Here is a 57,671-nt window from a genome sequence, read left to right on the forward strand (position 1 = left end):
CCGACGATGATCCACACATGGAAGAAGGCTTTGCTGGAAGGCGCGTCGGGCGTGTTCGAGCGCGGCGGCAGAAAGGCCCCTGAGATCAACGATGAGCAAATGAAGGAGCTGCACGCGAAGATCGGGGAGTAGGCCGTGGCCAACGATTTTTTGTCCAGAAAGCTCAAGCCGTGGACCGGCAGATGAGGCGGAAGATGGTTGAACCCGCCAGTCCCGATCTGTCGATCGGCAAGCAGTGCAGGCTGCTGTCGATCTCGCGGTCGTCGTTCTACGACACCCCCAGGGGCGAGACGGCGCTAAAGTTCGCGCTCATGCGCCAAATTGATGAACAATTCCTTGAGACACCGTTCTTCGGTGTGCGGCAGATGACCTGGCATCTACGCAATGAGGGTCATCTGGTGAACGAGAAGCGCATTCGTCGTCTCATGCGGCTGATGGGTCTCATGCCGATTTACCAGAAGCCCAACACCCGCCGCCTGGCAGCACATGCAGAGCATGTGCGAGAGGGGGCAAGGCGGCGAAAGGACACCAGACCTACCCCTACCTGCTGCGCGGGTTGCGGGTGGACCGGCCCACTCAGGTCTGGGCGGCGGACATCACCTATCTGCCGATGCGGCGAGGGTTCCTGTATCTCGTCGCCATCATGGATTGGCACACGCGCAAGGTGCTGGCCTGGCGCATCTCGAACACGTTGGAGGCAGACTTCTGCGTCGACGCGCTGAACGAAGCCATCCACCGGTTTGCGCCGCCAGACATCATGAACACTGACCAGGGCAGTCAGTTCACATCCTTCGCTTGGACAGATCGCTTGCGACGATCCAGCGTGCGGATATCAATGGATGGGAAAGGACGGTTCCTGGACAACATCTTTGTGGAACGGCTCTGGCGAAGCCTAAAATACGAATGCGTCTATCTGCACGCCCGGGAAACCGGGTCGGAGGCGAAGGCCGGTGTCGGCAAATGGATCGAGTTCTACAACCGCAAACACCCACATTCCGCCCTTGGCGGCAAACCTCCAGCCGTGGTCTATTGGCTGAGAAATAATGAAACCAAACCCGATCAGCAGGAGCAGAAAGTAGCTTAAACCACGCGGGAAACTGTCCAAACATAGGGGAGTAGCCCAATGTTCCAGAATCCTTTGCGTAGGGAGAATGGCCGCGGCCTCATCGTTGGTTAACCGCCCAAGTCGCGGCAGGTATACCAGACAGGCCGATGCTGTTTTGGAGCCGCCTCCTTTGGCGGGAAGTATGGCGCGGCGGGTGGTTAGGTTTATTATGACCGTCACCCCACCGATTTCAGATCGTTTCAGGAGCCGCCCGCCCGCCAACGGTCTCACGGTTGGCCATCCGGAAAACCGGCCACCTCCAATCTGACACCGGCCCAATCAACACCAATGGCAACCACAAATTCCTGTGAGTGAGCACCATGGGTGCAAAGGGGCAAAGCCCTTTGTCCGGCCTCAAAAAAAGCTTTGCGGATCGATGTCAATGCTGAGGCGCAAGTCGCCTTTGAGACGCAGCGGCGCGGTCCAGCGGGCGAGGGCCTCCTGCAGCGGCACGCCCTTTGGCGCCTTGACCAGCAGCCGCACCCGGTGACGGCCGCGGACGCGGGCGATGGGGGCTGGCGCGGGGCCAAACAGCTGGGCGCCGATCCGGCGCAGCGGACCGTCATTGCGGGCCATGGCGTTGCCAAGGTCAAAGACAGCCGCCAGATCTGGTCCAGACAGGATGATCCCCGCCATCCGGCCATAGGGCGGCACGCCCGCGGCCTGGCGTTCGGCGGCTTCGGCTTTCCAGAAGTTTTCTTCGTCCCCTGACAGGATCGCGCGGATCACCGGGTGTTCGGGCTGAAAGGTCTGCATCAAAGCCTCGCCCGGGCGTTCGGCGCGCCCTGCCCGGCCAGCGACCTGGCGCATCAGCTGAAAAGTCCGCTCTGCCGCGCGCAGGTCGGAGCCCTGCAGGCCAAGGTCGGCATCAATCACCCCCACCAGCGTCAAGAGCGGGAAGTTGTGGCCCTTGGCGACCAGCTGGGTGCCAAGGATGATGTCCGCCTCGCCTGCCGCAATTTCCTCAATCCGCTGCTTCAACGCGCGGGCCGAGCCGAACAAGTCGGAGCTGAGCACCGCAATGCGCGCCTCGGGGAACAGCGCAGCGGCTTCCTCCGCCAGCCGTTCGATACCGGGGCCGACCGGAGCCATCTTGCCCTCCACCTCGCAGGAGGGGCAGGCTTCCGGCACCGGTTTGGTTTCGCCGCATTGGTGACACATCAGCCGTTTCATGAAGCGGTGCTCGACCATCCGCGCGTCGCAATGATCGCAGGCAACCTGCGCCCCGCAGGCGCGGCAGATGGTGACCGGGGCAAAGCCGCGGCGGTTGAGGAACAAAAGCGACTGCTCGCCGCGCTCCATGCGCAGTTTCATCGCCTGTTTCAGCGTCGGCGAGATCCAGGTGGATGGCAACAGGTCTTCGGAGCGCATATCCACCGCCCGCATGTCCGGCAGCACTGAAGCGCCGAAGCGGGAGGTCAGGTTCAGGCGCTTGTACTTGCCCGCCTCGGCATTTGCCCAGGTCTCCAGGGATGGCGTGGCAGAGGCCAGCACCACCTGCGCCGAGCACATGGCAGCCCGCAGCACCGCCATATCGCGGGCGCTATAGAGAACCCCGTCTTCCTGCTTGTAAGACGTGTCATGCTCCTCATCAACGATGATCAGGCCCAGATCGCGGAATGGCAGAAACAGAGACGACCGCGCGCCGATCACCAGCTGCGCTGCGCCCTGCCCAACCATTTTCCAGACCCGGCGGCGTTCGGTCATGGTGGCGCCGGAGTGCCATTCAGCCGGTTTCGCACCGAACCTCGCTTCAACCCGTGTCAGGAACTCCGCTGTCAGTGCAATTTCGGGAAGCAGCACCAGCGCCTGCCGCCCGGCGCGCAAAGCGGCGGCAACGGCCTCCAGATAGACTTCGGTCTTGCCTGATCCGGTGACGCCTTTGAGCAACGTGGTGCCGTAACACCCGCTGTGGACGCCTTCGGCCAGCGCTTGCGCCGCCTTGGCTTGATCCTCTGTCAGCTGCTTGGAGGGCAGTTCCGGATCCAGATGCGGGTAAGGAGTGTCGCGTGGCGCTTCCTCCTCGCGCAGGGTGCCCTGTTTGACCAACCCCTTCACCACCGACGGCGTGACATCCGCCATATCGGCAAGTTCCCTGGGGGTGAAGGCAAGTCCGCCGTAGTCCTCCAGCACCCCCAGAACACGGCTGCGGGCATCGGTCATCCGGTCCGGCACGCCGTCACCCCGGCGCAGGATCTTGCGCATCGAGGGCGGATCGGAAAGGCCCGGCGCGCGGGTGGCCAGCCGCAGCATCGCAGGCATGGGGGTCAGGGTGTAATCGGCGGCCTTGCCGAGGAACTGGCGCATTTCGGTCCGCATCGGCGCCACATCCAGCACCCGGATCACCGCGCGCAGCTTGGCCGAATCGAAATCGCCTGCACCCGGCCCCCAGACCACACCCAGCACCTTGCGCGGGCCCAGCGGCACCTCGACGTATGCCCCAAGGAAGCAACCGCCCTCGGGGGCGCGGTAATCCAGAAGCCGGTCAAGGGGTTGCGTGGTCAGCACCCCGACCCGCTCGCCTGCCTGAAAGAACTCCTGCCCGCTCATGCTGCTGCCCATGTTGCCGCCTGTTATCCCATGAGGTAAAGGCAGATGCGACAGAGGCCAACCCATCCAAAGGACTGCCCCATGAAATTCTTCGTAGATACCGCCGAGATTGGCGCCATTGCCGAGCTCAACGACCTGGGCATGGTGGACGGCGTCACCACCAATCCGTCACTGATCAAAAAATCCGGTCGCGACATCATCGAAGTGACCAAGGAGATCTGCGATCTGGTCGACGGCCCGGTCTCCGCCGAGGTTACCGCCACTGATGCGGACACCATGATCGCCGAGGGGCGCAAGCTGGTGGAAATTGCCGAGAACATCGCAGTAAAGGTGCCGCTGACCTGGGACGGGCTGAAGGCCTGCAAAACCCTGAGCGATGATGGCCACATGGTGAATGTGACCCTGTGCTTCTCTGCCAACCAGGCGCTGCTGGCTGCCAAGGCGGGCGCCACCTTCATCTCCCCCTTCATCGGGCGACTGGATGACATCAACCTCGATGGCATGGAGCTGATCGAGGACATCCGCACGATCTATGACAACTACGGGTTCGAAACCCAGATTCTTGCGGCCTCGATCCGCTCGGTGAACCATGTGCTGGATTCGGCCCGTATTGGCGCCGACGTGATCACCGCGCCGCCCGCCGTGATCAAGGCGATGGTGAACCACCCGCTGACCGACAAGGGTCTGGACACTTTCCTGGCCGATATCAAAGCGGCTGAGATCAAGATCCTCTGAAACCTTACTGCTCTGACAGTCCAATGGCGCTCCGGGAGGGGCGCCTTTTTGTTTCACAGGTCTTGGCCCAGGTTGCTCTCCCGCGGCCCGCCCCTCCCCGGCTGCCGCCGGAGACAGCCGGGTATTGGGCACGGCAGCGCGCCTACGGCGCGCTGCAGCGGCATTTCATGCCGCTGGCGCCGGGCAACGCCCGGCGCCCGGCCCAACGGGAGCGGTGCATGCTTGCACCGGCGACGGGCGGGAGGCCCGCTGAGCACAGTAAATTCGACCCGCTCCTCATTTTTCAGCAGCTTTGCCCATTTCCCGTGTTATACACATCGCCAAACCCGTCAGAGGTCCGGAGCCGCAAGAGTTCACGCATGAGCAGTTCAAGCAATACAGCCAGCCTGGAAGACCAGCTGCGCCAGGCGATTCTCGCCAAACCTGATGCGGTGCTGGAAGACCAGCACCTGATGAACGCCCTGGTTGCGGCGAATGAACGGGCGATGGGCTCCAACGTGGTCGATCTGCGCGGCATCGCCATGGAGCGGATGGCCGCCCGGCTCGACCGGCTGGAGGACACGCACAGGTCGGTTATTGCGGCGGCCTATGACAATCTGGCCGGCACCAACCTGATCCACCGCGCCGTGCTGCGGCTGCTGGAGCCGCGCGATTTCAACGCCTTTCTTGCGTGTCTGGAACAGGACATGCCGGAAATCCTGCGGGTCAACGCGCTGGCGCTGGTGCTGGAAACCGCGCAGCCCGGCGGCGCCGAAGTGGAGCGCAAGTCCGCGGCGCTGAAGCTGGCCGGGCCTGGCTTTACAGTGAGCTATGCCGGACAGGCCGGCCATGACCGGCCTGTGACATTGCGCCAAACCCAGAGCGGCAGCCCGCGGGTTTACGGGCCGCAGGCGGAATGGATCCGCTCTGAGGCCTGCCTGATGCTGGATCTGGGCGAAGGCCGCTTGCCCGGTATGCTGGTGTTGGGCTCGGAAGACCCACATCAGTTCTCGCCAATGCAGGGGACCGATCTTCTGACCTTCTTCGGCGGCGTCTTTGAACGTGCGATGCGCTGCTGGCTGTCATGACCCTGATCTCTCCTGCCTGCCGCGACGCCCTGCAGCTGTGGCTGGCGCGTCTGGGCGGGCTGGAGGATGCCTCTGACAACACGCTGGCCGCCTACCGCGGCGATGTTACGGCCTTTCTGTCCTTCATGACCCAGCACAGCGGCGGACCGCAGGGGCTGGGGGCGCTGGCGCAGATCACCACGTCGGACATGCGCGCCTGGATGGCGTCTGAGCGCAACTCAGGCACCGGAGCCCGGTCGCTGGCGCGCAAGCTGTCAGCGGTCAAGAATTTCTACCGCTGGCTGGCAGAGCGAGAAGGATTTGAGCCGGCCGCAGTGCTGCTGGCCCGTTCCCCCAAGTTTCAAAAGAAATTGCCGCGCCCGCTGGCGCCGGAGGCCGCCAAAGCGGTTCTGCAAACGGTCGAACTGCAATCGCAACAGGATTGGGTGGCGGCACGAGACGTGGCGGTGGTAACGCTGCTTTACGGCTGTGGGCTGCGGATTTCCGAAGCATTGGGGCTGACAGGTGCGGATGCACCGCTGCCGCCAGTCTTACGTATTCTGGGCAAGGGTCGAAAAGAGCGCGTGGTGCCGGTCCTGCCTGCCGCCCGCGATGCGGTAGAACGCTACCTGTCCCTGTGCCCGCATCCGCAGGACACCACCGCGCCGCTGTTCCGGGGCGTACGAGGCGGCGCGCTGAACCCGCGCCAAATTCAGGGAGTGATGGCGAAAACCCGCGCCCAGCTGGGGCTGCCAGCGACCGCCACCCCGCATGCGCTGCGCCACAGCTTTGCAACCCATCTGCTGGAGGCCGGCGGCGACCTGCGCGCCATCCAGGAGCTTCTGGGGCATGCCTCCCTGTCCACGACCCAGGCCTATACGGCAGTCGATACAGCCCATCTGATGGACGTATACAACAAGGCCCATCCGAAAGCGTGATTTGACCAGGAGCCCCGGCCTGGCATTTGCTGCCAACAGGGGAATCATCATGCCTGAGGAACACACCGCGCCAGTTATGCTAATCAGTCTTCTGACCTGTCCCGCCTGCGGGCAAGAAACGCAGGAAGAGATGCCGCAGAACGCCTGCCAGTGGTTTTGTGCATGCCCGGCCTGCCGTACCCTTCTGAGGCCAAAACCCGGCGACTGCTGTGTTTTTTGCTCCTACGGAACTGTCCCCTGCCCACCGGTGCAATCCGGGGGCAGCTGCTGCGGTTGAGAGAGCCACTGAGCAATTTACTAAAATGCACACTATTTCTCCCGGAGGCCAGCAAGCCTCTGTTAAGGCGCAGCGGGCCAGATGACAGAAACCGATCCAGAAAGGATTCTGCCATGACCTGTGCCGGCTTTGCCGAATTATTTGCCGATGGAGCCCCTGCCGCCCCTGCCCCGCCGCCTGATGTGCATCCGTGGCCGCGCAAAATGCCCCTGCAGACCCCCTATTCTTCGCGCGAAATAACCGACCCCGAGCCGCACGGCCGCCGCATGTCCGTTTTCAAACTGGCAACGGGTACGGATTTCCGCCCTATTCTGCACTGAACGGTTGCGGGTCCGGGGCAAATTCGCCATCAGGGACAAATGACACCTCAGATCCGCGCACTCTCCGTTCACCTGCTCACCGCTACCGGCGCCGTTTTTGCCATGCTGGCCATGCTGGCGGCGGCCGAAGGCAAATGGAGCCTGATGTTCCTGTGGCTAGTGGTCGCCTTTGCGGTGGACGGCATCGACGGTCCGCTGGCGCGACACTATCACGTCAAGCGTTACTCGCCGGAATTCGACGGGGTGCTGCTGGATCTGATCATCGACTATCTGACCTATGTCTTCATCCCTGCTTTTGCCCTGTTCCAGTCCGGGCTGATGGCGGGCTGGACCGGCTGGTTTGCCATCATCGTAATCACCTTTGGCAGTGCGATGTATTATGCCGACACGCGGATGAAGACCAAAGACAACTCCTTCTCCGGATATCCCGGCGTGTGGAACATGCCGGTGCTGGTGATCTTTGCGCTGGAACCCAGCCATTGGACCAGCCTGATTTTGGTGACATTGCTGTCCGTTGCCATGTTCCTGCCGCTGAAATTCATCCATCCAGTGCGCACGGTGCGCTGGCGCAAGGTGTCACTACCGATGGCACTGGCCTGGACCTTCTTTGCCGGCTGGGCCGCCTGGGTCGATTTCCACCCGGCCAGTTGGGCCCATTGGGGTCTGGTGGTGACATCCGTCTATCTTCTGTTCGTCGGCATCGCCCAGCAGATCGTGCCAGAGCAGCAGGGGGGCTCTGCGGCGCCGTGACGGCAGCTGGCTGAAGGGGCACATCCTCTCAGGACGCTTCGAATGTCTTCACCCCGCAGCTTTTCCAGCCAGAGCGGGGCGCACGGAAAGCGTCTTGGCGGCGCAGGCTGTCAGATCAAAAGCCCCGCAGCGCTTTCGTGTTTCAGAAGTTCCACCTTGGTCTCCACTCCGCCCTTGCCGGAAAAACCGCCCAGCCCAGAGGCCCCCAGCACCCGGTGACAGGGGATGATCACCGGAATCGGGTTGCCGCCGCAGGCATTTCCGACGGGTTGTGGCGGGACGCCCAGTTCCTTGGCGATCTCGCCGTAAGTGCGGGTTTCGCCAAAGGGGATCGCCAGCATCGTATTGCAGACCGCGCGCTGAAAATCCGACCCGTCCACCTGCAGCGGCAGGTCGAACTCTGTCAGCTCACCGGCAAAATAGGCACGCAGCTGCGCAAGCGCTGCGGTGAGCAGCGCCGAGCTCCCGTCAGCTTCTGCAGTCCAATCCAGGCGCACGATGGCGCCGTCCCGCTCCGAGACACTGAGCGGACCGACGGGTGTCTCCAGGCTGGCTGAAATCATTTTTTTCCTCCGGTGCATGCCTGGCAGCAAGCTCTGCCGCGCCAACGCCCGCCACAAGCCCCGGCTTCAAACCTCTGCAGCCACATTAACACTTTGTTAACCAGTGCTAACAGTTTCCTGCCAGGTTACCTCAAATTCTACTAAAGTGAATTTCAAGAACGTAGCAACAGGCCAGTCAGATGATTTCCGCAGTCTCCAATATCGCCAGCTTTCACAACAACATGCTGCAGTCTCAGGCGCGCAAGCCAGCCGATGGGGCGATGATCAATGGCATGCCTTCCGCCTCGGTCCGGGATGCGGTGCCAAACGGCTCTGCCACTGACGCCCTGACCACCCAGTACATCGGCCCCGCCCGCGGGGCTGCGCGGGCTGAAGCGCTGGAGTCGCGCCCGGCGACAGGTTTCAACATGGATGCCTATTTTCAGGATCTGATGAACGGCTGCCAGGCCGGTCCCAGACCGGTCAGCCATATCGTGGCGGAAGCGAATTATGCCATGACCCAGCGCATCACCGGCTAGTCATCCGCATGTGAAAACCTGCGGCAGCCCCGCCGGTCACCCTCCTACAGGAGATAAGCGTTTACCCGCTGTTAAGCTTGTTGTGTTAAAACCGCTTTAAGAAAGGTTCAATGCCTCTGCGAAGGACCATCTGTGATGTTTATACCAGTATCAGGACGTATAGATCCTATCAAACCAAACCGCGGTCTTCTGACTGCACGCCCCGTTGTCCGCTCTGACAACCCGGACAAAAGCGAATCTGCCGACAACAGGCCGCGCGGCGAAGAAGACTCTCAACAGGAGACGCTGCTCCTGGAAGACGGCGATTCAATCTGGGATACTGCCGGAACCGAAACACCGGTGCCCGGCCACGAGCTGTTTCACGAAAACGCTGTTCTGGCTGAACATCTGGTCATGCAGCACGCTTGGCCGCAGGGCAATAGTCGCGCAGGCGGCGCCCTGACGGCTTCTCACGGATATGAGGAAGCCAGGACGCTGACCGCCTGACGCCGTGCGGACCTATTGCAGCTGTGCCCAGAACAGTTCCAGATGGCGCGACATGATTTCCTCGAACCGGCCGCTTTCCCGCAATTTCTGAAGACCTGCGTTGATCCGGTACAGATGCGTGGTGCCGCGCCAGTGGCGTTTGGAAATCACCACATGCAGGCCTTCCTCTGACAACGGTTTTTCCAGCGGCACCACCGTGTCGCGTAGATCTTCTGCCACAATGGTATTGGCCCCCAGGAACAGATTCACCGCCGCTGCGTCCACTTTTCCCTCTGCCACCATACGGAAACAACCTGCCGAAGTTTCCGGCTGCACCAGAGTGATTTTGTCACTGTCCAGCCAACGCCGATCCGGACGGTTCAAATCGTGGGTGAAAAACCCGGCCGGGCGGCACAGAGTTTTGCCTTCGACATCGGAATCCTGACTGTATTCGAAACCGCCGCCAGCCCGCACAAACAGCATAATTGGCATCGTCATTACCGGTTCGGAGAAGTGGAAATTGGCGCAACGCTCATTGTCCGGCTCGGCTGCACAGTCAGGCTTCAGCCAGGGGAAACCCATATCGAACTCTTTCTTGTCCAGCATCGGAAACAGATGCCTGGACCAGTCGTCCTCCCAGCTGACAGAGTAACTGACCGGTGCTGGCGCCAGCTCCATTGCCGCGTTGATCAGCTCTGTCACCATGCCCTGCCCTGGCAGGCTGCGATCGGTGAAGGGCGCATAGCCGCTGCCGGTCAGCATTGTCAGCTCTGCCTTTTCCTGCCGCAGCGGGGTGGCATCCGGCGCCGTGGCACCGGTGCTACAGGGGATGTACAGCTTGCGGCCCGGCAGCACGGTGGCGCCAGCCAGCAGTTCCTGATTGGCGTAATAGACCATGGTCCAGCGGTTGCGGTCGCCATAGTGGGTTTCCGCGATCGTGAACAACGAGTCACCGGGCTGCGCCACGTAGTCCACGTCACAGATCGCCCAGGCGGCAGCCGGTGTCATGGAAAGGAAGGCCGTGAGCTGCAGCAGGCGCAAGAAAAGCCTTTTCATTCCGTCTCCTCCCTCAGAACCCGGCCCAGATGCGGGCCATGTGGTCTTCCACAATGGCCTGATAGCTGCCGTCTTCCTGAATGCCGCGCAGGCCCTTGTTGATCATGGCCAGCATTTCGTTCGCGCGCGGGTGTGTCTTGTGAACCACCACGTAAAGCCCAAGCACCGACAGCGGCTGCGGCAGGACTGTGAACTGATCCTCGAATCCGTTTTCCTTCATGACGCTACGGCCGGTGAATTCATTGATCGCAACCGCGTCTGCCTCACCCGCTGCGACCATGTCAAAGCAGTCTTTCACTTTATGCGGCTGCTTGAGTGTGATCTTCTTGTCCGCAATCCAGCGACGCCCGCGTTCATCCAGGTCGAAGGTCAGGAAGCCAGAAGGGCGGCACAGTGTCTTGCCGACGATGTCGCTGTCCTGCGCATAGGTAAAAGGCCGGTCCTTATGTGCAAACAACAGCATCAGTGTCTCGAACATTGGCTCCGAGAAATGGAAATTCTGGCAGCGGTAGCTGTCAGGCATGGTTTGGCAATCGGGCCTGTACCAGGGGAAACCCAGATCCAGCAGCGCATTCGACAAGAGCGGATCGAAATGGGACGCCCAGTCGTTGACCCAATGAATCGCATACCCCTCTGATGGTGCTGCTTTGGTCATTGCCGCGTTCACGACTTCATTAATCAGGCCGCCATTGTGCGAGCCCTTGGACGTAAACGGCGCGTAGTCATCGCCGGTCAGCAGATTGATCTTCTGGCGCACTGCGGCATTGCCCGGCGCAATCTGGACCGGCACTGCCGAGGCAGGAGCAGCAGACGTGAATTCCTTACCGCCTGGCAGGCCCAGCGGCAGCCCTTCCAAACAGGCCAGAGACAGCTTCATGCCCACCCGGATTGCACCAGGTTTGGGGCCGATCTGGTCGATGTTTCGGTTGTGGATCGCGCTCCATTTGCCCGCATCCTTGTACAGCTTGTCGGCAATCACCGACAGGCTGTCACCGGATTGCACGGTATATACACCGCCGCAGGTTTCGGCAGCGGCGGAAGTGGCGAAAATGCCGGTCAGGCCGATGGCAGCGGCAGCAATAAAAGTTTTCATGATCCCCCCGGAAAGATGCGGCGCCTGATCCGCAGCGATAATGGGCGGCGCCTTTTGGTCTGATTGTCTGTTGATGATCTGCGCGGGCTGTAAAGCAGCCTGCACGGCACAGCCTTTCTGGCTCTGCAGCTGATGGTCTTAGTTTCCGACGAACAGCGCCAGCAATGTTGCGGTATCCACCCGCCCGTCATCACCGATCAAGCTGGCCGGGACAGTGATTTCCTGACGTTCGTAGGCACCATTCACCAATTGATCGATATAGGCTTCGGACTGACCCTGGGCCGCAGCAGTCAGCACCATCTTGTAAAGCGCAGATGTCTCAGCCGGTGCCGCTGGCGTGGTCTGGACACTTGCAGCAGGCTGGACCTGCTTGCTGCGCAGCGCCGCCAGCGTGCCTTCGGTAATGCGGGCCACCAGTGCGTCTTCGCTGCTGGCAACCATACCGTCGGCCCCAGCTGCCGCGGCAGCCCCTGCCAGCTGTGCTTCTGCGGCTGGGTTCGACTGTCCTGCCACCGATTGAGCATCCGGCACCGTTGTGCCGCCAAATTGGAAGTAGAGCAGCATCGCCGCAGCCACCGCAAGCCCGGCCGCGGCCAGCGCAAGCTTCGGCAATGCAGAGCCGTCACCGTCCTGCACCTGGTCTCGCTGCTTTGCATCCGGAGCCGGTTCCGGTTTCCGCGTTGCAGGCTCAGCGGAATTGACGGCCTTGGCCGGTTTTACCTTGTCAGCTGCGGACGTTTGCTCTGCGCCTGGCGCAGTGCCGCTCGTCACCAAACCAATTTTCATAGTTTTTGGTGCCGACACCCCGTCAATCCGGACTGCCGTGCCGCGTGCCTTGTCCGGCTCCACCGCCGACTGCGCATCTTCTTTCAGCTTCAACATACAAAACGGCCCCCTGCCCCACGTCATTCCTTGAAAGAATGATTTAAAAACCTGCGCGGAATTAACAAATTGTTAACCAATTGTGGAAAACTGGTCAACATCTAGCGGAATGAGATGAGGCATAGCACAAGCAATTTCCCGTAAAACCTGCGGCGGGACGCTGGTGCATTGCACAAAAAGACAACGCCCGACGATCAGGCCGGGCGTTGTGAACAATGCAGAGATGGTAAACGGCTTATCCCAGAGCGCTGTCACAGCGGCCGCAGACGCCGTCATGCCCATGGCCGCCAACATCGGGCAGGATTTTCCAGCAGCGCTGGCACTTGCCGCCATCAGCCTTTTCAAACACCACCGACACGCCATCCACTTCCGGCATGCGGAAGGCTTCGGCGGGGGCCGGATCGTTTGTCAGCTGAATATCCGAGGTGATGCAGACATCGGCGAAATTCACCGTCTTCAGCGCCTCCACCGCCTCTTCGTCACGCACATGCACAACCGGAGCTGCCTCCAGCGAGGCCCCGATCACCTTGTCGGTGCGCTGCACCTCCAGCGCCGCGGTCACCACGCGGCGGGCCTGGCGGATCTTGGACCATTTGGCGGCCAGCGGCTCGTTCAGCCAGTCCGCTGGGGTGTTCGGGATGTCCTGCAGGTGCACAGAGCTGCCCGCGCCCGGGTATTTCTCCAGCCAGACCTCTTCCATGGTGAAGACCAGGATCGGCGCCAGCCAGGTTGTCAGGCGGTGGAACAGGATGTCCAGAACGGTGCGCGCAGCACGGGCGTTCAGCGTGTCGCCGTCGCAGTACAGCGCATCCTTGCGGATGTCGAAATAGAAGGCCGACAGGTCAACGGTGGCAAAGTTGAACACCGCAGAGAACACCCCCTGGAAGTCAAACGACTGGTAGCCGGTGCGCACCTTGTGGTCCAGCTCCGCCAGGCGATGCAGGACCCATTGCTCCAGCTCGGGCAAATCCGCCGGTTCAACCCGCTGATCCTCGCTGAAGTCGCCCAAACTGCCCAGCATGAAACGCATGGTGTTGCGCAGGCGGCGGTAGCTGTCAGCGGTGCCCTTCAGGATCTCCGGCCCGATCCGCTGGTCGGCGGTATAGTCGGTCTGGGCCACCCACAGGCGCAGGATGTCGGCGCCATATTGTTTGACGACTTCCTCTGGCACGATGGTATTGCCCAGCGACTTGGACATTTTCATCCCCTTGGCATCCAGCGTAAAGCCATGCGTCACCACATTGCGGTAAGGGGCGCGGCCCTTGGTGCCGCAGGCCTGCAACAGCGAGGAATGGAACCAGCCGCGGTGCTGGTCAGTGCCTTCCATGTAGACGTCAGCGATGCCGTCTTCGGTGCCATCTTCGCGGTCGCGCAGCACAAAGGCATGGGTCGAACCGGAATCGAACCACACGTCCAACACGTCAAACACCTGATCATAGGTCTCGGGATCGACAATGCCGTCCAGTATCTTGGCCTTGAAGCCGTCGGTGTACCAGACGTCGGCACCGTGCTCTTCGAACGCGGCCACGACGCGCTTGTTCACATCCGCGTTGCGCAAGAGGAAGTCAGCATCGGTCGGCAGCGCGCCCTTCTTGGTGAAGCAGGTGAGCGGCACGCCCCAGGCGCGCTGACGGCTCAGCACCCAGTCGGGGCGGCTTTCGATCATCGAATGCAGGCGGTTGCGCCCTGTTTGCGGCCACCACTTCACCAGTTCATCAATGGAGCGCAGGGCACGTTCGCGGATGCTATCGCCCATCTGGTCCATTCCGTCGTCCATCTTGCGGTCAACGGAAGCAAACCACTGCGGCGTGTTGCGGTAGATGATCGGCGCCTTGGAGCGCCAGGAATGCGGGTAGCTGTGCTTGATCTTGCCGCGCGCCAGCAGGCCGCCAACCTCAACCAGCTTGTCGATTACCGCCTTGTTGGCATCGCCCTCGCCGCCTTTGCGGTTCAGGATGTATTTGCCGCCGAAGAACGGCAGATCCGCCCGGAAGCCGCCGTCATCCATCACATTGTAGGTGATCACCTGCTCCAGCATGCCGAGATCACGGTAAAGCTCGAATTCCTCCATCCCGTGCGACGGCGCGCAGTGGACAAAGCCTGTGCCTTCGGTGTCGGTCACAAAATCAGCGGCGCGGAAGTCGCGGATTTCATCCCATTCGCCATTGCCGCCCTCGGCGCCTGCCAGCGGGTGTGTCAGGCCGATGCCTGCCAGATCAGAGGCCGGAACATCTGCGACACGGGTATATTGATCCTCGCTCAGGCGCGCGCGTTTGAACACGTCAGCCGCCAGATTGTCGGCCAGGATGTACTTCTCGCCCGCAGCGGCCCAACACTCATCCGGGGTGCTCGTGACTTCATATAGGCCATAAGCAATCTCGGCGCCATAAACGACGGCCTTGTTCGACGGGATGGTCCAGGGGGTGGTGGTCCAGATCACCACATTGGCACCTGCCAGCGTGTGGTCTGCAGGTTCAGCCACCTTGAACTTCACCCAGATGGTGAAGCTTTCCTTGTCGTGATACTCCACCTCAGCCTCGGCCAGCGCGGTCTTCTCGACCGGCGACCACATCACGGGCTTGGAGCCCTGGTAGAGCGTGCCGTTCATCAGGAACTTCATGAACTCATCGGCAATCACAGCCTCGGCGTGGTAGTTCATGGTCAGATACGGGTCATCCCAGTTGCCGGTGATGCCCAGGCGCTTGAACTCCTCGCGCTGGATATCGACCCAGCTGTCGGCAAAGGCGCGGCATTCCTGGCGGAATTCCACAACCGGCACCGCGTCCTTGTTCTTGCCCTTCTTGCGGTACTGCTCTTCGATTTTCCACTCGATCGGCAGGCCGTGACAGTCCCAGCCCGGAATGTACCGCGCATCAAAACCCATCATCTGATGCGAGCGGACGATCATGTCCTTGATGGTCTTGTTCAGCGCGTGGCCGATGTGCAGGTGACCGTTGGCATAGGGAGGGCCGTCATGCAGGGTGAAAGGCTTGCGCTCTGCGTCGCTGCCCCTGGCCGCGGCGGCTTGCTCGCGGAGTTTGTCATAGACGCCGATCTGGGCCCAACGTTCCAGCCAGGCAGGCTCGCGCTTGGGCAGCCCTGCGCGCATCGGGAAATCGGTTTTCGGCAGGTTCAGAGTGTCTTTGTAGTCAGGCGTCTGGGGCGTGTCGGCGCACATCGGGGGCGTCCTTTGGATGATCAAGGTCGGAAATTGGGATATTCGGTTCGGCGCGATGGCTCAAGCGCCTTTGCCCGGCGGCTCAATGGTTTCAGAGCGCCGGGGATATAATTCGAATAATGATGGCCACGAGTAGGGACATGAAGCGCCTTATAGGACGGCGCTGCGGCGGGGTAAAGCGACAGATGCGCCGCATTGTGGCGAAGGCAGCAGCGAGTGGAACGACCTGCGCCGGTCACCGCACCAGCCAAACGCCCAGATCCGGCCGCGCCATCATCAGCCAGAGAATGGCCAGCACGGCGGCAAAGGCAGGAAAGCCACAAGCGAACCAGATTGCGAACAGCCGGTGATAGCGCGCTGGCAATTCTTCGCCCGCCCGTGCTGCCGCACGCGCCAAATCGCGCAGCCGCAGCTGTATCCAGACTACAGGCAGCCAGAACAGCCCGGTCAGCACATAAAGACCCAATGACAGCATCAGCCAGCCGACACTCAGCGGCCAGCCCAGCCGCCAAGCCAGCAACCCGCCTGTGACGGGCTGCGCAATCACTGCCGTTGCGGTGAACAGCAAATCCGCCACGACCACCACGCCCGCGGTGTGGGCAATCAATGCCGCATCCCGTGTCCGATGCGCCATCAGCATGAAAAATGCGATGCCCGCGCCAGTGCCCAGCAACACACAGGCGCCGATCACATGCAGCCAGCGCAGGATAAGGTCCAAGTCCATCCTACCGCTCCTCTAGCAGCTGATGGGTGATCAGAGCCAGCATCAAACCGGGCAGCACCTTGACCAGCGGCCCCATCGGGTCAGCCCATATCTGCGGGGTGACGGCAGAGGCCGCCCCCAGATAGATCAGCGAGACTGCTGCCATGCCCAGACAAGCGCGTGCAGCCCAGGGCCGCCACAAGATCGCCAGCCCCAGAACGATGTCAGCAAGCGACCAGAACAGCACGCTGAATTTGGCGATCAGACCACTCCAGCCCGCTGCCGTCAGCACCTTCGCCGCCGCTTCCAGCTGCCAAAACCCGATCAAACCGGAAGCCAGCCAGAACGTGCTCAGAACCGCCACCGCAATTGGCATCAACAGTGCCATCCGCGCATCCAGCCGTTGTTCACGGCCGGATTGCAGCGATTGATATATGGCCTGCAGAGGCGCCACCCCCTGCCCCACAGCCGCGCGGTAAGGGGCCGGATTACCGCACACACCGCTGCGAATTTCGGCAATGGCCGTGGAGCGCAGAGGGGAGCGCCAACCCAGTCGGCCCAGCGCGTCGGCGCAGGCAGCCACCGGCGGCAAAAGACAGGCAGGAACCTGCAGCACCAGTTTTGACGGGGCAAAGCCCAGCCAGTTGCGGGTTTCTGCCACCACATCCTCCAAACTATGCGGCTGATCCTCAACCAGATCATAGGTACCTTGCGGCAGCGTTTCTTGCAGTGCAGCCGTTACCGCTGCCGCCAGATCAGCCATGCCAATGCATTGCACCGGCGCATTTGCCAGCGCAATTGGCTGCACCAGCGGCACCGCCGCCAGCATCCGCAAGAGCCTTGTGCCGCCATAAGCGCCCTGCCCGATCACCAGTCCCGGCCTCAGAATCCAAACTGCGACACCTGAAGCACGCAAGGCCGCATCCCCCCGCCCCTTGCTGCGCATAAATTCCGTGCCGGCCTCGGGCCCGGCACCAGCGGCCGAAACTTGCACAACCGGAATGCTGCGCTCCGCACAGGCCTGCCCCAGAGCAGCAACCGCCATGTGGTGCACGGTTTCCAATTCTCCTGCCGTGCTGTCCTGCAAAAGACCAGCGCAATTCACCACGGCGTCGACGTCCCGCAGATAGGGCGCCCAGTCTCCCGGCCTCCGCATCTGCAACAGATCACCTTGCATAAACGACACGCCTGGCAGCACACGGGCCGCTTGCTGTGTACTTCGGCCAAACCCTGTCACATTGACACCAACAGCCTGCAGGGCGCCAACCACTTCTGTGCCTATAAAGCCATAGGCACCCAGAACCAGCACGCGTTGACCAATCTCCGCCATAAATCAATACCTTTTGGCAAATCCTCCGGCCACCATACTGCTGGCAGCCGCGAGCGCCAGAGGCCAAGGGCTAAGTGTCACAGAAGATGCGCCTCCTTCCCTCTTCCGTCAAAGCCTCCAGCGACTTATCTAGCACAACATGGCAGACCGGAGCAGAACATGAGTGAAGCCGAAACACCGAGCCCGCTGGCGCGGTTTGACATCACCGCGGCGGAGATTTCCCGCGTGGTGGCCGTGTTCTATATGCAGGTGCGCGCTGATGATGTGCTGGGGCCGGTCTTTGCTGCCCATGTTGCTGACTGGCCAGAGCATGAGGAAAAGATCGCGGGCTTTTGGCGCAATGCGATCCTGCGTGAGCGCAGCTACAGCGGCAATCCGATGCGGGTGCATGTCTCCCGGAGGGATGTGAAGGCAGAGCATTTTCCACGCTGGTTGGGGCTGTTTCACGAAGTTTTGCGAGCCGAGCTGCCTGAACGCACCGCAGTGCAATGGGGCGCCCTGGCAGATCGCATCGGCGAAGGGTTCCGCACAGGCGTGGTGGCGATGCGCCAGCCCAAGGACCAGCCGCCCAAATTGTTCTGAGGAGTGCCTGCGAGCACTCCCGCGCCCGCAGGTGCACGGCTGGCGCCGCCCGCCTTGGCCGCCTTGGGCATGGCTCATGCCGCGCATGAGCCTGAGCCGCGCATTACTTCTTCTCTTTGGCAAACACTCCCGTCAGCGCCCGCTGCACCGCTCTGCGGGTGCTGGGTTTGTGCTGCGGCGAGAATGGCATCGGGCGGCAGACCTCCATCGCGGCGATGCCGACGCGGGCGGACAAGGCGCCGTTGACCAGCCCTTCGCCGAAACGGCGGGAGAGTTTTGACAGAACCGAACCGCCCAGCACCGGTTCCAGCAGGTCATCCCCGGCGGCCACGGCGCCGGTGGCCGCCAGATGCGCCAGCACCGTCCGGGTCAGGCGCCATGAGCTGAAATAACCGGGCCGGCCGCCATAAATGGCGGCCACCCGGCGGATCATACGGAGCGATGAGACCAGCGCCGTCAGCACATCCGCCAGCGCCATCGGCACCAGCGCGGTCACGGTGGCGACCTGACGGGCAGCAGCTTCAACTTCCCGCAGGGCCAATGCATCAAGCGGCGCCAGCAGTTCATCCTCGACCAGCAGCAGCAGTGCATCCCCATCCATCACCTCTGCCTGCCGTTCTGCCAGCCGCGCCTGGTTCCAGATCAGATCCTCACGCCTCTTGTAAAACGCCACAAGCCGGGCGGTGTATGCCTGGGCTGCTGCCAAATCTTCTGTGTCTGATGCTTGCTGACGCAGGGCATCCACACGCCGCAGCCGGGACAGGGCGGCCAGCTCACGCAATCCCATAAGCGATGCCATCAGAACCAGAACAGCCATGCCAATGCTTATGGTCCAGCCCAGCACCGGAAAGCGAAGGATCAGCCCAGCTGCAAAATCCCAGGCGGCAACCGACGCCATAGCGCCGAACAGTGCTGCAAGAAGCAACCAGAACCAGCGCGCCAGCCGTGAAGGTCTTCGCGCGGCAATTCTGGCAGCTTGTTCCATAGCCAAGGGCTGCCCGCCCCCTGCTGCAAGATCTGGCACCGGCGGCGCATCGGAAACCCGCGGCGCTTGCGCTTCATCTTCCAGATCAAACAGAACCGGTTTTCCGCTCATGCTGAAGCCTCCTGAAGCTTGCGCCATTCATATGAGATATCGGGCAAGCCTTCTTCATTGCCTGATCCATCGCCCCGGCCTGTTTCCGTGAAACCTTCGCGCAGGTAAAATCGCTGCGCACGGGTGTTGGCTTTAAACGTATTCAGCACAAGCCGCGGCGAGGCCGCCTTGGCCGCATCCAGAAGCGCCTTGCCTGCTCCCTGCCCACGGGCCGCCGGCGCAAGGTAGAGCGAGCAGATTTCCTCGCCCTTGCGCGCAAGAAATCCCAGAATGCGCCCGTCTCGCTCGACCACTGTTACCCAGTCACGGTCAATCATCATGCCGCAGAAAAAGATGACTTCGGCTGCAGAATAGAGCTTGGGCATCCAGCCGGTTTCGTGCTGAAAACCAAAGAGGATGTCTCCCATGGCGCCCGCATCAAGCGGGTTTGCAGGGCGCAGCACCAAAGTCACAATGCATCTCCGATCAGGAATTCGGCAGCACGATCCAGACGGATGTGCGGCGGCCCGCTGCCCTGTTTCAAAGTGCGCGGTGCGGGAGCGAAGGACATCGCCTGATACTCCCCTTCCAGCCAGCACTCTGCCCCCTGACGCGCAGGCATCAGCAATTGGGCAGGATCCTGCGGCAAAGCGCCGGGGTAAAAGGCGGCCTGCCTGCCGTTCCGCAGCAGGGTGCCGCGCACGCAAGGCAGCTCGGTGCCGTCATGGCTGCGCATTTCTTCGGTAGTGGTGCGCAGGGAGGCCATGGCCAGCGCCGTGGTTTCGGCGCCTGCAAAACGGGCGCGGTCCTGCGCGTCACGGGTCAGCGCCTCTATGATAGCAGTCATCGCCCCGTGCTGAGCATGATGCAAATGATCTGCCTTGGTGGCCGCAAACAGGATCTTTTCCACCCGTTTACCGCCCAGAAGCCGGTTCAGAAAGTGGTTCCGGCCCGGCTTGAAAGCGCTGAGGATATCCGTCATCGCATGGCGCAGATCCTCCACTGCCTGCGGGCCAGAATGGATGGCCGACAGCGCATCGACCAGCACCACCTGCCGGTCGATACGCGCAAAATGGTCACGAAAGAAGGGTTTCACCACTTTGGATTTATAGGCCTCAAAGCGCCGCTCCATCTCTCGCGATAGGCTGCCGCGCGGCGACCGGGCCTCGGACGGCAGGGGCGCGAAGGTCAGCACCGGCGAGCCTGCCAGATCTCCCGGCAACAGAAAGCGTCCCGGGGTGCAATCGTAGAATCCCGCCGCGCGCGCCGCAGCCAGGTATTCGGCAAAGGCAGCCGCCAGCGCCTGGGCTCGCGGTTCATCATGTGTCTCTGCAGGAACAGCTTTGGACATCTCTGCCAAAAAGCGTTCTGCCTGTGGACGGCTGGCGATGCGCGACAGGACATCTTCGGACCATGCGGCATAGGATTTGTCCAGCAGGGCCAGATCCAGCAGCCATTCGCCGGGGTAGTCGACAATATCCAGATGCAGGGTACGCGGCCCCTGTAAGCCTGCCAGCAGGCCGGCGGGCCGCACCTTCAAGCTAAGACGCAGCTCTGACACCGCCCTTGTGCTGTCCGGCCAATGGGGTGACGGCCCGGTCAGTGCCGCGAGGTGGTTTTCAAAATCGAACCGCGGCACGGTGTCGTCTGGCTGCGGCTGCAGGAATGCAGCCTCAATCCGCCCTTCGCGCGCAGCATTCAGCTGCAGCATACGGCCACGATCCAGCAGATTGGCCACCAGTGAGGTAATGAACACTGTCTTGCCAGAGCGCGCCAGCCCTGTAACGCCCAGCCGAAGCGGCCGGTCGAACAGCGCTGCTGAGACACCGCTGGCTGCGCTCTCCACGCTGCTCATCACCCCGTCTGCAAGGGAGGTTATCACCAAGGTCCTGATCCTGCTCTGTTCTTGCTGCTGACAAGATAGGCAGCATGCCGCCGGGTTACCAGAGTTCACGCAGGGCTTGCCCCGGCTTGCCCCTGTTGCTAGGTGGCCGCCATGCCGCGTTTTGCTTTGAAAGTCGAATATCATGGAAAGCCCTTTGCCGGCTGGCAGAGGCAGAAAGAATTGCCGTCCGTACAGGGTGCGATCGAGGCTGCGCTGGCCAAACTGCAGCCGGGGGAACACACCATTGCAGCGGCCGGACGCACCGACACCGGCGTGCATGCGCTGGGACAGGTCGCCCACTGCGACATGGCCAAAGACTGGGATCCGTTCCGCCTGTCGGAGGCGCTGAACTACCATTTGAAACCCGCCCCGGTGTCGATTGTGGATTGCGCGCGGGTTGACAGTGACTGGCATGCGCGGTTTTCGGCGGTGGAGCGGCAGTATCTGTTCCGCATCCTGACCCGCCGCGCACCTGCAACGCATGACGCAGGCCAGGTCTGGCAAATCAACCATGACCTGGATACGGACGCCATGCAGGAAGCCGCCAATCATCTGACTGGCAACCATGACTTCACCACTTTCCGCTCCTCGATCTGTCAGGCGGCCAGCCCGGTCAAAACACTGGATGAGCTGACCTTGGAGCGGGTGCAGGGCTTTTCCGGGCCGGAAATCCATTTCCACGTCCGCGCCCGCAGCTTCCTGCACAATCAGGTCCGCAGTTTTGTCGGCACGCTGGAGCGAGTGGGCGCCAGCGCGTGGGAACCGGCGGATGTGAAGGCCGCACTGGAGGCCTGCGACCGGGCCGCCTGCGGGCCAGTCTGCCCCGGTCATGGCCTATATCTGGCGCGGGTTGGCTATCCGGACGATCCATTCGTCTGAGCCAAAACAGAGAGGGCCATCCGGGCACTCCCTGCGCACCGCCCCTGCACCTTCTGTGCAACAGACGAATTCCGGCCGATGCCACCTTTGAATGGCCATACGGGTCTGTCATACTCACGTAACAAACACCGAGACAGCAGCTGTCTGGAGGCGGCTCCCCGCTGCAGGCCTGCCCAAAAATATGAGGCAAGACCCCGAATGCCCGCTGCAACAAAACCGCCGCTTTTGGCCGTGCTTATCGACGCCGACAACATCTCTGCCAAACACGCCGAGGCGATGTTCGAGGAAATCGCTTCGTTCGGCGAAGCCAGCATCCGCCGCATCTATGGTGATTTTGCCGGTGGCGGGCCGCAGGGCTGGAACAAGGAAAAACTGGCAGCACTGGCCATTGTGCCGCACCAGCAGTTTGCCAATACCTCCGGCAAGAACGCCTCAGACATTGCGCTGGTGATTGACGCGATGGACATCCTGCACTCCGGCCGCTTTGACGGATTTGTGCTGATTTCCTCGGACAGTGATTTCACCCGTCTGGCAAGCCGCATCCGTGAACAGGGGGTGGATGTGTTTGGCATGGGCATGCGCAAGACGCCTGCTGCCTTCGTACAGGCGTGCAAGCGGTTCATCTATGTGGAGAACCTGCTGGAAGAGCCGACAAAACCAAAGGCAAAGCCCAAAAAGGAAGAGGGCAACGGCAATGCCCCCACTGAGCTGGCAGATCCAACTAAACTGGTGGTGCGGGCCATGGATGCAATCGGCCAGGAAGACGAGTGGTTCACATTGGGCCAGATCGGCCAATACATCACTGCTGCGTTTCCGGACTTCGACACCCGCAGTTATGGCAAACGCAAACTGAGCGACCTGATCACCACCCTGAAACTGTTTGAAACCAAACGCGGTGAAGGCAACCAGATCCTGGTGCGACGGCTGGACTGAGCCTGCGATTATCATCTTTCGATTGCACGAAAACCGTGGCTTACTCCGGTCAAAGCGACGCGGCGACGGAAAGGAACGCATATGGCAATGCTGATCAGCATCGGCCACGACGGCTGGTACACCGAAGAGCAGCTGGCAACGGGGCTACATGCGATGGCACCCGGCGCTGATATCCGGCCCGCGTCCAACCCCGGAAATCTGGAGGATATTTCGGTGCTGGCCGTCTCGGCGCTGAAAGGCGACCTGCTGGCGCGATTGCCAAACCTGAAGCTGGTGCAGAAACTGGGCGCCGGGGTGGAGACCATCGTGGCACACCCAAGCCTTGCACCGCATGTGCGCGTCACCCGGCTGCGACCGCTGGAACCCGCCCATGAAATCGCTGAATACTGCCTGGCCTATGTGCTGCGCAGTCAACGCAACATGGCAGCGCATGAAGCCTCCCAAAACCGCAGCGCGTGGCAGCCGCGGGCGCCGCGGCGTCCGCAGGAAACCACAGTGGGCGTGCTCGGTCTGGGTCACATCGGCGGCATGACCGCACGGCTGATGCGCGACCTGCGGTTCCGGGTTCTGGGCTGGAGCCGCTCTCCCAAGCAGATCGAAGGTGTGGACTGCCGCCACGGCGCGGCGCAGCTGCGCCAGATGCTGGGTGCTTGCGATTATCTCTGTTCGATCCTGCCCTCCACCCCGGCCACCCGTGGACTGATCAACGCCGACACGCTGGCGGCGATGAAGCCGGGCGCCACGCTGATCAACGCAGGGCGCGGTGATCTGGTGGATGAACCGGCGCTGCTGGCGGCGCTGGACACAGGCACCCCCGGGCATGCGGTTCTGGATGTGGTGAGCAAAGAGCCGCTGCCTGCGGACAATCCGCTATGGACGCATCCGCAGGTCACCATCACCCCACATGTCTCCGGCTGGCACCTGGGCGACGCATTGAAAGATGTCACAGAGAACCTGCGGCGGCTGGAAGCCGGAGAAGACCTGCTGCATGAGGTCGACCGGCAGCGCGGCTATTAATCCCCCTTCGGACAGACGCGCCTGCGGCTTCTTTCTGGTCCCAAATACCCCCGCCGGAGGCACCGGCTTTTTCCAGCAGGAAAAAGCCGGATCCAAATCAGCAGCCGGATCAGCCAATGAAATCCTTGTAGCCAGCCTCGTCCATGTAGTCGTCCATCGGCGACAGGTCAGAAGGTTTGATCTTGAAGAACCAGGCGTCGCCCTCAGCGTCCTCGTTCACCTTGCCGGGGTCGTCGGCCAGCGCTTCGTTCACCTCGACAATCTCACCATCCAGCGGAGCCAGAATGTCCGATGCCGCCTTCACCGATTCAATCACCACGATCTCGTCGTCCTTTGACACCTCAGTGCCTGGCTCGGGCAGTTCGACATAGACCACCTCGCCCAGCTGCTCGGCGGCGTGGGCGGTGATGCCGACGATGATCAGATCGCCTTCGGGCAGCAGCCACTCGTGTTCTTCGGTGTATTTCATGGGGATGTGTTCCTTCGAAGAGGCGTGGATTTTGAATAGGTTAAGCGGCCGGAATTGGCGCCGCGGATCGCAAGGGACAATCCTCGCATACGCGGGTATACGGTATCAACGGGCCGGGCGGGCGATCAAGACGACAAATCACCAGGACGTAAGAAACTGCGGCTGTGGTTCAGAACAGGTTGAAATATTCCGCCTGCTCCCACTCGCTGACCGTATCCAGGTAGCGCTCCCATTCAAAGGTCTTCAGCCGAAGCAGATAATCCACGGTGTCCGCTCCCAGCGCGTCGCGGCAGAGCGCCGAATTCGCGAACCCTTCCAGCGCCTGACCCAAAGACCGCGGCAGGCGTTCGGCGTCTTCGCTGTAGGGTGACAGGGTGGGTTTCGGCGCCTCCAATCCTTCCCGGATCCCGGCCGCACCTGCAATGATCTGGGCCGCCAGCGCGTAATAGGGATTGGCCGAACTGTCCGGCGCGCGGTTTTCGATGCGGCTTGCGGAGTCTTGGGGCTGCATCAGCGCGCGCAGCATGGCGCCGCGGTTATCCTCGCCCCAGCTGATACGGTTCGGGGCCAGCTGGAACGGCAAGTAGCGCTTGTAGCTGTTCACCGTCGGCGCGATCAGCAGCGAGGTTTCAGCGGCATATTTCAAAAGCCCTGCCATCCAGGCGCTGGCGGGCGGGGCCAGCATCCCTGCGGTTTCCGGCATGAACAGATTGCGCCCGGCCGCAAGATCCTGCAGCGACTGGTGCACGTGCCAGCCGTTGGCCATGGCGTTGTCCAGCCGCGGTTTGGCCATAAAGCTGGCGTGCAGTCCGCGTCTGGCGCAGACCTCCTTGACCATGGTGCGAAACATCACCATGGCATCTGCCTGCGCCATCGCACTGTCAGGGGCAAAGGTGAACTCGACCTGGCTTGGGCCCATTTCGATTTCCACCGAGCGCACGGGCAGACCCAGCTTCTGCGCGTTGCGGCGCAGCAGGTCCAGCACCTCCTCCACCTCGCCATAGCGGGTTTCGGTGAGATACTGGTAGCCCTGCGTGAGGTTGCGGGTCTGCACCGGAGTGCCGGGGCGTGCGGCCTGATCATGGGCTGCGGATTTGTCCGCCAGTTCGTACAGGTGAAACTCCACCTCCAGCCCAAAGGTGGCCGCCATCCCCTGCGCTGCCAGCATCTCCACCTGTCTGTGCAACACAGCACAGGACGCAAAGGGAACTGGCCTGCTGTCGGGGTAGACCGGTGTGCAGAAAATCCAGGCAGAGTGGCCGGACCACGGCAGAGCGCGCCAGGTATCCGGGCGCGGCACCAGCAGAACGTCGCCTGCCCCCTGCATCGGGTCGGCCAGCCCGGTGCCATTCTCCCACACCGGAAACGCAGTGCGATGGGACGTGTCTTTGAGCAGCAGAGTTGCCGGCACGCTGAGGCCCTGGTCGAAAATTCCGGCCAAAGCCTCTGCCATCACCGTCTTGCCGCGCAGCAGCCCATGCTGGTCCGGAAACAGCACCCGCACCGTTTCAATCCCGTCGAACTGGGCACGAGAGGTGATCTCCGCCGCTTTACGGCAGTCCTCTGGTGCCAGCAGACCCAAGCGGGCCAGTTTTCCAGATGTGAAATTTTCTGCCATTGTCGGCCTCGTTGCGCGGCGTTGGTTGAAATTGCACCGGAAATGCCCGCAGGTCCAGTCTGCGGCGACTTTTACCGCAACCCTTTGCGAAATCTGGATATTCAGGGGGACTTTCATCTTGACTGCCTTCGCAAAGCGCACATTGATGCCAGTATCCGCACACTGCCCGGCCGGGCAGCGGCACTTTAGGATCAGATTGGGACGGCCAAGTGATGACAGCGGCAGAACAGGACAGAAACATTTCTTCGAGCTTTGCCAAGGGGCTGGCGGTTCTGGCCGTGTTTGATGCCGCAAACCCCAGCATGACCCTGGCAGAAATTGCCCGGCGCAGCGGACAGGACCGGGCAACAGCCCGGCGCGGCGCGCTGACACTGGTTCAGGCGGGCTACCTGCGCCAGGACGGGCGAAAGCTGTCGCTGACCCCGCGGGTGCTCGCGCTGGCAGGCGGTTTTCTGCAGGCCAATCATTTCGGCCGCCGGGTGCAACCGGTGCTGAACCGACACGCCCGGCAGATGGAAACCGAAGTGACGCTGGCGATGCTGGATCAGGGACGCGTGCTGCTGCTGGCGCAATCCACCGTCGAGCACGGCCATATCACCTATGGGTTCACTGCCGGCTCGCATATCCCATTGGCGCACACCAGCCTGGGCCGGATGCTGCTGGCCGGCCTGGGAGAGAGAGAGGCCGCCGCCGTGCTGGCCACAGCAGACATTCCGCGCCATACCAGCCAATCGCTGACCGAGCCGTCCGACATTCTGGACCGAGTCGCAAATGCGCGGGAACAAGGGTATTGTCTGACGGACGGCGAGTTCGAAGCCGGGATCACCGGCTATGCGGTGCCGGTGTCTCGACCTGGCCAGACGCCAATCGTGGCAGGCTGTTCTGCGCCGCGGGGCTCAAAACCGGAGGCGGATGCGGACCGGCTGCTGCGCGGGCTGCAGCTGTGCGCGGCAGAGCTGCGCCAGGCGGAAGCCGTGAACCATCTTTGATCCCTTGGCGGCAAGCCACTCCTTGCAAAGCCCCTGCCCTGCGCTAGGCTGAGACAGGAAAATTCTGCAGGAGCATTTCGATGATGAAACAGACTGCATTGGCCGCGGCGCTGTGCGCCATTCTGGCCCCGGCGGCCTGGGCCAAGGGCGTTGAGGGTAAGCAGGTCACAGTGCTGGGCCGCGATTGGGTGGTCGCCCCGGTTGAGGACACCCCGGGCCGTTTTAGCGCCACCCGGAAGAATCTGGAGCATCTGGCCTTTCGCCCGCCGGCGGTCCTGACCGCACGCCAAGCGGTGCGGGCCTTGCGCACGGCAACCGGCTGCAGTGTCGACCTGGACACACTGGTGCGCAATATTACCGGCACATATTCCGCCCAGGTGATCTGCCGCAAATAGAAACACGCCTGACGCTTGCGCGGTTTGGCTGCGGTTTTCTGAAACATCCTCTTGGGAAATGTGATCATTTTCCGAGTCCAGCGGATTGAGCGGCGCCTGAGCCCCTGCCATAGATTGCGCATGAAACTTGCTATCAACGGATTCGGCCGCATCGGCCGCGCCATCCTGCGCCAGATCCTGACTTCTGCGCGCGGAGACGGCATCGAGGTGGTGCAGATCAATGACATCGCGCCCTTGGATATGTGCGCCTACCTGTTCCAGTACGACAGCACGTTTGGCCCCTTTGCCCATCCGGTGGAGCATGGCAGTGATGCGCTGCGAGTGATGGGTCGCTCCATCCCGGTCAGCCATGAGCCCGATCTGACATCGGTGGATCTCAGCGGTGTGGATCTGGTGCTGGAGTGTACGGGCATTGCGCGGACCTCCGATGTCGCAGAACGCGGGCTGAAGGCAGGCGCCGCCAAGGTGCTGATCTCCGGCCCCTCCCCCGCAGCAGAGCTGACTGTTGTTCTGGGCGCCAATGAAGAAACGCTGGGCGATGCCCGGATCGTTTCCAATGCTTCCTGCACCACCAATGGCCTTACGCCGCTGGTCAAGCTGCTGGACAGCATCGCCGGCATTGACACAGCGCATATGACCACCATCCACTGCTACACCAACTCGCAGCCGATGGTGGACGCGCCGCGCGGCGATTTTGCCCGTTCACGCGGCGGCGCCCAGTCCATGGTGCCGACCACAACCTCAGCCATGCATCTGATTGACGAGGTGCTGCCACATCTGAAAGGCAGGGTCAGCGGCGCTGCCGTTCGGGTGCCGACAGCCAGTGTTTCCGCCGTGGATCTGGTGGCGCAGCTAAAGACGCCGATGAGCGAAGCAGAATTCACCGCCGCCCTGCACAAAGGTGTTGCCGCCTCAAAGGTGCTGGGTTGGACGGATAAACCGCTGGTCTCTTCCGACTTGCGGGCGCGGCCGGAATCTCTGGTCATTGCCGGACCGGAAACCCGAATGGCAGGCGATGCCCAGGTGCGGGTATTTGGCTGGTATGACAATGAATGGGGGTTTTCGGCCCGGATGCTGGATGTGGCGCGGCTGATGGCGGGTTAATCCCCCCGCCTTTTGCTATTCTTTCGGGTTGCTAGTCTTTCGGGCGACGGCTGCCCGCCAGGCGCAGCCAGCGGAAAATCAGCGTCAGCCCCAGCATGCAAACTGCAAGGCCAATCAGATCACCAGCGGCATAAACCGCCATCACCGGCAGTTGATCACCAGGAAAGATCAGGCCGGAAAACACTGCAGACTGCCCAGCGGAATTGATTAGCGATGCCAGGGCGCCAACAGTCAGCAAACTGGTCCAGGAAATCCGGCGCGACCGCCCGGCATAGAGGTTCCAGCCGACCCGTTTTACAATTTCAAATGCGGCCAAGGCCGAAGGCGCGCCCACGGCAATGGATTGCAGCAGCACCGGCTCCATCAGCTGGCGCACACTGGCATCCGTGAACATCAGTTCTGACAGAAAGGCACCTGTGGCCAGCGGCAGTACCGCCCGCCAACCCAGCAGCCAGACTGCCAGCACCCGAACCCCGTGCGGCAGATAGATCAGGCTGGCAAAAACGGTAATCTCAGGCAGGAAGATCGCCTGTACAGGTGTCACCACCCATGCAGTCAGACCGTGGCAGACGACATAGACTGCGGTGATCACCGCAAAACTCTGGAGATCAACCAAACGCTGCATAACCCGTAGCATAAGACCCGTTTAGACAGCATATTGCAATTCTGCAATCAGTTGATTGCGCTGCCGGGTCGTTTCATTTCGCCGACGGGTCAAAGTTTACAACGTAATGTTTGGCCTTACTGCCGCCCGCCCGCTTGATCAGCCCCAGTTCAAGCAGCGATTTCAATGTGCGGTGAAACGTGGCCTGTGCGAGCCCTTTGACCAAACGGTGATTGCGGATCTGTTCGGACTGTACTGACTTGCCGGGCGTTTCTGTGAGCGAATTCGCAGCCAGCAGAACATCACGCTCAGAGCGGCTGAGGCGGTCCAGGCCCAGATCACGCTCCATCTGATGAAGCATGTCACGTAGTTCGAATATTGGTCTCAACCGGTCCAAAACCGTTCTCCCGGATCCAACAGCACAGCGCCCCACAAAGGACCGATGAAACGACATCACACATCTTTATCAAAGTGACAATTACTTGGACAGTAACGCCATGCGTGGTATCATTCCGGTCTGGCTGGCTGCGTTGTGAGTGGCGGCTGCGCCTGACGTTGCTCTTGTTCTTTGTTAACCAGTTACAGCCCCTGCGGGGTAGCTCGCAGGGGCTGACTTTGCTTTAGCACAGAGCACCTGCGGCTTTCCAATGCTCTTTGCCGTTTCCAGCCGCAGTATCGACCGTGCGCGATAATCCGCCACCGCACAGGGCTGGCGGATTGCTGCCGCTTTGCCGGTTCCATCCTGCATTTTCCCCGTGCTAGGCTTGGCGACAAGCGCCTGAAGCCCTGCCGGGGTCAGGCGGAATTTTTCGCCCGCTGCCGGAGCAGACATGAAATTTCCCTTCCGCCCGCGCCTGTGTGCGTGCGCCTTAGCCTGCAGCCTTCTGCCCCTTGTGCCGCTGCCAGGCCATACTGCTGAAACCACGCTGGCCGCCCCCGGCGCAGATAGTGAGCTGACAGAAAAGCTGCGCGGCGCTTCCGCATCGGTCGCGGCCAGCGGCGACACCAATGTGCAAGAGCTTCTGGCGGCAGCCTTGTCGGATTACCGGACGTTGGTGCAAGTGCTGTATGATGCAGGCCACTTCTCGCCGGAGGTGAACATCCGGCTGGATGGGCGCGAGGCTGCGCAGATCCAGCCCCTGAATCCGCCAAGGCACGTCCAGAAGGTCGACATCACTGTAAAACCCGGCCCTCAATTTTTCTTTGGCACAGCTGAGCTGACACCGTTTCCGGCAAACAGCGATGTCGAAATCCCCGAAGATTTTGCCCGCGGCAAGCCAGCGGGTACCGGGGTGATCCGCGATGCCGCCATTGCAGGCGTCCGCGCGTGGCGCCGCAGCGGTCACGCCAAGGCAGACGTGGCAGAGCAGAATATCACCGCCAATCACCTGCAGGCACGGCTGAATGCACAGCTGCGGCTGGCGCCGGGGCCGAAACTGCGCTTTGGGCAAATGCGGGTCACTGGCGATACCGCCGTGACCGAAGATGCCATTCGCCGCATTGCAGGCTTCCCGACCGGAGAAGAATTCCATCCCGACCCGGTTGCCAAATCCGCAACCCGGCTGCGCCGCACCGGCACGTTTTCCAGTGTGGTTCTGCGCGAGGCAGAGCAGCCGAACCCGGACGGAACTCTCGATTTTGTGGTTCAAGTGGAAGATCTGCCGCTGCGCCGCTTGACCTTCGGCGCCGAAATCAGCTCCTCTGACGGGCTGGAGCTGTCGGGCAGTTGGATGCACCGCAACCTGTTCGGCAACGCCGAGAAGCTGCGGATTGAGGCCCGCGTCAGCGGCATCGGCAGCAGCAGTGACATAGACGGGCGCATCGCGGTACGGCTGGACCGGCCCGCAAAACTGGGGCCGGATGACAGTATCTTCTATCTGGCAGAGGCTGAGCGGCTGGACGAGGAACATTATTCCGCCACCCGCGTATTTGGCGCCATTGGCGCGCGGCGGACGTTTTCGGATACATTTTATGCCGAAGCATCCCTTGGCGTCTCTTCCACGCTGGCAGAAGACGTATTCGGCAAGCGCCGGTTCAAATACGTGGCTGGCAGGTTCCGGGCCGAATATGACGCTCGTGACAGCCGCGTGAACCCTGCCTCGGGGTATTTCCTGCAGGGGTCGGCCACGCCTTTCATTGGATTTGACGGCAGCAAGACCGGCGTGCAGCTGAAGGGCGACGGACGGGCCTATTACGGGCTGGGTGCAGATGACCGGATTGTGCTGGCAGGCCGGGTGCAGCTGGGGTCCGTAGTGGGGCCATCGCTCAGCGAGATATCCCCCACCCTGCTGTTCTTCTCTGGCGGTGCGGGCACCGTACGCGGGCATGAGTATCAGTCGCTGGGCGTGCCGGTAACTGGCGGCACCGCGGGCGGGCGCAGTTTCGCCGCGCTGTCCGCCGAAGTGCGCGGCAAAGTCACCGACAAGATTTCCCTTGTTGGGTTTTACGACCTTGGCTTTATCGACGCTGACAGTTTTGTTTCCGGCTCCTCCGAGCGCCATGCCGGCGCCGGTTTTGGCCTGCGCTATGATGTCGCTGGGATCGGTCCAATCCGGCTTGACCTGGCCTATCCGGTGGATGGCGGCAGCGAAGATGGGCTGCAATTCTATATCGGGATAGGACAGGCGTTTTGAAACAGGTTCTTTGCTACGCGCTCGCATTGGGCCTGACTGCGGCGCCGGTTACCGCGCAGGATGCCTCCGAAGAGGACGCCGGCGGGCTGCTGGTTGATTTCCTGGAGGACACGCTGTCCAGCGACAGCCGCTATATCAGCGTGAGCGGTGTTGACGGCGCGTTTTCCTCTGAAGCCAAAATCAGAAAGATCACAGTCGCAGACGAAGACGGCATCTGGCTGACAATCGAAGGCGCGGTGCTGGATTGGAATCGGCTGGACCTGTTGCGTGGTCGCTTCTCGGTCAATGAGCTGTCAGCGGAGCGCATCGAGATAGCGCGCGCGCCTGAACCGCTACCGCCCGACCCGGAATTGCCAGCAGCCGAGACCACACCATTTGCTCTGCCAGAGCTGCCCGTGGCCATCGAACTGGGCCAGATCAAGGCTGCCCGGATCGAATTGGGTGAGGCATTGGCGGGAACAGCCGCCAGCCTGCGGGTTGAGGGCAGTTTGAAACTGGCCGACGGCGCGCTGGACACCAAGCTGGAGGCCGCGCGGCTGGACAAGCCCGGCGACCATATCCGGCTGTCGGCGGCCTATGCCAATGAGACCCAGCTGATCACCCTGGATCTGTCGGCCGATGAGGCCGCGGGCGGGCTGATTTCGCGCGGGCTGGATCTGCCGGGCAACCCCGAACTGCAGCTGACGGCCAAGGGCAGCGGCCCGGTGACAGACTTCACTGCAGCGATCAGTTTCAGCACGAACGGCACCGAACGACTGGGTGGGCAGGTTGTACTGGCGGCTCGTCCCCTGCCCCAAGACGCGGCGCCGGAAACGGCCCTCGACATTGGGTTTTCTGCCGATCTGGGCGGCAATATAGACGTGCTGCTGCCGCCAGTGCACCGCCCCTTCTTCGGCCCCGGCCTGCGTCTGAACGTCAAAGGTCTGCGCGAGGGCAGCGGCGCTGTAACGCTGGACACTTTGGTCCTGCGAACCAATGCATTGCGCATCACCGGCGCCGCAGGGCTGAGCGCGGACGGCAAACTGGCCACCGCCAACCTGAAATCTGCAATCACGCCCCCTGCTGGACAGGCTGCAGTCACGCTGCCGACCAGTGACGGGCAAACCACGCTGGCAAAGGCAGACCTGCAGCTGCAAAAAACACTCGACGGCCGCTGGGTGCTCGATGGTGTGCTAAACCAGCTGAGCCACCCGGGCGCCCTGGTGGATACTGCCGAGATCTCGGGCCGCGGCACGCTGGATCAAAGCAGTGGCTTAGCACTGGAGGGCCGCCTGAAGGCTGGCCTCAGCGGGTTCCAGCCGCGCGACCCCGCGCTGGCCAAAGCCACCGGCAATGAGATCCGCTTTGAAGGCACCCTCAGCACCGATGGCCCCGGCGCGCTGCATATCACCGACATGGAACTGCGCGGCAGTGATTACCGGGCTGCAGGCGATCTTGCCTTTGACGGGCTAGAAGAGGGGCTGAAAGTCAGCGGCGACCTGACTGCCGGGGCAAGCGACCTGAGCCGGTTCTCCGATCTGGCAGGCCGCCCGATAGGCGGCGTGGTACAGGCGCAGGTCAGGGGCGCCTTTTCGCCACTGACAGGTGGTTTCGACACTGATCTTTCGGTGCAGACGCGCGATCTGTCAGCCGGAATTGCTCAGGCAGATGAGCTGCTGGCGGGCACCACCACGCTGGCACTAAAGGCCGCGCGGGATGAAAACGGCATAGCTATCGATCACTTCGACCTGGCTGGCAGCGCATTGAAAGCCGCTGCGACAGGCACTCTGAACAATCAGGCCGGAAAGCTGAACATCACCGCCCGCCTGAACCGTTTGGAAGTGCTGGTACCACAAGCCCCCGGAACGCTGGAACTGGCCACGACCCTCAGCCGGACAGGCGATACTTTTAGTGGCGTGGCGGAGCTGACGGGACCGCATACCTCTGCTGCCAAACTGACGGGTTCCGTCACTTTGGCAGGGCAGGCTGACATCAGCTTCCAGGCCATGCTGAGTGAATTGGAACGCTTTGTTCCGGAACTGGCTGGCAAGCTGCAGACCCAAGGCACCGCGACCCGGCGCGCAGGCGAATGGCAGATTGACGGCGAAGCTGCAGGCCCTGCTGGAATTGATGCCAGGCTGGCTGGCCGCATCAGCGAAGACGACGGCAGTGCAGACCTGCGGTTTGACGCGGAGATGGCAGAGCTGCAGCGGCTGCTGCCCGATCTGCCCGGCCGCCTCGCAGCCACCGGCACCGCCGCCCGGCGCGCAGGCATCTGGACGGTGGACAGCACCGCCAGCGGCCCGGCCGGTATCGACAGCCGTATCCAGGGCAGCTGGGACGAAACGCAAGGCACCGCAGACGCAACTGCCAAAGGCACCCTGCGGCTGGAAGGGCTGAACCCGTTTCTGTCACCCAACCTGTTGCAGGGGCGCGCGAATTTCGACATGAGCCTGCGCGGGACCCTGGCATTGGACAGTGTCAGCGGCACCATCTCTGTCCCTGGAGCGACGCTCGCCATTCCTGCAGCGGCCCAGCGTGTGGACGATATCAATGCGACGGTCTCTATCGCACGGTCTGCGGCGCAAATTCAGGTTTCGGCCCGGCCGCGAGACGGCGGCACAGTGCGGATCAGCGGGCCCTTGGGACTGCTGCCGCCATTCAACAGCAACCTGCAAATTGCCATTGGCGATGTCGTGATCACTGACCACCTGTCTTATGAAACCTTGCTGAACGGCAGCCTGGCGATGTCCGGCGCCATGGCGGGCAACAACCGCCTGACGGGCCAGATCAATGTAGGCGAAACCAATATCAATCTGAACACCGCAGGCGGTTCGGTTTCCTCTGCTCCGATCCCGCCGATCCGCCACAAGGGCGCCCCGCGCGGGGTGCGCCGGACACAGGCCCGCGCCGGACTGACCGCCAGCAGCAGCGGCAGCGCAGGTGGTTCCGGCAGGACGGACCTTGATATCATGATCAGCGCGCCCTCACGGATTTTTGCCCGGGGCCGCGGCCTGCGTTCGGAACTTGGCGGCCAGATCCACTTGCGCGGCACCACCGCGCGGCCCGCGCCCGTCGGCCAGATCAGCTTGATCCGGGGTACTTTTGACGTCCTGGGCCGACGACTGGAACTGGACGAAGGCCGGATCACGCTGCTGGGCGATCTGAAACCCTATCTGGAGTTCAAGTCCACTGCCGCCACCGAACAAGGTACTGCAACTCTGGAAATCTCCGGCCAAGTCGACGCGCCGGAGATCAAGGTCAGCTCGGACCCGCCGCGGCCCAGCGAGGAAGCTTTGGCGCTTTTGCTGTTCGGCGACAACATCGGCGACATTTCACCACTGGCCCTGGCCCGGCTGGCCGGTTCGGCGCTGACACTCAGCGGTCGCGGCAACAGTGCGCAAAACAAGCTGCGCCAGGCCACCGGGGCGGATGACGTCGACATCGGCACCGACAATCTGGGCGCCGGGCAGTTGGGGCTTGGCGGCTATGTGGCGGAAAACGTCTACACCGATTTCAACGTCAACACCCAAGGCGACAGCGAACTGTCCATCAATCTGGATGTGACCAAGAGCCTGACGGTTCAGGGCACGGTGGACAGCGAGGGAGAGACCGGCGTCGGACTGTTCTTCAAGCGTGATTACTGAACCGGCGCGGCATTCATCCGGCGTCCTGACTGGACCACCCGAAAGGCAGCAGATGCTTGCAGACCGCGGCAGAAGCCTGCAAGCTTGCTTCAAGGGACATCGGCCAGACACAGGACAGCGACAGAGTGGGCAGAACCTTCACCCAAAAACAGGCAAACCGCGCCAGTTTCCGCGCCTATGCGGCGGACCTGTACCGCATGGAGCACTGGTGCCTGTTTTCCGACATGGATGAACCGCTCGATTTCGAAGGCCGTGAAACCGCCGGGCTGACCCGTTACCTGACCGGACAAGACGATACTGCGTTTCAGGCCGAAATGCTGGAGATGTTTCCCAACGGCCCACTATCCGAGGTTGCGGGCCAGTCTTATGCCAATTCTGTGCAAAGCTTCCGCTTCTCGGACATCAGCGCCGCCCGGGCAGTGGAATACACGTCTGAGAGCACAGGTTTTGCCTACTACTTGCGCCAGAACACCCTGCCGCAGGCCAAAGGCCGGATGCTGTCTGACGGCCCTCGCCAGTCGCCAGAGTACCGGGCCTTTCTTGCCGGAGCAACTGCATGAGTTCCGCCGCCATTGCTGCCGTGGTCATTGGCCGGAACGAGGGCGCGCGTCTGATCCGCTGCCTGCGTTCTCTGCAAGAGCAGGTTCAGCAGCTGGTTTACGTGGACAGCGGCTCCACCGACGGCTCGGCGGCCGTCGCACGGGATCTGGGCGCAGAAGTCGTGGACCTGGATCTCAGCCAGCCTTTTACCGCTGCCCGCGCCCGCAATGCCGGGCTGGCAGCGCTGCAGCCCGGGATCGCATTTGTGCAGTTCGTGGATGGCGACTGCGAGGTTGACCCAGACTGGATCGCCACTGCGGCGCAATTCCTGCAAGCACACCCGAGGATTGCAGCGGCCTGCGGGCGGCGGCGGGAACGGTTTCCCCAGGCCTCTGTCTATAACCGCCTGTGCGATGCGGAATGGGATACCCCGGTCGGCGAGGCCCAGGCCTGCGGCGGCGACGCGCTGATGCGGGTGGCCGCGGTTTACACTGTCGGCGGCTACCGCGGCGGGCTGATCGCAGGCGAAGAGCCGGAACTGTGCCTGCGGCTGCGCCGCGCGGGCTGGCAGGTCTGGCGGCTGGACGCAGAGATGACCTTGCATGATGCGCAGATGCTGCGTTTCAGCCAATGGTGGAACCGCAGCCGCCGCGCTGGCCACGCCTTTGCCGAAGGCGCCGCACTGCATGGCGCCGGACCGGAACGCCACTGGGTCACGGAAACCCGCCGCACGCTGATGTGGGGGGCTGTCCTGCCTGCCGCCATTTTGATGGCCGGGCTTCTCAGCCCTTATCTGCTGCTTGCGATGGTGATCTATCCGGCCCAAATCCTGCGCCTGTCCCGGAAGATGGGGTTTGAACGGGCGCTGTATTCCTTGCTGGGGAAATTCGCAGAGGCCACCGGTGCTCTGGAGTTCTATTGGCGCCGCTGGCGCGGCACTGCACGCGGGATATTGGAGTATAAATAACCGTCTTCCGATGGGGGCTTTGCCCCTCTTGGCCTTGCGGCCAATTCACCCCAGGATATTTAAGGCCAGAAGAAAACTGGGGTTCTAATTCTTCTGGCTGCAAATATCCCGAAACGCGCGGCAGGACCCCGCCTCCCCTGTCGGCACACAGACGGCAAGTGGCGTGTTCAGCGCGCTCGGATGCGCCAGGCGACGTAGATTTGGCGTGGCAGTATTGCCAGGCATTTGCCGTAGCGCGGCAGCAGCCGTACCGGATTGGACAGCGCCCGCCACAGCCACTCCATCGCAATGGCGCGGACCCAGGCAGGTGCACGTTTCTGGTGGCCGCCCAGGAAATCCAGCCCGGCGCCGACCGAGGCGAACCCAACGTGAGGCGCCATGCGGCGGCCGCGCTGAGCCAGGCGTTCTTGCTTCGGGGCGCCGAGCGCCAGGAAACACAGGCACGGGCCTGTTTGGTCCAGCCTGTGCAGGATCTGATCGCCTTCGCTGCCATCCGGATCGAAACGGCCGGAAGGCGCATGGATCCAAGCGATTTCCAGACCCGGCACCGCCGCCGTCAGCGCTGCTTCCGCATCTTTCAGTGCCTCTTGGGTGCTGCCAGCCAGAACCACCGGGACAGCGGCTTGCGCTGCCAAGCGGCACAGCGGCAGTACCATGTCGGAACCGGGCATAAGCTCCACCCGGCGGCGGGCAATCCATGACAGCCACACAATCGGGCGGCCATCCGCCACCACCAGGTCCTGCGCCTGATAGGTTGAAAGAAACGCCTCTGCTTCCTGCATCTTGACCAGGTGGTCCAGGTTCACCGTTGCCAGCGCAAATCCCTGCTTTGTCGCAAACCGGGCGCGAATCTCGGCCTCCAGCATCGCCTGCGCGGGCATGTTCACCGCAACCCGGCGGCCGTGCAATTCGAAAAACATGGCTCTCCCCGTTTCGTTCCGGACCGTCATACCGCCGCCGCCACCGACAGGCCAGCCTGCGCAGGCCGACGCATCTGCTGGCGTGGCATAGCTGCACTCTGTTTACCTGTTCTTTGAAATCCGCGCGACAGCAGGGTCTGCAACAGCTAAACTTTGATGCAAATACAAGGGAACTGAAGGAGCTCGGGGCATTGCCCAACGCTTTGGCCTATTTGATGCTGTTGGCCTGGCCACTGGTCAGCCTGATCCTGTTCCGGCGCCTGCCGCTGGAGCGGGCTATTCTATGGTGCATCATCGCAGGCTATCTGCTGCTGCCGCCACTGGCCGAGTTTGACCTGCCGCTGGTGCCCGATATGGACAAGTTTGCTATCCCTTCAGTGATGGCTTTTCTGTTGTGTGCGTGCGTGCTGCGCAAACCGGTTCCGCTGCTGCCGCGTCACCCGGCAGCCAAGCTGCTGACGCTCCTGTTTGTCTTTGGCGTCATTCCTACCGTTTTGACCAACGGCGAGCCGATCCTGTTCCGCCGGATCGCCAATTCCGATCCGATCATTTTTCTGACAGATCAGCTGCCGGGGCTGCGCTGGCGCGACCTTGGCTCTGTCATCATCAACCAGATGATTGTTCTGATCCCGTTTCTGCTGGCCCGCCGCTACCTGTCCACACCGGATGCCCAGCGTGAACTGCTGCTGGCACTGATGATCGGCGCGCTGGCCTATAGCATCCCATCGCTGATCGAAATCCGCTTCAGTCCGCAGATCAATGTTTGGGTTTACGGATTTTTCCAGCATGATTTCAGCCAAATGATCCGCCAGGGCGGTTTCCGCCCCATCGTGTTTCTGCCTCATGCCTTGTGGCTCGCATTCTTAATGACGTCGGCCGTGCTGGCAACCGTTGCGCTGGCCCGCGGGTCGCACGGCAAGGACAGGCTGTGCCTTGCGCTCGCGGCGGCATATCTGTTTGCGGTGCTGGTGCTGTGCAAAAGCCTGGCCTCACAGGCATATGCCTTGGCCTTTACACCTGTGATCGCGCTGGCGCCATTGCGCTGGCAACTGCGGGTGGCGCTGCTGCTGGGGGGGATTGCAGTGGCTTACCCAGTGCTGCGCAACACAGGATTGGTTCCAACGGAGGCATTGGTGGCCCAAGCGGAAGCAATCAGTGCTGAACGTGCCCATTCGCTGAACTACCGTTTCGAAAACGAAGCACAACTGCTGGCGCGGGCCGCTGAAAAAACGTGGTTTGGATGGGGCGGATGGGGCCGCAATCTGGTGCGGCATGAGGAAACCGGGCAGATTCTGTCGATCCCGGACGGACGCTGGATTATCGTTTTCGGCACATTCGGCTGGCTGGGTTATATCGCTGAGATGGGGCTGCTGACGGTGCCTCTGCTGCTGCTGGCCCAGGCGGCACGACGCGCGCCCAGGGGCAATGTATCGCCATATGCCGCGCCGATCGCCCTGATCCTGGCCGCGAATTTGATGGATATGCTGCTGAATGCAACGCTGCTCCCGATCACTTGGATGTGTGCCGGATCTTTGCTGGGCTATGCAGAAAGATTGCGTTACCCGGGCTTGTTCGACAGGAAACCCGCGCTATTTGGCGGCGCGCAGGCACTGGTGACAGGCATAGCCCGGCCGGAAGAGCGCAGCATTCTATGATGCCGCAATCTTTCCACTTTTGCGGCCAAAATTGACGCAAAGCGTCCATAGGACAGCCGCATCGATTGACGAAAGTACATTTGAGTTCTTCCGGCCCTGCACAACTGATGGGGATCTCCGCCGCAAGGCCGGACCAGCCGCTGGGGAGAACCCTGGCACCAAAATTCACCCCGCCCGACGGGCTCTGCCATTTCTGCGAAGCGGACTGGCAGGGGGTGCCGGGCTGTTTGCGAAGGGTCAGTGGGGCCAAGTATTGACGATACAGGATGAGACATCTGCAGCCGCGAGCGCTGCCGGAGATATTGCAGCCGGAGACATTGCGATTGTCGGGCTGTCCGTGGATGTGCCGGGTGCAGGCACTGCCGAAGCCTTCTGGCAGAACTTGCGCGCTGGCATCGAGTCCATCGATGTGCTGGACCATGAAACGCTCCTGGCAAACGGCGAACGCGCCTCTGTCCTGGCTGATCCGAATTATGTGCCTGCCACTGCCCCATTGCAGGCTTTTGATGAATTCGACGCTGAGTTCTTTGGCTTCAGCCCGAAAGAAGCCGCCATCCTCGACCCACAGCACCGCAAATTCCTGGAAGTGGCGTGGTGCGCAATGGAAAACGCGGGCCATCCGCCTGAAAGCATTGCAGGCCCGATCGGCGTTTATGCGGGCTGCGGCATGGGCAGCTACTTCTACTTCAACATCTGCTCGAACCCAGGCCTGGTTGATGACGTGGGTATGTTCCTGCTGCGTCATACAGGCAACGACAAGGACTTCCTGTCGACCCGCGTCAGTCACGTTTTTGACCTGCATGGGCCATCGGTCAATGTGCAAACCGCCTGCTCCACCTCGCTGGTTGCGGTACATTGCGCCTGCAAAGCCTTGCGCGAAGGCGAATGCGATATGGCGCTGGCCGGCGGCGTGACCATTGAGCTCCCGCAAGGGCGCGGCTACCTTTATAAAGAAAACGAAATCCTGTCGCCTGACGGCCACTGCCATGCTTTTGATCACCGGGCACAAGGCACCGTTTTTGGCTCTGGCGCCGGGGCGGTGGCATTGCGGCGGCTGGAAGATGCGGTTGCTGATGGCGACCACATCTGGGCTGTGATCAAAGGTTCAGCCATCAACAATGACGGCGCCGACAAGGCAGGCTATCTGGCACCCTCTGTCGGTGGTCAATCGGCAGCGGTGCAGCAAGCGCTGCAGGCCGCAGGCACCCCGGCAAACACGATTGACTACGTTGAATGCCATGGCACCGGCACCTACCTGGGCGACCCGATTGAGGTCTCAGCCCTGACAGACGCCTACCGCGCCACCACCCAGGACACCGGTTATTGCCGCATCGGCTCAGTCAAGACCAATATCGGCCATCTGGACACTGCCGCCGGTGTCGCCAGCCTGACCAAGACTGCGCTGGCGCTGCACCACAAGGAAATCCCGCCATCACTGGGGTACGAGGCTCCGAACCCAGCGATTGATTTCGACACTTCGCCCTTCAAAGTAAACGCCGCCCTCACCCCATGGACCCCGCATAAAGGGCCGCGCCGGGCCGGCATCAACTCGCTGGGCGTCGGCGGCACCAACGCGCATGTGATTCTGGAGGAAGCGCCAGAGCGTGCGCCCTCCGAGGAAAGCGATTTCCCATTCCAGATCCTTTGTGTTTCCGGCCAGTCCAAGGCGGCGCTGGACGCCAACACGCAGGCACTGGCGGAGTATCTGAAAGCCAACCCCGAGGCTGATCTCGCCGATGTGGCCTACACCCTCAAGGAAGGTCGCCGCGGCTTTGCCAAGCGTCGTGTTCTGGTCGCCGAAACACCGGGCGACGCGGTTGACCTGATCGCGGAGAACGACCCGCGCAAGGTCTTCACCCACGACCAACTGGGCAGTGCGCCCGAAGTGGTTTTCATGTTCCCCGGTGGCGGCGCACAATATGCGGGCATGGCGCGCGACCTTTATGAGACTGAGCCGGTCTTTGCCGACTGGATGGACCGCGGGCTGGAACATCTGCAACAGAGCCTGGACTATGATATCCGCGCCATCTGGCTGCCGGAAGAAGGCCAAGAGGACGCGGCCAATGCCAAGCTGCAGCAGCCGTCGGTGCAGCTGCCGCTGATCATGATCGTCGAATATGCTTTGGCGCAGTTGTGGATCAGCTGGGGCGTGAAACCCGCCGCGCTGGTTGGCCACTCCATGGGCGAAAATACCGCCGCCTGCCTGGCTGGTGTAATCAGTTTCGAAGATTGCATCGAATTGGTGCTCCTGCGCGGCCGCCTGTTCGACACGGTGCCTGCGGGCGGTATGCTGTCCATCGCCCTGCCCCTTGCCGAAGTTGAAGAAATCATCGGTGATGATCTGGACATTGCCAGCGTCAATGCGCCCTCGCTCACCGCTGTATCCGGCCCGCAGGGCGCGCTGGACCAGCTTTCTGCCGATCTGACCGCGCGCGAGGTGGAGCACCAACGCATCCAGATCGATATCGCCGCTCATTCCCGGATGCTGGATGGTATCCTGCAGGAATACGGCGATTTCATCCGCTCGCTGAGCCTGTCTGCACCCAAACTGCCAGTGATTTCCAACCGCTCCGGCGCCACTCTGACCGCAGAACAGGCCACCAGTGCGGACTACTGGGTTGGACAGCTGCGCAACACGGTCCGCTATGCGGACTGTATCGAAACGCTTTCGAAAACCCCAAACCGCGTGTTTCTTGAAGTCGGTCCCGGCAAGGCGCTCAGCGCGCTGGCACAAATGTCGCCCGCGGTTCAGCCCGGTCAGGTCCTCAGCTCTCTGCGCCATCCCGATCAGCAGGTGATGGATGACACGTACTTCTTTGGCGTCATTGGCCGCCTTTGGGCCTGCGGGCTGGAGGCCGACTGGCAACAGATCTGGGGTGACGCACGCCGCAACCGTTTGCCGCTGCCTGGTTATGCGTTCCAGCGCAGCCGTTACTTCATCGAACCTGGCAAGCCCGCAATAAAAGAAGAAACCACACCCGAACGCCGCGAAGACATCAAAGACTGGGGCTACCGCCCCGCCTGGCGCCCGCAATTCGCCAATTGCAGCCTGGACCTGCCCCAAGAGCTGGACCAGGAACTGCACAGCTGGCTGATCTTTGAAGATGACACCGGCCACGCCGCCCGCGCAGCAGAGCGTCTGGAGGCCACCGGCCATACTGTTGTGAGGGTACGCCCCGGCGACACCTATGCGCAGCTTTCGCCACTGTCCTACATTCTGCCGCCGGAACAGGGCCGCGCGGCCTACGGCGCCCTGCTGGCTGATCTGTCTGAGGCCGGATTGCTGCCGGACCGCATCGCTCATTTCTGGCTGGTGACAGAGGGCGAGACCTTCCGTCCAGGCTCCTCCTTCTTTGATCGCAATCTGGAGATGGGTTTTCACGCCCTCACCGCGCTGGCGCAGGAGTTGGGCAATGCAGATTTGCCCGCCCCGGCGCATCTGACCGTCTTCACCACCGGCGCGGCACAGGTTCGAGACGAGGCGCTGCCCTACCCGGAAAAAGCAATGATCGCAGGCCCGCTGGGGGTGATCCCGCGCGAGCTGCCGGGGCTGACCTGCGCCACTGTCGACATCGAACTGCCGCAGGTGCCGAAAGGCCTGTTTGCCCGCCGCACTCCGGTGCAGACAGGCATCACTCTCCGGCTGCTGGAAGAGTTGATGGCAGAGCCTGAAAACCTGTCCGCCGCCTGGCGCGGGGAGAAGCGGTTTGAGCTCAGCTGGCGTCCGCAGCCGCTGCCCGCTCCGGAAACACCACCGTTCAAACAGGGCGGCCACTACCTGATCACCGGCGGCTATGGCGGCATTGGCCTCACCATTGCGGGCCATCTTATGCAGGGTTATGGCGCCAACGTCTCGCTGATATCCCGCGATGGGCTGCCTCCGCGCGAAGATTGGCAGCGGTCTCTGGCCAGCCACAGCCCGGCCAACCGCACCGCCCAGCGCATCCGCGCCGTCATGGCGCTGGAGGCGGATGGCAAGGGCCGCGTGCTGCCGCTGGCCGCCGATGTCTGCAACAGCGGCGATTTGCGCATTGCCCGCGAACAAGCCGAAGCGGCCTTTGGCCCCATCACCGGTGTCATACACGGGGCCGGCGTCATTGATGACGGCCCGCTGCTGGCAAAGGATGGGGATCAGATCGCACAGGTTCTGGCCCCCAAAGTCAGCGGATTACGCGCATTGGACGCCGTGTTCCCGGATGGAAGCCTAGAGCTGATGGTGCTGTTCTCATCCTCCTCCACCGTGACGCGGCCTGCAGGTCAGGTGGATTACATCGCTGCCAACGAATACCTTAACGCCTGGGCCAAGCACCGTGCCGGCGGGCAGACACAGGTCACCGCCGTAGACTGGGGCGTCTGGGCCGATACCGGCATGGCGGCGGATGCCATGGCTGGCCGCAACTCGACTGCAGGCGCCAGCGAACCTGAACCTTGCCCCCAGCCGCTGCTGCAACAGCAAGCCTTTGATGCCGCAGGCAATCGCATTTTCACTCCCCGTTTCAGCACCGCGGACTGGCTGCTGGATGAGCACCGCACAGCGGACGGCACTGCCTTGGTGCCCGGCACCGGATACATCGAAATGGCCGCCGAGGCGCTGGCAGCCATTGGCGTGCAAGATCCCTTCGAAATCCGGGATCTCTACTTCCTGCGACCGTTGATCGCCGACCCAGGCAGCCCGCGTGGTACACTGGTAAAGCTAGAAGCTAATGAAAATGGTTATGAACTGTTTGTTTACTCGGAATTTACAAATGGTTACGGTTTGAACTGTCAGGCAATGCTGGCCTTACAGGCGGCGGCAGAACGCCCCGCCCCCCTTAACCTTCAAACGATTTTCACCCGATGCCCAAAAGAGCAGGCGCCTGAGCGCGGGCGCCTGCGTTCGCTGCAGGAGGCGCATCTGAATTTCGGCCCGCGCTGGCACGTGCTGAACCGCGCCGCATTGGGCGATAGCGAAGGACTGGCAGCTTTGTCTCTGCCGCAGGCGGCAGTCCAGGATGGCTGCCTGCTGCATCCAGGTCTGCTGGATCTGGCCACCGGCTGGGCGATGAAGCTGATTCCGGGCTACGAAGGCAGCGCGCTGTGGGTACCAGTGTCCTACGCGACAATCCGGGTATTTGCGCCTCTGACAGCTGACATCTTCAGCCACATGCGGCTTTCTGGAACCCCTGAAAACGGCTCTGCCGCCTTTGATGTGACCATAACAGATGCAGACGGCGCGGTCCTGGTGGAGATCGAGAACTTCCGGATGCAGCGCCTGGCGGGCGGTTTCGACACCGCAGCGGAACAGGGCCAACAAGATGCCACGGCCTCGCAGCTGGGCCTGGAACCTGCCGGCAGCCCGCAGCCGCTATCGCCAGAGGAACGCCGCCTGCAACTGAACATCTCCAATGGCATCAAAGCAGAGGAAGGCGGCCCGGCGCTGGTGCGCGCCTTGGCCTCCGGCTTGCCGCAGGTTGTGGTCTCCTCGCTGGACCTGCTCGCGCTGATTGCCCAGGCGGACCAAAGCACACCGGCGAAGGCAGAGGCACAGACCTTTGACCGGCCTCAGCTTGACACCGACTATGTCGCGCCCCGCAACCCGGTACAGGAGCAGCTGGCCCAGCTGTTTGCCTCGCTCCTTGGTGTCAGTCAGGTCGGGATCGAAGACAGCTTCTTTGACCTTGGCGGCCATTCCCTGATTGCTGTGCGGCTGTTTGCCCAGGTGAAACGCGCCTTTGACGTGGAGTTCCCGCTGTCGGTCCTGTTCGAAGCTCCCAGCGTTGCCGCCTTGGCGGAACGGATCATCGAACGCAGCGGCGGCGGCGTGTCCGCAGAGCCAGGCGATGCACCGCAAGCGGCAGAAGACAAGCCGCAGCACACCCATCTGGTGCAACTGCATCCGGGTGATGGCACCGGGCGGCGGCCCTTCTTTCTGGTGGCGGGCATGTTCGGCAACGTCTTGAACCTGCGCCACCTGGCGCTGCTGGTGGGCAAGGACCGCCCAGTCTACGGGCTGCAGGCCAAAGGTCTGGTCGGCAGTGATGCCCCCCACGACCGGATTGAGGACGCCGCCCGCAGCTGCCTGCAGGAAATCCGTCAGGTGCAGCCAGAAGGCCCGTATCTGCTCGGCGGCTTCTCTGGCGGCGGCATCACCGCCTATGAGATGGCGCAGCAGCTGAAGGCCGCAGGCCAGGACACTGCCGCGCTGATCCTGCTGGATACTCCGCTGCCGGTGCGCCCTGCCCTGAACCGCAAGGACAAGGCCCTGATCAAGCTTGCGGAACTGCGCAGCAAGGGAGCTGCCTATTTTGCCGAATGGGTCCGGAACCGCATCGCCTGGGAATTTGAAAAACGCCGCACCAGACCAGCAGAAACCGGTGCCTTGCCTGAATTCAATAACCGCAAGATCGAACTGGCCTTCCGGGCGGCAGTGGAAGCATATGCGCTGAAACCCTGGGACGGCCCGTTCACCCTGTTCCGCCCGCCGCTGGACTGCAAGTGGCAGGTTTCAGGCGGCAACTGGATCAGTAGCGAGCGGGAATATGTCTTCCACGACAACGATTGGGCCCGTTGGGCGCCCGCCGTTGAAGTGGCCGAGGTGCCGGGGGATCATGACAGCATGGTGCTGGTACCAAACGTCAGCGTTCTGGCTGCGGGCGTCAAGGCGCGGCTGGATGCTGCGGACCGCAAGGCAGCGCCCGGGCCTGCCCGCACCATCCGAGCGGCGGAGTGAACGGCATGGCTCAGCAGAACATCCTTGTCATCCTTCTGAATTTCCGCACACCGGACATGACCCTCCAATCCGCCGAAGCTGCCCTGCGCGAACTGGAAGACCTGCCTGGGGAGCTCTTGATCATAGACAACGGGTCCGGCGACGGCTCTTTTGATCTGATCCGCGCTGAAGCTCAGGCCCGCGGCTGGCTCGACAGCAACCGGGTCCGGGTGATCGCGTCGCCGGTGAATGGCGGCTTTGGGGCGGGCATGAACATCGGCCTGCAAACAGGACTTTCGACTGGCTGTGCACCAGAGTTCTATTACCTCCTGAACTCCGACGCCTTTGTGCAAGGCGAGACCATCCGCACCTTGCGCGACTTCCTCATGGACCATCCCGGCGCCGGGCTGGCCGGTTCTTATGTGCGCGGCACCGACGGCACGCCGCACCGGACTGCCTTCCGCTTTCCCTCCATTGCAGGCGAATTCGAGGCCAGCGCGCGTACGGGCATCTTTACCCGGCTTCTGAAGCCCTGGGTGGTCGCCATGGAGATGCCGCAGGTCGAGCTGCAGGTCGACTGGACCGCCGGTGCCAGCCTGATGATCCGCCATGAGGTGATCGCGGCGGCGGGCGGCTTTGATGAAAGCTTTTTCCTGTACTTCGAGGAAACCGATCTGTGCCACCGCGCCGCCCGTGCCGGCTGGCGCACCCATTATGTGCCCGCCAGCGAGGTCGCGCATATCGGTTCTGCCTCCACTGGCATGAAAGACTGGCAGTGCACACCCACCTACTGGTTTGACTCGCGCCTGCATTACTTCGTCAAAACCCATGGCCGAAGCTATGCCGCTGCTGCCACGCTGGCCCGCATCAGCGGCAGCCTGATCTACGCCTTGCGGCGCCTGATCCAGAACAAACCACAGGCTGATCCCCCGCATTTCCTGCGGGATCTCAGCCTGCACAGCCTGCGTGCGCTCCTTGCGCCGCAGCGCACACCATCTACGGAAACGCGCCCCCCTTCTCCGTTGGCAAAGGAGCAGAAATGACCGCATTTACCTGTGCCCTGATAGGCAATGAATCCCTCCTGATCGGCTGCGCCGATGCGCTGATGGCGCGCGGACACCAGGTCCGGGCCGTGGTGTCAACCGACGCGGATATTCGCGCCTGGGCCGCGGACAAAGGGCTTGTGTCTCTGGACAACCCTAGCGATCTGACCGGCGGCTTCGACTGGCTTCTGTCCATCGCCAACCTGACCGTGATCCCGGATGCGGTGCTGGCGAAGGCCGCCAGGGGGGCCGTGAACTTCCACGACGGGCCGCTGCCAGCCTATGCGGGTCTCAACACGCCGAACTGGGCGTTGATCAACGGCGAGCCGCAGCACGGTATCACCTGGCACCTGATGGAGAGCGGCGTTGATGAAGGGGATATCCTCGCCCAGCGGCTGTTTGACGTGGCAGATGGCGAAACTGCCTTCAGCCTAAACTCAAAATGCTATGCGGCCGCAATGGACAGCTTTGGCGAAGTCATCAGCCAGCTGGAAAGCGGAGATCTGAAGCGCCAGAAGCAGGATCTGAGCCAGCGCCGCCTGTTTGCGAAAGCCGACCGTCCGGCGGCCGGCGGGATGCTGGACTTTACCCGTCCCGCTGCTGAACTGATACGGCTGGTACGGGCGCTTGATACCGGCGGGTATTGGAACCCGATGTGCGCTGCCAAGCTGCGGGTCGATGAAATTGTTGTGCTGACCGGTGCGGCGGCTTTCGCTGAAGGCTCAGGCGCCCCTGGCACAGTACTGGCGACGGACCGGGACAGCCTGACAATCGCCGCCGCCGACGGTGCCCTCACCCTGTCGCGGCTGACCACCCCCGCAGGCCAACCTGTCGCGGGTTCCAAACTGATATCCGCCGGAGAACAGTTACCCTGCCTGACCGCAGCAGACGCTGACGCACTCACCGCCCGTCTCGCTGCACTTCAGGGCGGTGAGAGCCATTGGCGCCGGCAGCTTGCTGTTATGCAACCGATGCAGATGCCGCTGGCTGCTGATACCGGCGGCAACGGGCTTATCCGTCGCAGCATCGCCTGCCCCGCCACTCTCTCTGAGGAACAAGCCACCGCAGCCGCCCTGGCTTTTGCTCTGCTCAGCTGCGATGGCGACACCGGCGACGCGGCGCTGTCTGTGGAAGGGATGGACGGCCTGCCCGGCATGATTTCCCCCTGGGTTCCCTTACAGGTCCGGCGTCAGGACAGCGTCTCGGAATTGGTGGAGCGCAGCGCACAAACCATTGCCATGGCGCAAAAATACGGAAGTTTCGCCGAGGATCTGGTGGCCCGCGCACCGGAAATCACGGCACAGGCCATGCCGGGCATTGGCCTAGTGCTGGGCCACGACGCTCCTGTTGACGGCTGTTGCGTTACCGTCTCCCTGACAGATGGCGCAATGGCGCTTCACTGCGATGAGGCTGCGCTGACATCCCGCGCTGTGGACTTGCTTGCCGCAAGACTGGAGCTGGTCCTGGATGCCATCGCCGGGGATAGCGGCCGTCTGATCAGCGATCTGCCGATCCTGCCGGAAGCAGAACGCAAGATGCTGCTGGAAGACTGGAACCAGACCGCAACGGAGTTCCCCGCAGATCTGACCATTCACGCAGCTTTTGAGGCGCAGGCCGCCAAGACGCCGGACGCCACTGCGCTCGTGTTCGAGGACCAGCGCTTTACCTACGACGAAGTCAATGCCCGCGCCAATGCGGTCGCCGGGCGCTTGCATGAAATGGGCGTAAAACCGGGCGTGCATGTGGGCATCCACATCCGGCGCGCGCCGGAACTGGTGTTTGCCGCGCTTGGGGTATTGAAGGCCGGCGCCGCCTATGTGCCGCTGGACCCGGCCTATCCCGCCGACCGGATAGCGCATTACATCAAAGACAGCGGTGCGCAGGTGATCGTGACCCAAGCCGCGCTGGCCGCCAGCCTGCCCGCCTCGGGCGCACAGCTGCTGGACATTGAAACAATACCCGCAGGCTGCCGTGAAAACATCAATGGCGGCGCAGCCGGGAGCGACCTTGCCTATTTGATCTACACCTCCGGCTCCACCGGCCTGCCGAAGGGGGTGATGATCACCCATGCCAATGTGTCGAACTTCTTTACTGGCATGGACCAGCGCATCCCGCATCAGCCCGGCGATGCCTGGCTGGCAGTCACAAGCCTCAGTTTTGACATTTCCGTGCTGGAGCTGTTCTGGACTCTCTCGCGTGGCTTCAAACTGGTCTTGTCCAGCGACGAAAGCCGCCTGGAGCTGTCCAAGGGACCGGTGGCGCTCAGCGACCGGAAAATGGACTTCAATCTGTTCTACTGGGGCAACGACGACGGGCCGGGGCCGCAGAAATACCATCTGCTGCTGGAAGGCGCCAAGTTTGCTGATAGCCACGGTTTCAACGCCGTCTGGACGCCGGAACGGCATTTCCATGCCTTTGGCGGACCATATCCGAATCCGTCGGTGACGGGTGCCGCCGTCGCCGCAGTGACGCAGAACATCGGCGTGCGGGCGGGCTCCTGCGTCGCGCCGCTGCACCATTGCGCACGGATTGCAGAGGAATGGGCAGTGATCGACAATTTGACGGCAGGGCGTGCGGGCATCGGCTTTGCCTCCGGCTGGCAGCCAGATGATTTCATCCTGCGGCCCGAAAACACCCCGCCGGCCAACAAGCCTGCCCTGTTTGAAAGCATTGAAACGGTGCGCAAACTGTGGCGCGGCCAAGAGGTTGCCTTCCCCCGCAAGGACGGCAGTGACCACAGCATTGTCACCCAGCCCCGCCCGGTTTCCAAGGAACTGCCGGTTTGGGTCACAACTGCCGGCAACCCGGAAACCTGGCGTGAGGCGGGCTCAATCGGGGCAAATGTACTGACCCATCTGCTGGGCCAGAGCATCGAGGAAGTCGCCGGAAAAATCGGCATCTATCACGACGCCCTACGGGCAGCTGGGCATGACCCGGCTGATTTCAAAGTGACACTGATGCTGCACAGCTATCTTGCAAAAACCCGTGAGGAAGCGCGGCAAGTGGCGCGGCAGCCGATGAAAGACTACCTGCGCTCTGCCGCGGGGCTGATCAAGCAATATGCCTGGGCCTTCCCGGCCTTCAAAAAACCCGAAGGCGTGAAAAACCCGTTTGAAATGGACCTGGGGTCGCTCTCCGAAGAAGAACTGGAAGCAGTCCTGGACTTCGCTTTTGACCGTTATTTTGAGGAGTCCGGCCTGTTCGGCACTATCCAGGATGCTTGCCAGCGGGTGGAGCAGCTGAAGCGCATCGGCGTTGACGAAATCGCCTGCCTGATCGACTACGGCATTGCGCCCAATGTGGTGCTGGAGGGGCTGAAACCACTGGCCGAAGTGCTGCGCCTGTCGAACGCCCCGCAGGACCTGTCTGCGGGTGACTTCTCGCTTGCGGCGCAGATTGTGCGTCACGGCGTCAGCCACATGCAGTGCACCCCGTCGATGGCGCGGATGATCGCTGCGGACACGGATGCCAAAGCCTGCTTGGGCCACTTGCGGCATCTGCTGATCGGCGGCGAGGCGCTGCCCGGCGATCTGGTGCAGACATTGCAGGAGGCCACCGGGGCAGACCTGCACAACATGTACGGCCCGACCGAAACAACGATCTGGTCAACGGTGGAGAAGATCCAGGGGCTGCCAGCAAGGACTGCCGGGATCGGCACACCGATTGCCAACACAGAGATCTATGTCCTGGACGAAAAACAAAGGCCTGTTCCCATGGGAACCCCGGGCGAGTTGCATATTGGCGGCGCGGGTGTGGCGGCAGGCTACTGGCAGCGTCCGGAGCTGACCTCTGAACGCTTTGTAAAAGCACCGTTCGCCGCAACACCGCTGTACCGCACCGGCGATTTGGTGAGCTGGACATCGGAAGGTGGTCTGATGTTCCTTGGCCGAACCGACCATCAAGTGAAGATCCGCGGTCAGCGGATCGAATTGGGCGAAATCGAAGCAGTGCTGGCCGCGCAGCCCGGTATCACCGGCGCAGTCGCCGTGCCACGCGGCGCGGCTGGCAGCGAACAGCTGATTGGCTATGTGACAGTCTCGGCACCGGTTGCCGAAGACGCGCTGAAACAGGCGCTGACTGCACGTCTGGCAGAGGTGATGGTACCCGCCCGCATCGTCACGCTGGAAGCTTTCCCGCTGACGCCGAACAAGAAGATCGACCGCAAGGCACTGCCGGACCCGCAACCTGCACGGATTGAGGCCGCCCCTGCAGCAGCACTGGAGGCCGGGGCCCAGGCAAGGATCGCCACGGTCTGGAGCCGCATCCTGGGCGTCAGCGGCATTGGCGCACAGGACAATTTCTTTGCCCTTGGCGGCCATTCCCTGCTGGCGGTACAGGCACATCGCGAACTGCGCGCGGAACTGGAGGCTGCATCGCTGTCGATCACGGATATCTTCCGCTTTCCGACCCTGGCCGGGCTGGCTGCCCACATCGAAGGGCTTGCAGGCACCCCGGCAAATACGGAACAACAGCCTGAGACAGCCGCAGCCCCGGACCGCGGCGACATGATGTCGAAGCGGCGGGCGATGCGGGCAAATCGCAGGACAAGGACCGGATGACAGACAGCAACAGCAAACTGGCAGAGCGGCTGGCCCTGGTCCGGCCGCTGTTTGCCGCCGATGTCGCGCTGGCGGGGGCAGATCCATTGGACGCGCCACCCGCGCCGTTTGCAGAAGAGGCCGCCGGGCTGTCACCCAACGCTGTGGCGAAGCGGCGCAATGAATTTGCAGCAGGCCGCAAGGCCGTGCGGCAGGCAATGCAGCAGCTGGGGGTGCCGACAGAGCCGGTTCCGGTCGGCAGCGACCGTGCGCCGGTCTGGCCCGCAGGTCTGACCGGTTCCATCACCCACACCAAAAGCTGCGCCATGGCGGTGCTCACCAGGGTCGGCGCGGTGCAGGCGCTGGGACTCGACGTAGAGGAAGACACCCCTCTGAAAGATGAACTGCTGCCCGCGATCTGTTCGGAGCGAGAGCAGGCCTGGCTGAAACGACAGGACAATCCCGGCCACATGGCCAAGGTAATCTTCTCCGCCAAGGAAGCCGCCTATAAATGCCAATATTCGCTGAGCCGGGCGTTCTATGGCTTTGACGGAATGGAGCTGGAGTTTGACTTGGACACAGGCGCCTATCAGGCCTTCTTCACCGCCGACCAGCCACCGTTCCGCCGCCGCGAGTCGGTTGGCGGGCGTTTTGTTGCCGGGGCAGGCCTGATCATCACCACCGCGGAAATCAGGGAGCGCAGATGATGGGACGGCGCGGGTTTCTGGCCTTGGGGGCCGCCGCGACGATGTTGGGGCTGATGGCGTTTGCAATCCGCAGCCGACCTGTACCAGTGCCGCCACCACTGGAACCACCGACAGGGCCGCTGAAGGTGTTTCACCTGGGCCATTCGCTGGTCGGGCCGGACATACCGCATATGCTGATGCAGCTGGCACCCGAGGGTCATGCCTATAACAGTCAGCTGGGGTCTGGCACATCGCTTCGGGCGCATTGGGAGCCAGAGGAGGAAATCCTCGATTTTGAAACGGCCAACCGGGCGCCAGCCTTTCGCGATGCGAAAGAAGCCATCAGATCAGGTGGTTACAGTGCGGTAGTGCTGACAGAAATGGTCGAACTGCGCGACGCAATCAAGTATTTTGATGCCGCTGAGTATCTGGGGAAATGGGCAAACCTGGCGCGTGAGGGGGCACCGGAAGCGCGCTTGTATCTTTATGAAACCTGGCACCGGCTGGACGACCCTGATGGCTGGCTCGAACGGATCGGCAGCGACCTGGACGCCCTATGGACGCGCAAACTGCTGGGGCCGGACAGCCGCCGCAACGCGCAGCATCCCGTCTACCTGATCCCCGGCGGGCAGGTGCTTGCGGCCATTGTCCGCGCCGCCGAGGCCGGCGAAATCCCCGGACTGGCCTCACGTGACGGATTGTTTGCCCGCAGGCCCAGCGGCGATCTGGATACAATCCACATCAACGACCTGGGGGCCTATGCCGTGGCGCTGACCCATTTTGCTGTGCTGTATCAGCGCCCGCCCCAGGGACTGCCGCATCAGCTGACCCGCGCCGATGGCACCCCGGCACAGGCATTCAGCCTGGCAGCCGCAGCCAAGGTACAGCAGATCGTATGGGATACCCTGCGCGCGCTGCCGCGCACCGGCATCGCCGCTGCGGGAGGGATCAAATGAAGCTGGACGCGCTGATCACCTCAGTTGTGATGGTCGGCCATTCACTGTTCGGGCCAGACAATCCGCAGATGCTGGAGCAGCTCCTGGACACAAGTGCGGACGCCAAAGTCGAAGCGCAGATCATCAACGGTGCACCGCTGAGCTACAACTGGCAGCACAGCAGCAGGGCCGAGGGCATAGATGCCCGTGAACGGCTGAAGACAAGCGCTGATGCAGTGATTGTCACAGAGGCCATTCCGCTGGCCAATCATCTGAAGTGGAGCGGAACCAGCCAGGCGGTCACGCACTTCTACGAACTGGCCCGCGCCGCGAACCCGGACGTGCAGTTTTATCTGCAGGAAACCTGGCACAGCCTGGACAGCGGCACCGGCGCTGAGGTGCCGTTTGACGAAGGTGCAGGAATATCCTGGCGAACCCGGTTGACGCAGGATCTGCCCCGCTGGCAGGCGGTGGCAGAGGAAGTGAATGCTGCCACAGGCGGCAGCATACAACTGCTGCCCGCGGGTCAGGCAATGGCGCGTCTGGACGACGCCATTCAGGCTGGTACCGTGCCTGGACTGGTCAGCATACGGGATGTCTTTGCGGATGACATCCACCCGAATGCGACCGGTTTCTATTTCCTGGCCCTGCTGCAATACACGGTGCTGACCGGGAAAAACCCCGCAGATCTGCCGCATCAACTTAGGAACCGCTGGGGCAAACCCTATCCGGCGCCCACGCCCGAACTGGCAGCGCGCCTGCAAGAGATCGCCTGGGCGGCAGCCCAGGGGGAAAGCCTGCGCACGGCGGCCCTACCGCCAGATCCTGCGCCGCTGCCGCAAGATCCACCCGTACCGCTGCTGAATGCTTCTGTTCGGGAAAACGCGCCATCTCTACAGCCGACGCGCCAGCCCATCGCAATCAACCTGACGGGTATTGCCGACTGGAGCACGCAGGCCCCGTTTCTGGATCACTTCAAGACTGCCCGGCCATGGATCGGCCACATGCCCAGACGTTGGGGTGGCGCGACCCATGACGATCTGCTGGCCGCGGGGTACCTTGATCCCGCTGGCTGGCCGACGGGCATCCCGCCGGAGCTGAGCTCCATTGGCACGATGATCTTGACCGACTTACCTCCCGAGGCGACAACGCTGGCGGGCCGCTACGTACTGCGGTTTGAAGGAGAAGGGATTGTCGAGGTTTTGGGGCGGGCCGAAAACGTCCGCTATGGCAAGAGAGAAGTACGGTTCGATTACACTCCCGGCCCTGGCTCGGTGGAGATACGCATCCAACGGATGGGTCGCGACGGCAGTTACGTGCGCAATATCACCGTTGTAAAAGAAGCACATTTGGCCGCCTACGAAGACGGCGAACTGTTCAACCCCTTGTGGCTGGACCGCCTGGACGGGTTTGCGGCGCTGCGTTTCATGGATTGGATGGCAACCAATGACTCGCAGCAAACACAGTGGGCGGACCGACCGCAGCTCTCCGATTACACCTGGGCGCTAAAGGGGGTTCCCGCCGAAGTTATGCTGACGCTGGCCAATACCATGGGCGCTGATCCCTGGTTCACCCTGCCGCATAGGGCGGATGACAGCTATGCCCGGCAGTTTGCACAGCTGGTGGAACGCGATCTGGATGAGGATCTGCGCGTCTATGCAGAATACTCCAACGAAGTCTGGAACTGGCAATTTCAGCAGGCCGCCTGGGCCAATGCCCAGGCACAGGAACGCTGGGGGCGTGACGGGCAGTGGATGCAGTTCTATGGCGGCCGTGCGGCAGAGCTGGCACAGATCTGGGCTGATGTCTTTGGCAAGGACAGCCACCGGCTGGTGCGGGTGATCTCCACGCAAACAGGCTGGCTGGGCCTGGAAGAGCAAATGCTGTCAGCGCCGCTGTGGCAAGCGGAACAGACCGGGCGCCTGCCGCCTGCGGCCTATTTCGATGCCTATGCGGTGACCGGCTATTTCGGCGGTGTGCTGGGGCTGAGAGACAGGGCCCCGCAGGTCCGGGCTTGGATTTCAGGCAGCCGGGAACAGGCGCAGGCGGTGGCCGCAGAGCGCGGATTATCGGGCACTGAAGCAGCGGCATTCACAGCGCAACATCAGTATGATGCCGCCAGCGCCCAGGCCGGAGCAGAGCTGCGCGACGGCCTGATCTCGGGCGACAGTTCCGGCACGCTGACGGATCTGCTGGGCCGTGTCCTGCCCTACCAAGCCGGGATTGCGCAGGACCACGGGCTGGAGCTGATCATGTATGAAGGCGGCAGCCATGTGGTTGGCATAGGCCCGATGGTTAACGATGAGGCGCTGACCGGCTTCTTCATTCATTTCAATTACTCACCAGAGATGGGCGCGCTTTACCAGGAGCTTCTGGCGGGTTGGCAAGCGCTTGGCGGCAGTCTTTTCAACGCCTATGCCGATGTGGCTGCGCCCGGCAAATGGGGCAGCTGGGGCGCCTTGCGCACCCTGAGCGACCGGAATCCGCGCTGGGATGCATTGGAGGCCGTGAAGTGACCCCTCGCATCTCCGTACTGATCCCGGCCCACAACGAAGCGGCTTACATCACCGGCTGCCTGCGGTCGGTATTTTCCTCCGGCCCGCTGCCTGTCGGTATGGCAGCCGAGGTTCTGGTGCTGGCCAATGGCTGCACCGACGATACTGCCGCCCTGGCACGTAGGGAGCGCGCCCCGGATGGCTGGCACTTACACGTGCTGGAGTTGCCGCAGGGCGGCAAGCTGAAGGCCTTGAATGCAGGTGATGCCGCAGCACGCGGTGATATATTGATCTATCTGGACGCCGATGTGCAGGTCTCGTCCGAGCTGATCCCTCTGATTGCAGCAGCCCTTGACCATGAGACGCCGTGTTATGCCAGTGGCCGCCCGCAGATTGCCCCCGCCCGCAGTGGGCTGACCCGTGCCTATGCAAGGCTCTGGAGGCAATTGCCTTTTTTCACCAGCCCTGCGCCAGGGTTCGGTTTCTTTGCGATGAACCGCGCCGGGCGCCAGCGCTGGGGGGATTGGCCGGATATCATCGCCGATGACATCTTTGCACGGCTGCACTTCCGCCCCGCAGAGCGGGTCCAAGTGCCTGCCGCCTACAGCTGGCCAATGGTCGAGGGGTTCCGGAATCTGGTGAAAGTGCGGCGACGGCAGAATGCCGGGGTGACCGAAGTGGCAAAAAAACACCCTGACCTGATGCAGAACGCCGACACGCCACGCACCGGTGCCGGAATGGCCGTTCGCCTGCTGCTGCGCGACCCGACCGGTTTTGCGGCCTATGGCGCCGTTGCACTGGCAGTAAAGACGCCTTTGTTTGCCTCCCGCACCCGCTGGACCCGCGGCCGTTAAGCCCCCGGACGGATGTTCTCCCGCCCCCGCAGGATGTCCTGGCTGCGCCAGTCCACCCTTGGCGGCCTTGGGCCAGGCTCAGCGCCAGGGGCGCTGAGCCTGGCCCAACGGGAACGGTGCATTTCAAATGCGCCGTGACGGGCGGGAGCAGCATGCGGCTTCTAGCCTGCGATGCTCGCCCGGAAATGCGCTGCCAGCTTGCCGGCTTCGCGAGAACTGACGTGGCGCTCCAGCACCCTGGTGCGGCCGGTCTGGCCCATGGCCGCTCGCTGGTCCGGCGAAGCCTGCGCAAGTTCCAGAACTGCCTCTGCGAGTGCCGTTTCATCACCGGCAGGCACCAGCCAGCCGGTTTGCCCCGGCACCACCAGTTCCGGCGTGCCTGCAATATAGGTGGCAATCACCGGGCGGGCAGCGGCCATGGCCTCCATCACCACCATCGGCAGCCCTTCGGCAAATGAGGGCATCACCAGCGCATGTGCGCGCGCCAGCTCTTCCCGCACGCCCGCCTCTGCCAACCAGCCGGTGAGGGTGATGTTCTGCTGCAGCCCCAGATCCGCAATTGCGGCTTCCAGTTCCGGGCGCATTTCACCATCCCCAATTAGCGCGAGATGCACATCCGGGATTTTCTGCACCAGCCCGGCCATCGCGCGGACCAGCACCATCTGGCCCTTCTGCTCGACGAACCGTCCGATCGCCGCCAGCCGCAGCGCCCCCTGCGGCAATGGCGCCGGATCTGAGAACCGTTCAGGCTCGATGCCGCAATGCACCACCTTCAGCCTGTCCCATTTTGCAAAAGGCGCCCAGCGGCTCAGCTGGCTCTTGCCGAAACTGCTGACCGCCACGGTAAAGGCCGCCCGGCTGACCTTATCCGCCAAAGAAAGCGCATGCGGGGCGTCGAACTCTTCCGGACCATGCACGGTGAAACTGTAGCCAGGCCCGCCCAGCACATGGGCCAGCATCGCCACTGCTGCCGAATTGGTGCCGAAATGTGCGTGCACATGCTGCACACCCGCTGCCGCACAACGCCGTTTC

At 62.4% G+C, this 57,671-nt stretch carries 43 protein-coding genes and 2 pseudogenes (1 of these 45 running past the window's edge); 28 read left to right on the top strand and 17 right to left on the bottom strand.

What is annotated here, in order from left to right:
* Nucleotides 1-311 precede the first annotated feature (311 nt).
* Nucleotides 312-449 (top strand): annotated as a pseudogene (locus tag ACP151_RS15835) (IS3 family transposase); the annotation flags it as partial.
* A 74-nt stretch (nt 450-523) separates the two neighbouring features.
* Nucleotides 524-1,084 (top strand): annotated as a pseudogene (locus ACP151_RS15840) (IS3 family transposase); the annotation flags it as partial.
* A gap of 375 nt (nt 1,085-1,459) precedes the next feature.
* Here the strand turns inward: ACP151_RS15840 and ACP151_RS15845 are convergent.
* Nucleotides 1,460-3,655 carry a primosomal protein N' gene (locus tag ACP151_RS15845; protein ID WP_424979918.1) on the bottom strand — a complete coding sequence of 732 codons (2,196 nt, stop codon included), beginning with the start codon at nt 3,653-3,655 and terminating at the stop codon, nt 1,460-1,462.
* An 81-nt stretch (nt 3,656-3,736) separates the two neighbouring features.
* Here ACP151_RS15845 and fsa point away from each other — a divergent pair, with 81 nt between their 5' ends.
* The 5 genes from fsa (at nt 3,737) to ACP151_RS15870 (ending at nt 7,721) form a co-directional block, all read left to right on the top strand.
* On the top strand, nt 3,737-4,390 hold the full coding sequence (fsa, locus tag ACP151_RS15850; protein ID WP_424979871.1) for a fructose-6-phosphate aldolase: 654 nt from the start codon (nt 3,737-3,739) through the stop codon (nt 4,388-4,390).
* Between the two features lie 359 nt (nt 4,391-4,749).
* Nucleotides 4,750-5,457, top strand: coding sequence for a DUF484 family protein (locus tag ACP151_RS15855; RefSeq protein WP_424979872.1), 708 nt, complete (start codon nt 4,750-4,752; stop codon nt 5,455-5,457).
* Entirely contained in the window at nt 5,454-6,374 is a 921-nt protein-coding gene (locus tag ACP151_RS15860) for a tyrosine recombinase XerC (RefSeq protein WP_424979873.1), read from the top strand. The genes ACP151_RS15855 and ACP151_RS15860 overlap by 4 nt, the downstream gene beginning before the upstream one ends.
* 49 nt (nt 6,375-6,423) lie before the next feature.
* A complete protein-coding gene (locus ACP151_RS15865; RefSeq protein WP_424979874.1) occupies nt 6,424-6,651 on the top strand; it encodes a GDCCVxC domain-containing (seleno)protein in 228 nt (75 codons plus the stop codon).
* A gap of 359 nt (nt 6,652-7,010) precedes the next feature.
* A complete protein-coding gene (locus ACP151_RS15870; protein WP_424979875.1) occupies nt 7,011-7,721 on the top strand; it encodes a CDP-alcohol phosphatidyltransferase family protein in 711 nt (236 codons plus the stop codon).
* A 110-nt stretch (nt 7,722-7,831) separates the two neighbouring features.
* Here the strand turns inward: ACP151_RS15870 and ACP151_RS15875 are convergent, their stop codons facing one another.
* Nucleotides 7,832-8,284 (bottom strand): methylated-DNA--[protein]-cysteine S-methyltransferase, encoded by a 453-nt coding sequence (locus tag ACP151_RS15875; RefSeq protein WP_424979876.1) that lies wholly within the window; start codon nt 8,282-8,284, stop codon nt 7,832-7,834.
* Nucleotides 8,285-8,463: 179 nt separating this feature from the next.
* Between ACP151_RS15875 and ACP151_RS15880 the strand changes: the two genes are divergently transcribed.
* Complete coding sequence (locus tag ACP151_RS15880) at nt 8,464-8,802, top strand: hypothetical protein (RefSeq protein WP_424979877.1); 339 nt, start codon at nt 8,464-8,466, stop codon at nt 8,800-8,802.
* Nucleotides 8,803-8,937: 135 nt separating this feature from the next.
* On the top strand, nt 8,938-9,288 hold the full coding sequence (locus ACP151_RS15885; protein ID WP_424979878.1) for a hypothetical protein: 351 nt from the start codon (nt 8,938-8,940) through the stop codon (nt 9,286-9,288).
* Nucleotides 9,289-9,300: 12 nt separating this feature from the next.
* Here ACP151_RS15885 and ACP151_RS15890 read toward each other — a convergent pair whose 3' ends face one another.
* The 6 genes from ACP151_RS15890 to ACP151_RS15915 form a co-directional block, all read right to left on the bottom strand.
* Nucleotides 9,301-10,323, bottom strand: a complete 1,023-nt coding sequence (locus ACP151_RS15890; protein ID WP_424979879.1) for an ABC transporter substrate-binding protein — start codon at nt 10,321-10,323, stop codon at nt 9,301-9,303.
* Nucleotides 10,324-10,336: 13 nt separating this feature from the next.
* A complete protein-coding gene (locus ACP151_RS15895) occupies nt 10,337-11,416 on the bottom strand; it encodes a peptidoglycan-binding protein LysM (protein ID WP_424979880.1) in 1,080 nt (359 codons plus the stop codon).
* 138 nt (nt 11,417-11,554) lie between these two features.
* Nucleotides 11,555-12,298: a hypothetical protein gene (locus ACP151_RS15900; protein WP_424979881.1), complete on the bottom strand. Its 744-nt coding sequence runs from the start codon at nt 12,296-12,298 to the stop codon at nt 11,555-11,557.
* Nucleotides 12,299-12,533: 235 nt separating this feature from the next.
* Nucleotides 12,534-15,476, bottom strand: a complete 2,943-nt coding sequence (gene ileS / locus ACP151_RS15905) for an isoleucine--tRNA ligase (protein WP_424979882.1) — start codon at nt 15,474-15,476, stop codon at nt 12,534-12,536.
* Nucleotides 15,477-15,711: 235 nt separating this feature from the next.
* Nucleotides 15,712-16,200 carry a DUF2269 family protein gene (locus tag ACP151_RS15910; protein ID WP_424979883.1) on the bottom strand — a complete coding sequence of 163 codons (489 nt, stop codon included), beginning with the start codon at nt 16,198-16,200 and terminating at the stop codon, nt 15,712-15,714.
* Between the two features lies 1 nt (nt 16,201).
* Nucleotides 16,202-17,509 (bottom strand): SDR family oxidoreductase, encoded by a 1,308-nt coding sequence (locus ACP151_RS15915; RefSeq protein WP_424979884.1) that lies wholly within the window; start codon nt 17,507-17,509, stop codon nt 16,202-16,204.
* Between the two features lie 159 nt (nt 17,510-17,668).
* Between ACP151_RS15915 and ACP151_RS15920 the strand changes: the two genes are divergently transcribed.
* On the top strand, nt 17,669-18,091 hold the full coding sequence (locus ACP151_RS15920) for a group III truncated hemoglobin (RefSeq protein ID WP_424979885.1): 423 nt from the start codon (nt 17,669-17,671) through the stop codon (nt 18,089-18,091).
* A 103-nt stretch (nt 18,092-18,194) separates the two neighbouring features.
* On the opposite strand, the gene ACP151_RS15925 is transcribed toward ACP151_RS15920, so the two are convergent.
* Genes ACP151_RS15925 through ACP151_RS15935 form a run of 3 tightly spaced genes read right to left on the bottom strand, consistent with a single transcriptional unit; the run spans nt 18,195 to nt 21,051 of the window.
* Nucleotides 18,195-19,187: a YcjF family protein gene (locus ACP151_RS15925; protein WP_424979886.1), complete on the bottom strand. Its 993-nt coding sequence runs from the start codon at nt 19,185-19,187 to the stop codon at nt 18,195-18,197.
* Entirely contained in the window at nt 19,184-19,639 is a 456-nt protein-coding gene (locus ACP151_RS15930; protein ID WP_424979887.1) for an N-acetyltransferase family protein, read from the bottom strand. Before ACP151_RS15930 ends, ACP151_RS15925 begins: the two co-directional genes overlap by 4 nt.
* Entirely contained in the window at nt 19,636-21,051 is a 1,416-nt protein-coding gene (locus ACP151_RS15935) for a YcjX family protein (protein WP_424979888.1), read from the bottom strand. The genes ACP151_RS15930 and ACP151_RS15935 overlap by 4 nt, the downstream gene beginning before the upstream one ends.
* Nucleotides 21,052-21,162: 111 nt before the next feature.
* Here ACP151_RS15935 and truA point away from each other — a divergent pair, with 111 nt between their 5' ends.
* The 3 genes from truA to ACP151_RS15950 all read left to right on the top strand — a co-directional run bounded on the left by truA (nt 21,163) and on the right by ACP151_RS15950 (nt 23,880).
* Nucleotides 21,163-21,930 carry a tRNA pseudouridine(38-40) synthase TruA gene (gene truA, locus ACP151_RS15940; protein WP_424979889.1) on the top strand — a complete coding sequence of 256 codons (768 nt, stop codon included), beginning with the start codon at nt 21,163-21,165 and terminating at the stop codon, nt 21,928-21,930.
* Between the two features lie 198 nt (nt 21,931-22,128).
* Nucleotides 22,129-22,863 carry an NYN domain-containing protein gene (locus ACP151_RS15945; RefSeq protein ID WP_424979890.1) on the top strand — a complete coding sequence of 245 codons (735 nt, stop codon included), beginning with the start codon at nt 22,129-22,131 and terminating at the stop codon, nt 22,861-22,863.
* Nucleotides 22,864-22,944: 81 nt separating this feature from the next.
* Nucleotides 22,945-23,880, top strand: coding sequence for a 2-hydroxyacid dehydrogenase (locus ACP151_RS15950; protein ID WP_424979891.1), 936 nt, complete (start codon nt 22,945-22,947; stop codon nt 23,878-23,880).
* A gap of 109 nt (nt 23,881-23,989) precedes the next feature.
* Here the strand turns inward: ACP151_RS15950 and gcvH are convergent, their stop codons facing one another.
* Together gcvH and ACP151_RS15960 are read right to left on the bottom strand one after the other, a co-directional pair.
* Nucleotides 23,990-24,349 carry a glycine cleavage system protein GcvH gene (gcvH, locus tag ACP151_RS15955; protein ID WP_424979892.1) on the bottom strand — a complete coding sequence of 120 codons (360 nt, stop codon included), beginning with the start codon at nt 24,347-24,349 and terminating at the stop codon, nt 23,990-23,992.
* Nucleotides 24,350-24,518: 169 nt separating this feature from the next.
* Nucleotides 24,519-25,967, bottom strand: a complete 1,449-nt coding sequence (locus ACP151_RS15960) for a glutamine synthetase family protein (protein ID WP_424979893.1) — start codon at nt 25,965-25,967, stop codon at nt 24,519-24,521.
* 212 nt (nt 25,968-26,179) lie between these two features.
* On the opposite strand from ACP151_RS15960, the gene ACP151_RS15965 reads away from it, so the two are divergent.
* The 3 genes from ACP151_RS15965 (at nt 26,180) to ACP151_RS15975 (ending at nt 28,455) form a co-directional block, all read left to right on the top strand.
* Entirely contained in the window at nt 26,180-26,956 is a 777-nt protein-coding gene (locus ACP151_RS15965; RefSeq protein WP_424979894.1) for an IclR family transcriptional regulator, read from the top strand.
* An 80-nt stretch (nt 26,957-27,036) separates the two neighbouring features.
* Nucleotides 27,037-27,351, top strand: a complete 315-nt coding sequence (locus ACP151_RS15970; protein ID WP_424979895.1) for a hypothetical protein — start codon at nt 27,037-27,039, stop codon at nt 27,349-27,351.
* 120 nt (nt 27,352-27,471) lie between these two features.
* Entirely contained in the window at nt 27,472-28,455 is a 984-nt protein-coding gene (locus ACP151_RS15975; RefSeq protein WP_424979896.1) for a type I glyceraldehyde-3-phosphate dehydrogenase, read from the top strand.
* A gap of 31 nt (nt 28,456-28,486) precedes the next feature.
* Here ACP151_RS15975 and ACP151_RS15980 read toward each other — a convergent pair whose 3' ends face one another.
* Nucleotides 28,487-29,092, bottom strand: a complete 606-nt coding sequence (locus ACP151_RS15980; protein WP_424979898.1) for a hypothetical protein — start codon at nt 29,090-29,092, stop codon at nt 28,487-28,489.
* A 61-nt stretch (nt 29,093-29,153) separates the two neighbouring features.
* A complete protein-coding gene (locus ACP151_RS15985; protein WP_424979899.1) occupies nt 29,154-29,420 on the bottom strand; it encodes a hypothetical protein in 267 nt (88 codons plus the stop codon).
* 469 nt (nt 29,421-29,889) lie between these two features.
* On the opposite strand from ACP151_RS15985, the gene ACP151_RS15990 reads away from it, so the two are divergent.
* From ACP151_RS15990 to ACP151_RS16005, 4 genes are all read left to right on the top strand, one after another.
* Nucleotides 29,890-31,692, top strand: a complete 1,803-nt coding sequence (locus tag ACP151_RS15990) for an autotransporter assembly complex protein TamA (protein ID WP_424979900.1) — start codon at nt 29,890-29,892, stop codon at nt 31,690-31,692.
* A complete protein-coding gene (locus tag ACP151_RS15995; RefSeq protein ID WP_424979901.1) occupies nt 31,689-35,318 on the top strand; it encodes a translocation/assembly module TamB domain-containing protein in 3,630 nt (1,209 codons plus the stop codon). The genes ACP151_RS15990 and ACP151_RS15995 overlap by 4 nt, the downstream gene beginning before the upstream one ends.
* Before the next feature lie 125 nt (nt 35,319-35,443).
* Entirely contained in the window at nt 35,444-35,878 is a 435-nt protein-coding gene (locus tag ACP151_RS16000) for a hypothetical protein (RefSeq protein WP_424979902.1), read from the top strand.
* The gene (locus tag ACP151_RS16005; protein WP_424979903.1) at nt 35,875-36,825 is read left to right on the top strand and encodes a glycosyltransferase; all 951 of its coding nucleotides are present in this window, start codon (nt 35,875-35,877) and stop codon (nt 36,823-36,825) included. The genes ACP151_RS16000 and ACP151_RS16005 overlap by 4 nt, the downstream gene beginning before the upstream one ends.
* A gap of 167 nt (nt 36,826-36,992) precedes the next feature.
* Here ACP151_RS16005 and ACP151_RS16010 read toward each other — a convergent pair whose 3' ends face one another.
* Nucleotides 36,993-37,745, bottom strand: a complete 753-nt coding sequence (locus ACP151_RS16010; RefSeq protein ID WP_424979905.1) for a WecB/TagA/CpsF family glycosyltransferase — start codon at nt 37,743-37,745, stop codon at nt 36,993-36,995.
* A 191-nt stretch (nt 37,746-37,936) separates the two neighbouring features.
* Between ACP151_RS16010 and ACP151_RS16015 the strand changes: the two genes are divergently transcribed.
* The 8 genes from ACP151_RS16015 (at nt 37,937) to ACP151_RS16050 (ending at nt 56,639) form a co-directional block, all read left to right on the top strand.
* Nucleotides 37,937-39,400: a hypothetical protein gene (locus tag ACP151_RS16015; protein ID WP_424979906.1), complete on the top strand. Its 1,464-nt coding sequence runs from the start codon at nt 37,937-37,939 to the stop codon at nt 39,398-39,400.
* Between the two features lie 259 nt (nt 39,401-39,659).
* Nucleotides 39,660-46,109 carry a type I polyketide synthase gene (locus ACP151_RS16020; RefSeq protein ID WP_424979919.1) on the top strand — a complete coding sequence of 2,150 codons (6,450 nt, stop codon included), beginning with the start codon at nt 39,660-39,662 and terminating at the stop codon, nt 46,107-46,109.
* A gap of 5 nt (nt 46,110-46,114) precedes the next feature.
* The gene (locus ACP151_RS16025) at nt 46,115-47,131 is read left to right on the top strand and encodes a glycosyltransferase family 2 protein (protein ID WP_424979907.1); all 1,017 of its coding nucleotides are present in this window, start codon (nt 46,115-46,117) and stop codon (nt 47,129-47,131) included.
* The gene (locus ACP151_RS16030) at nt 47,128-51,690 is read left to right on the top strand and encodes a MupA/Atu3671 family FMN-dependent luciferase-like monooxygenase (RefSeq protein WP_424979908.1); all 4,563 of its coding nucleotides are present in this window, start codon (nt 47,128-47,130) and stop codon (nt 51,688-51,690) included. Before ACP151_RS16025 ends, ACP151_RS16030 begins: the two co-directional genes overlap by 4 nt.
* A complete protein-coding gene (locus ACP151_RS16035) occupies nt 51,687-52,376 on the top strand; it encodes a 4'-phosphopantetheinyl transferase family protein (protein WP_424979909.1) in 690 nt (229 codons plus the stop codon). The genes ACP151_RS16030 and ACP151_RS16035 overlap by 4 nt, the downstream gene beginning before the upstream one ends.
* A complete protein-coding gene (locus ACP151_RS16040) occupies nt 52,373-53,311 on the top strand; it encodes a hypothetical protein (protein ID WP_424979910.1) in 939 nt (312 codons plus the stop codon). Before ACP151_RS16035 ends, ACP151_RS16040 begins: the two co-directional genes overlap by 4 nt.
* On the top strand, nt 53,308-55,806 hold the full coding sequence (locus ACP151_RS16045; protein ID WP_424979911.1) for a hypothetical protein: 2,499 nt from the start codon (nt 53,308-53,310) through the stop codon (nt 55,804-55,806). The genes ACP151_RS16040 and ACP151_RS16045 overlap by 4 nt, the downstream gene beginning before the upstream one ends.
* Entirely contained in the window at nt 55,803-56,639 is an 837-nt protein-coding gene (locus tag ACP151_RS16050; protein WP_424979912.1) for a glycosyltransferase family 2 protein, read from the top strand. The genes ACP151_RS16045 and ACP151_RS16050 overlap by 4 nt, the downstream gene beginning before the upstream one ends.
* Nucleotides 56,640-56,800: 161 nt before the next feature.
* Here the strand turns inward: ACP151_RS16050 and ACP151_RS16055 are convergent, their stop codons facing one another.
* Nucleotides 56,801-57,671, bottom strand: the 3' portion of a protein-coding gene (locus ACP151_RS16055; protein WP_424979913.1) for a glycosyltransferase. The gene runs 338 nt beyond the window's last position; 871 of the gene's 1,209 nt are visible here — the last part of the coding sequence; the start codon falls outside the window, past its right edge; it ends in the stop codon at nt 56,801-56,803.

The sequence above is a fragment of the Leisingera sp. S232 genome (assembly GCF_049800895.1).
In the GTDB taxonomy this organism is placed as follows: Bacteria; Pseudomonadota; Alphaproteobacteria; order Rhodobacterales; family Rhodobacteraceae; genus Leisingera.

Excerpts from the sequence above, each read along its gene's own strand:
- ACP151_RS16025 (WP_424979907.1), top strand. The coding sequence starts at position 46,115 with ATGGCTCAGCAGAACATCCTTGTCATCCTTCTGAATTTCCGCACACCG.
- fsa (WP_424979871.1), top strand. The coding sequence starts at position 3,737 with ATGAAATTCTTCGTAGATACCGCCGAGATTGGCGCCATTGCCGAGCTC.
- ACP151_RS15950 (WP_424979891.1), top strand. The coding sequence starts at position 22,945 with ATGGCAATGCTGATCAGCATCGGCCACGACGGCTGGTACACCGAAGAG.
- ACP151_RS15885 (WP_424979878.1), top strand. The coding sequence starts at position 8,938 with ATGTTTATACCAGTATCAGGACGTATAGATCCTATCAAACCAAACCGC.
- ACP151_RS15895 (WP_424979880.1), bottom strand. The coding sequence starts at position 11,416 with ATGAAAACTTTTATTGCTGCCGCTGCCATCGGCCTGACCGGCATTTTC.
- ACP151_RS15990 (WP_424979900.1), top strand. The coding sequence starts at position 29,890 with ATGAAATTTCCCTTCCGCCCGCGCCTGTGTGCGTGCGCCTTAGCCTGC.
- ACP151_RS15915 (WP_424979884.1), bottom strand. The coding sequence starts at position 17,509 with ATGGCGGAGATTGGTCAACGCGTGCTGGTTCTGGGTGCCTATGGCTTT.
- ACP151_RS15975 (WP_424979896.1), top strand. The coding sequence starts at position 27,472 with ATGAAACTTGCTATCAACGGATTCGGCCGCATCGGCCGCGCCATCCTG.
- ACP151_RS15860 (WP_424979873.1), top strand. The coding sequence starts at position 5,454 with ATGACCCTGATCTCTCCTGCCTGCCGCGACGCCCTGCAGCTGTGGCTG.
- ACP151_RS15875 (WP_424979876.1), bottom strand. The coding sequence starts at position 8,284 with ATGATTTCAGCCAGCCTGGAGACACCCGTCGGTCCGCTCAGTGTCTCG.
- ACP151_RS15925 (WP_424979886.1), bottom strand. The coding sequence starts at position 19,187 with ATGAGCGGAAAACCGGTTCTGTTTGATCTGGAAGATGAAGCGCAAGCG.
- ACP151_RS15985 (WP_424979899.1), bottom strand. The coding sequence starts at position 29,420 with ATGCTTCATCAGATGGAGCGTGATCTGGGCCTGGACCGCCTCAGCCGC.
- gcvH (WP_424979892.1), bottom strand. The coding sequence starts at position 24,349 with ATGAAATACACCGAAGAACACGAGTGGCTGCTGCCCGAAGGCGATCTG.
- ACP151_RS15845 (WP_424979918.1), bottom strand. The coding sequence starts at position 3,655 with ATGAGCGGGCAGGAGTTCTTTCAGGCAGGCGAGCGGGTCGGGGTGCTG.
- ACP151_RS15965 (WP_424979894.1), top strand. The coding sequence starts at position 26,180 with ATGACAGCGGCAGAACAGGACAGAAACATTTCTTCGAGCTTTGCCAAG.
- ACP151_RS15900 (WP_424979881.1), bottom strand. The coding sequence starts at position 12,298 with ATGTTGAAGCTGAAAGAAGATGCGCAGTCGGCGGTGGAGCCGGACAAG.
- ACP151_RS16010 (WP_424979905.1), bottom strand. The coding sequence starts at position 37,745 with ATGTTTTTCGAATTGCACGGCCGCCGGGTTGCGGTGAACATGCCCGCG.
- ACP151_RS16035 (WP_424979909.1), top strand. The coding sequence starts at position 51,687 with ATGACAGACAGCAACAGCAAACTGGCAGAGCGGCTGGCCCTGGTCCGG.
- ACP151_RS15870 (WP_424979875.1), top strand. The coding sequence starts at position 7,011 with ATGACACCTCAGATCCGCGCACTCTCCGTTCACCTGCTCACCGCTACC.
- ACP151_RS15920 (WP_424979885.1), top strand. The coding sequence starts at position 17,669 with ATGAGTGAAGCCGAAACACCGAGCCCGCTGGCGCGGTTTGACATCACC.
- ACP151_RS16005 (WP_424979903.1), top strand. The coding sequence starts at position 35,875 with ATGAGTTCCGCCGCCATTGCTGCCGTGGTCATTGGCCGGAACGAGGGC.
- truA (WP_424979889.1), top strand. The coding sequence starts at position 21,163 with ATGCCGCGTTTTGCTTTGAAAGTCGAATATCATGGAAAGCCCTTTGCC.
- ACP151_RS15865 (WP_424979874.1), top strand. The coding sequence starts at position 6,424 with ATGCCTGAGGAACACACCGCGCCAGTTATGCTAATCAGTCTTCTGACC.
- ACP151_RS15910 (WP_424979883.1), bottom strand. The coding sequence starts at position 16,200 with ATGGACTTGGACCTTATCCTGCGCTGGCTGCATGTGATCGGCGCCTGT.
- ACP151_RS15945 (WP_424979890.1), top strand. The coding sequence starts at position 22,129 with ATGCCCGCTGCAACAAAACCGCCGCTTTTGGCCGTGCTTATCGACGCC.
- ACP151_RS15980 (WP_424979898.1), bottom strand. The coding sequence starts at position 29,092 with ATGCTACGGGTTATGCAGCGTTTGGTTGATCTCCAGAGTTTTGCGGTG.
- ACP151_RS15890 (WP_424979879.1), bottom strand. The coding sequence starts at position 10,323 with ATGAAAAGGCTTTTCTTGCGCCTGCTGCAGCTCACGGCCTTCCTTTCC.
- ACP151_RS16045 (WP_424979911.1), top strand. The coding sequence starts at position 53,308 with ATGAAGCTGGACGCGCTGATCACCTCAGTTGTGATGGTCGGCCATTCA.
- ACP151_RS15960 (WP_424979893.1), bottom strand. The coding sequence starts at position 25,967 with ATGGCAGAAAATTTCACATCTGGAAAACTGGCCCGCTTGGGTCTGCTG.
- ACP151_RS15855 (WP_424979872.1), top strand. The coding sequence starts at position 4,750 with ATGAGCAGTTCAAGCAATACAGCCAGCCTGGAAGACCAGCTGCGCCAG.
- ACP151_RS16040 (WP_424979910.1), top strand. The coding sequence starts at position 52,373 with ATGATGGGACGGCGCGGGTTTCTGGCCTTGGGGGCCGCCGCGACGATG.
- ACP151_RS15880 (WP_424979877.1), top strand. The coding sequence starts at position 8,464 with ATGATTTCCGCAGTCTCCAATATCGCCAGCTTTCACAACAACATGCTG.
- ACP151_RS16030 (WP_424979908.1), top strand. The coding sequence starts at position 47,128 with ATGACCGCATTTACCTGTGCCCTGATAGGCAATGAATCCCTCCTGATC.
- ileS (WP_424979882.1), bottom strand. The coding sequence starts at position 15,476 with ATGTGCGCCGACACGCCCCAGACGCCTGACTACAAAGACACTCTGAAC.
- ACP151_RS15970 (WP_424979895.1), top strand. The coding sequence starts at position 27,037 with ATGATGAAACAGACTGCATTGGCCGCGGCGCTGTGCGCCATTCTGGCC.